Genomic DNA, 57,671 nt, shown 5'->3' on the forward strand with positions numbered 1-57,671 from the left:
CCATAATTATAACTTCTAACCAATTAAAAAACGACATAAGAAGTATATAATTTAGTTTAAGATGAAAACCATTGAATCTGTTTTTTCAAACCATGTTGTAAAATCAACAAACAAAGCGTTGGGTGACGTATTTTATTTTAGCCATTTTGCAATTATAGAGTTTAATGAAGGGGTACATATTGATATTCATAATTCTACTGGGATCCTGGATGACCTGATTGACTATTTTGGTGTTTCCAGGCCTTTTGGCATTATATCCAATCGTATAAACTCCTATTCAGTGGATATTCTGGATGCCAAATCTATTGTTAATAAAATTGAAAATTTACATACTTATGCTGTAGTAGCACATGATCTAGCCAGTCAAATGAGTGCTGAAATTGAACGCTCATTTTGTCTTTCTGAAAACATTATATACAGTTGTTTAGATGAAGCTATTTACAAGGTGTACGATAAAGTAAAAGGTGAAATGATAACCTACTCAGACTAAATAAATACCATCCGGTTTAATCTCAATTTGACGTTTTTTATATAAAGTCCCAACAGCTTTTTTAAAGTTCTTCTTACTCATTTGAAGGCGATCTTTTATGGCATCCGGACTTGATTTGTCCGTAAGGTTTAAATAACCACTATTATCCTGGAGCTCTTGTACTATACGCATTGCATTAGGCTCTATATTGCGATATCCTACCTGTCCCAGAGTGATATCTAATTTATTACCGGGACGAATTTTATTAACGATCCCTTTTAGTTTATCTCCAACACTGATATCCTTGAAAATATTGTCCTTATAAATTAAACCTGAATGTGTTTTATTCACTATAACATTCATACCGATATCAGATGGATGCGATACTATTAAATCTACTTCATCAAACAGTTTAACTGTTAGCGTTTTATTATCTAAAAACCTGTTGGTTTTACTTGATGCTACTAACCTGTTTGTTTTTTCATCTAAATAACAGTGTACCAAATACCAACCTCCCGGTTTCATTTTAAAAGCTTGTTCTTTAAATGGGCAAAATAGTTCTTTAACCAGGCCCCAATCTAAAAACGCGCCATAATCTGTTATTTGATTACAACGTAATAAGGCAAAATCATCACGCCTTATATAGGGGATGTCTGTTGTGGCTACCGGACGTTCCTCATTATCCAAATACACAAAAACATCCAGCTTATCCCATATCTTAAATGATTCCGGTACATACCTGTTGGGAAGTAAAACCTCATTATCTTCATCATCTATTAAATATACACCATGATTCGATTCGCGAAGTATTTCAAGTGTATTGACCTGTCCTAATTTTATCATGATGCAAAGGTAATGATATTAAAGAAAGTTGACTTTATAGATGGTCATAAAAACCATATTGAAATTGTAGCTCAATACCTGTAAATTCAGAGCAAAAAAAAACGCTACTTGATGTAGCGTTATTATATTATAAACCTATATAGGTTTTAGTATGCTGATTCCTTACCAAAATGCTTAGTCAGTAAATAATAAACAACAGCTCTGTATTTATTTCTGTTTGATTGACCATACTGCTCCATAACTGCTGCAATACCTTTGTCTAAATCAGCACTATCACTTAATCCTAATTTTTTAATCAAGAAATTACTTTTTACAGTTGCTAATTCTGATTCGTCAGAACCAGAAACAGTTGAAGAGTCTGCATTATATATTGATGGGCCACAACCAATTGTAACTTTAGTTAGTAAATCCATATCTGCCTCAACTCCACATTTGTCTTTTAAATCTGCAGCGTATTTTGCAATAAGTTCATCTCTTTTACTCATAATGATTGTCCTTTTAATGTGTTTGTAAAATATTTAATAATAACTGTTTTTAAAGATAACTAAATTTAAGACACACCACTTACGGAAAAGTCACATTATTATTTAATAAATTCAAAATATTTTAGAAGCACACTGTCGTTCATTTCTTTGGGTGTAAATATCTCCAATAACCCGGGAGATCTATCTTCTGAATAAAACGATTGTAACGCAAAGTCCAAATCCTCTTCATTGGAAACAGCATGGTATACAAACCCATACATCTCACACAAATGCTTAGCCGAAAACTTATGATTGGTTTCAAAATAGGTATTGAAATTCTCAGTATTTTTATGTCCCGGTAAAATCCTAAAAATCCCACCTCCCTGATTGTTAATCACTATAATCCTGAAGTTATTTGGAATATGGTTATTCCACAATGCATTACTGTCATACAAAAAGCTCAAATCCCCGGTAATAAAAACGGTGGGCTTCTTTCTTGATACAGCGCAACCAATGGCCGTAGAAGTGCTTCCGTCTATACCACTGGTACCTCTATTGCAATACACTTCCAGCGTATTGTTAATTTCAAATAATTGTGTGTATCTAATTGCTGAGCTATTACCAACCTGTAAAATGTGATGATCCGGAACAGATTTCAACACTTTATTAAATACCATAAAATCTGAAAAGGGAATTTGCTCTGCATAACGCTTATGCTTTTGTAATCGCCTTTGTTTTACTTTAATCCACTCAGCTTTATACACGCTTTTTGAAGCGTTTAAAACATTAGGTAAAAAGGCTTCAAAAAATTGATTCGGATCGGCTTTAATATGCTTAGTTAAACTAAAGAATGTATCATTAGCCTTTTTAGGATCAATATGCCAATGGCTTTTTGGTCGGTATTTGCGCAAAAGCTGTTTTATCTTTTTTGAAACAATTAAACCCCCAAAAGTCACCAATACTTCTGGCTGCAAATCTTCTTGCCCGGCCTCAGTTAACGGTGCTATGAGTTGGTCTATATTTGGGAAAAAACCAGAGTGGTACAAATTTGAAGTGGTTTCTGTTAATACTATAACACTAGCATCTTCTGCCAATTTATCAAGCCACTTTCTTTCTATTTGATCCGGGTAATTAACACCTACTAAAATCATTTTTTTTGAAGCAGCATGCCACTCCTCTAAACAGGATTCTAAAATATAATCTTCAATATCTGAGGTTTCTGCCTCAGTATCAACAGTCTTTGGGGACACACTTAATGTGTTAACCCTATCGTACAGGGGCTCATCAAAAGGGATATTTATATGTACAGGGCCTTTATCTATAATTGCTGCATTAATAGCCTTATTAATATATTCTTCGTTATACGTTTGAATATCCTTTTGCAAACCCAGTAAACGTTCAACCTTATTTTCCAGGTTCTTTAAAATGGGCAAGTCCTCCCCTTCTAAAGTGTTTTTGGCTTCTTTTATATCCAACTTCAGGTTAGCCGAAAATAGAATATGATTTTCAAAAACATGTTTTTGATTTATGGTTTGTCCATCTCCAACGCCTATTAAATGTTTAGGCCGGTCTGCCGATAAAACAACTAACGGAATATTACTATAAAACGCCTCAGCCACAGCCGGGTAATAATTTAGTAATGCACTACCTGAGGTACATACAACTGCCGTAGGTTCTTGTGTCTGCTGAGCAATACCTAAAGCGAAAAATGCAGCACATCGCTCATCAATTATACTGTAACATTTAAAATAGTCATCATGTGTGAAACCTATAGTCAAAGGTGCATTTCTACTTCCGGGAGAAATTATTATATGCTTTATCCCCTTTAGTTTACACAACTGAATTACAGTTTGCGCAAGAGGAATTTTAGGGTAAGTCATTAAAAATGAATTGCTTAGAATAAAATACTACATAGTTAATTCTACAACCTGTTCAAGGGTAATTGAGACTTTCAATATTTAGTAACTCTTTTAGTATCTAAATACATCTCAGCTAAACCCTTCAATAAACAACTATTACGTGTTTTTTCAAGTTTAAAATTACTATTTCAATATTCAAAAATAAGAAATAGGGCGTTAATTAAATGCGTTATAAAACATTTTTAATCACTAAAGATTTTGAAACCGTTTCCTGCCATTCTTTTTCCGGAACAGAACTTTGTGTAATGCCTCCTCCTATATAAATTATAGCCTGTTGGTCTTTAAGTTGCATACAGCGTAAATTAACGTAAAGCTGTGTGCTTTTTCTGGTCATTGCATAGGCTCTGTTTTCAATATTTCGCCTACCTGACCTGGACTCTGAAACAGTCTCAAAATTCAATTCTCCTAAAAAACCGGTATAAAATTCACGGTCATAGTTTTCATGGTTTAAGATAAATGTTTTGGCCTCAGTTTTTGGTAACCCACACACCGCCGGCGTAGGATGCAGAGCTTCTATCACCTGCTTTAATGGGGTATCAAACTTTAAACGGGCAGAGATTATAGTCTTTAAGTGTATGAGATTACCTGCCTTTACTGTTTTTACACCCGAAACTTCATAGTCCTCAACCAAAGGCTTTAGGTTATCAACTATAAAATCTGTTACAAACTGTTGTTCCTGTTTTTCTTTATCTTCCCAATTGGCATTTAAACTCCCCTTATAGTCTTGTGTTCCTGCCAGAGACATTATAGAAAAACGCCGCCCTTCTACCTTAATTAATGTTTCTGGTGTAGCCCCTAACCATAGCCCTACTTTTGGATGATACCAGCAATATACGAATGCAGATTTATAGGTATTTAAAAGCCTTTTAAAAATAGCAACAGGGTCAGTTTCTGAAAGATTTACGGCTTCTTTTCTGGACAAAACAACCTTTTTTAAGTTTGAATTTTTAATGGCTTCAACGCCTTGTTTCACCAGGTTAATATGATAGGCTTTGGAATCTGATAAACTTAAATCTGAGAGTTCCGGTGTCTTAATTGTACCTGATGGGGAAAATACTGTTGAAAGAACTTTAGAGTTTTTTTCCGGTATTAAGACTGTTTTTTCAGCATGACTAAACGGTGAAAACACAAAACCTCTTTCAGTAAAATCTTTTATAAAAAATAATTCATCTGTATCCTGAAACATACCATTAACCTTTGATTCAGTGGGTTTTCTATACGTTACAAATGGTAAGTGCTTGTTGTAATGTATTGTAACAAACTCAAAAAAATCTTCTGATGTCATGTATTCTATTTCGATTTTGGCAGTGCAATAGTAGTTAATTTACACAACGAAATCAAATTATCATGATCATCTGTAACTCTTATCTCTAATAGTTGAGTTGTTCTACCTTTATGCAAATAGGTGGCTTTGGCATATACAAATCCAGCTCTAACACTTTTTAGATGATTTGCAGAAATCTCTATTCCTCTAATGAATACTTTGCCCAAATCTGATAAAATTTCTGCAGCAAAACTTCCCATTGTTTCAGCTAAAGCAACAGTTGCGCCGCCATGAAGCACGCCATCTGGTTGATGTACTTTTGAGGTTACAGGCATTTTACCTAACACAAAATCATCTCCAAAATCAATGATCTCAATATCTAAAGTCTCCATTAAAGTATTTTTGCAAATTGCATTGGCTTTGGCCAAAACATCTTCTCTTGATAATGCCATTAAAAAACTCATTTTTAAAATTCGTCCTGTAAAAATACAAAACGATTGGAACATAAACTTTAAGAACCCCCAAACTCAGCAAGATTGGAAAAGTGATTATCTTAGTTTCAGGATATATTTGTGGCACTAATACATAACAATGACAACTAAACAAAGTAACAGAGCGCTTTACGAACAAAAACTAAATGTTATTATTGAATATATCAATACTAATTTAGATCGTAAAATAGATCTAAAAACGCTTGCTGAGATCTCACATGTTTCACCGTTTCATTTTCACCGTATTAGTAGGGCCTTATTAGGAGAGCCCATTGGCAGATATATTTCCAGAACGCGACTGGAAGCTGCTGCTAAGATGATAAGATATTCCGCTTTAGATATTGAAGCTATTGCATTTAGTATAGGGTATGAAACCCCTTCATCCTTATCAAAAGCTTTCAAAATACATTTTGGGGTATCACCTTCGTCCTATCGAAAAAATAAATCATTCACAATCAAAACATCGAACATTATGAAAACCATGCCTAGTACAGATCAAAAGTTAAATATAAAAAAGCCAAAAATTCAAACCGTTGAAGATAAGCAATGCTTGTATTACCGCATGCAAGGTGCATACCAATCCCTTGATTATTCAGGGGCCTGGGAAAAACTTTGGAATCAGGTCAAGGAGCAAAAGTTATTTACAAAGGGCATTCAACATTTTGGCTTACCCTATGATGACCCAAAAGTTACCGACGAGACTAAAATTAGATATGATGCTTGCTTAATCATTCATAAAAATGCAAAACCGGTAGGTGATGTCGGTGTTAAAACCTTAAAAGGGGGTAAATTTGCTGTGTTTTTATATCAAGGGTCTTACAAACATTTTGAAGCGGTATATAATTATATTTTTAACGATTGGCTTTTAAATAATGACTATGAACTGCGTGATGAACCTGTTAGAGAGCGGTATATTAGTCATCCAGAACGTATTGCAGAAGAGAAGCTTAAAACCGAATTTTACATTCCTGTAAAATAAGTTGCTCATAAAAGAATACATATCATAAAGGGTTTTTAACGCCTATATGCTATATATAATATAAAAACTACCGTTTTAAAACCAAAAACATTTTAAAACGGTAGCTATATCTTTAAAGTTTTATGTTTGTACCACTAACTATTTAAATTGACCTAAGACTTTTTTAGCATAGGGTCCGGCAACGGCCGAAGCTGAAGCTGGATCTGTTATTTTTGAGGATACTACAGCAACAAGCTGTTTGTTATCATCTCTATCTAAGTCATAGATTACCGTTTCCAGTTTATAAATATCAGATTCATAAGTTCTTTGTGAACGCGGCATGTATGTCCCTCCTATACCATATGGCGAGTAAAACGTTCCGTAATAACGGCCAAAACCACCATAATGCCCATAGTGTAGCGGATAATATCCTCCAGCAACATATCCTCCGGTTTCACTGGTTATAACTTCTGTTTTTACATCCTTTACAACCGTTAAAACAATGGCTTCAAACCCATCTTTTTTCAATTTACTGACCTGGTTGCCAATTTCGTCATCAGATACTTTCTTATTTAACTTTATAGAAGGATATTGTACATAACTGGCAATGGCATTCATACCATTTTTTTGAAGTTTATTAGCTATTTCCTGCTCAAAAAGCTGCCTGGACGCCAGGTCGTCCATTCTGGCCATAACTAAAATCTTATCACTCTTTACTGAACTGATATCCGGAGCTTTCCAGGTATCAATTACTCTAATGGAAGGTCCACAGTTATAAAAAATGACAGTCAATAAAATGATTGCTGCAAATTGCAATTTCTTTTTCATGTTTGTTTGTTTTAAATTTAATATAAACTTAATAAAATATATGCTCAAAAAAATGGTTTTAACATAATAATAATAACTAATTATTTACTCGATATGCCATAACTCTATTATGAAAAAAAGTAGGCACTAAAAGTGTTTTGGTTTCCGGAATATAATCAATATCAGCAGCATAAACAGATTGATCTTTAGTATCTAAAAGCTTAGTTTTAGTCCAGTTTTCAGCAAATATATAGTACACCTCCCCTTTCCAATTTGAAACTATAAAATCGTCATTTTCAAGCCTGACAATACCATCGCCATGCCCTATATCTTCCGTTAATATTTTGATTCTATTATCTTTAAAATCATAGTGTCCAAAATTATGATTTCCCGAATCAATAAAATACAGGCCTTCTTTTTGAGCTAAAAGTCCATTAAGTCTTCCCTCTCCCACTTTGACAACCTCACTAATGTTACCGTTTTCTAATTTATATATTATGCTAGTTCCGGAGCCGGAACTAAACACCATGCCATTATCGGCAACCGTAATATCATTTAATTGTGGATTTCCTCCTACCTTATACCGGTTTAAAATGTGCTGTTCCTTAATATCAATCTCAACTATTTCGTCAATATCATTGACATACAGCTTACCTTTTGAAATTCCCATTCCCTTAGGTGCATTCAATCCTTCTATCCATTTTAACCGTATGATCTCACCATTGGTGTTCATAGTTGATATAAAACCATTACCATCCTTTTGCCAGGGGTTATTATTAATATTGGACACATAAATTACATGAGCCTCTTTATCATAAAGCACACTTTCGCAGGTTGTTAAAACAGAATCTGTCTCCCAGACAAGTTCTAATCCCGGTGTTTTAATATTTTCTATGGTTTTTAATTTGGCCTTAGATGCTTTTTTTCCACACGACATCAAAATACAAATAGACAGACAACAGATAGCAATAGATTTGTAACTCATTTTAATCAGTTTATGGTTATAATAGGTCGTTAAAAATACTAACCCAATTATACAATTTATTTAGTTTCTCTAAATATTTAGAAATTTCACCCAACTAATTTAGTTCAAAATCAAACACTTAAACGTATAAAAACTAAATAAAGTCGAAAATTTAGTTCATATAAATTCATAAGGTATACATTTAAGAATCATAACCAGCCATTTTAAAATATGAAAGCGTTTTACTTTTTTGTAGCCCTATACCTGACATGTACCAGTTTAAGTCAAGCTCAATTTATTTCAAATGACGGCGAATATCATTTTGCCGCAGGAGCACTAATATCCGGAGCAACTTATGCTATCGTTTATACTTCTACTAAAAATAAAAAGAAAGCGTTTTGGTATAGTTTGGGAGCATCAACCCTTGCCGGTGTGGCAAAAGAAGTCCTGGACAGTCAAAAAGAATATAATAAGTTTGATGCTGCCGATGTAGCCGCTACAACTTTGGGAGGGTTAACCGTTAGTTTAACGTTAGAATTACTTGTTGGAAAAAGAAAAAAAAGAAAGGAAGCCAATATAGCTTTGGTTAATTAATCAGTTTTTTAATAATGTCCTTTGTGGGTAATATGGCTTTAGTATATTCAATGCTTGGACCTGCAACCCATACCGTTTTATATGTCGCTTTAGTTGCTGCATGCTTTGTAGCGTGCATTCCAATAGCAAACCTGATCATCTTAACCCATTTTTTTAACCTTCTGTTCTTATTTAACAGGTGCTCAACCCAGGTTGCCTTTGTTCCTATTTTTTGAACATAGGGTGTATTGATTACAGTACAAGGTGTTCCCGAAATGCGTTCGGTCATTACAATATCACCTGCCCCATAGTCAACACAGGCCTGTTTATATGCTTCTGTTACTGAAGCTTCTTCTGAGGCAATAAACGGACTTCCTACCGAAACGCCTTCGGCACCATATTCTATCATTTTATCTATATCAGCTTTACACCCTACGCCACCGGCAGAAATAATTGGAATATTACAATTTAAACTTAATGTTCTTATTAAATCTTCGGGCGATTTATCTCCTCTATGCCCTCCTGCTTTATTATTTACTGCTATAACAGCATCAGCTCCCAATGCTTCAACTTTTTTGGCAAATTTTAAATCAACCACATCACAAAAAACTTTTATTCCGGATTTATGAGCCTGATTAATGGTCTCTTCAGGACTCCCCAAAGATGTAATTATAAAGTCACAGCCTTCTTCACAAATCACCTCCAATTGCCCTTTATATTTAGTGTTAGATTTATTAACTATAAGATTAAATCCAAAAGAACCACCAGTAACTTTAGCTGCTTTTAATTCTTTGATTGCTGATCTTAAACCATCTAAGGTTCTGTAATTTAGTGCCGGAACACAGCCCGCAATACCGCTTTTCATAGCTTCAGTTACCATAGCTGTGTTAGATACCAAAAACATGGGGGCCTGAATAATAGGGTATTTTATTTGAAGAAGGTCTGTAAGTTTAGTTTGCATGAAAAATAACTTAGTACACAAATATAATAAATATTATGCATGCATAAGAAAATACTTTTTAACCAGAGAAACGATAATATCCACATTTTAAGTAAGCCCCTTCTGGAAAACTAACAGGATGATCAACATCATGCCCGGTTTTCAAAACCAAATTGCAGCTTCTTTTTACTGAGGTCAAAATCTTATCATTAATATCAAAAAAGTCTTGTGCTAATACCCTTGAGGAGCAGGAAGCCAATACCAACAAACCATTTTTTGCGGTTAACTGCTCCCCCAGTTTAGCTAACTGAGCATATTTTTTTTTAGCCAATACTATTTCAGAGGCTTGTTTGGCAAAACTGGGAGGGTCAATTACAACCACATCAAAAGTGATCTTATTTTTAATTAGTTCTTCCAATTCTTTAAAAGCATCGCCTGCAATGGTTTTATGGATTCCGCTATAGGTATTTAATTTACCATTTTGAACAGCTATATCCAAAGCTTGCTTGCTTATATCCAAGCTCGTCACTTCTTTGGCTCCATTATATAAGGCATGGACCGAAAAGCCACCGGCATATGAAAATACATCCAGCACCGTTTTTCCCTTACTCCATACTCCAACTTGTTTTCTGTTGGCCCTATGGTCTAAAAAATATCCTGTTTTATGGCCCTTTATAACATTAGCAGAAAAATTAACACCATGTTCTACAAACCTAACCACCTCATTGTTTAAGCTACCATAAACCACATCTCCATTTTTTAATTGATGTAATTTTGATTGTTCTAAACCTCTGCTTAACCTCATAACAATGGTTTCAACTCCTGTCACATCCTGTAATATGGGCATAATGATTTCCAAATAATGCAACCAGATTTCAGAATATAATTTCACCACCAAAACCGAAGCGTATACATCGGCAATTAATCCCGGAAAGCCATCGTTTTCTCCAAATAACAAGCGGTAACTATTTGTATTGGTTTCTAATAACCCGGTACGTTTTATAAATGCTTCTTCTATTTGCTTTTGAAAAAAACCAGCGTTGATCTCAACTTTTTGAGTTCCGCTGTGCAACATTTTTATGCGGATTGGAGAATTTGCATCATATAACCCCAAACCGGTTACCCGATTTTTGTTTTTACTAAAAACAATGGCTAAATCACCGGATTTGGCATCTTCATTTATCTTGGTGATATTATTTGAGAATACCCAGGGATGTCCTTTTAACACAAATTGCTCACCTTTAGCGTTCAGCTTAACAGCCAAGCGCTTTGGAGCATAGTTAGATTTAATTTTAGATGAAAATCCCATAAGTTCAATAACTATCGCTCAAAAGTATAGGTTTTAATACAATTAAAGAATTTTTTAAAAAACTATACTTCAAATAAGGATTAAAAAGGGCTGATTTAAAAAATGATTGAGTTCCTAAATTTAAAATTTTAGAAATCTTTACATTTTCTCAAAGTAAACTATAGCGTCTATATCAGAGATTATGGTAGCACCGGCTTGTGATAAATCTTCTTGACGTTTTATAGATAAGACTAATGAATTTTCTGTTAATTCATCTATTTTCATTTTCCCAACTTCTCCATTCGATTCTGTTATGAGTTCATTATTAACCATTTCCCATGTTCCATCACTCACAGATTTCAAATCGGAAATATTTTGAACTGTGGTTTGCCCTAAAACAACGGATGTAACTTTTAGGCTAAACGAACCTTCAGATATCATGACATTAGGATTTTCTTTAAAAGTAATTGTATTATTCATATCATACGCCTCACCTGTAAAATCAGTAGATAAGGTTTGGCTCTGCACTTCAGTAACGGTTACTCCTGAATATAAATAATCCACCATCTTCCAAGTACCTACAATATCACTAGATTCATTAGAAACTTTTTCATTAGAACAAGACGTAAGGGCAATTAAAAATGCAACGAATAATAGCTTAGATTTTTTCATAAATCACAACGGGTTTATCGTACAATAGTAATAAGAAAAAACACAATAAGAAAGTGAAATCAAATAAATATTTACCCCCTTTTGTTAATACTAATTTCATGGGATATGCACCTAATAAAAAGTCTAACAAATAAAAAAGCGCAACCCTATAAATGATTGCGCTTATATAAAAAATTAAGCTCTGTTTATTTAACTTCTTCGAAATCTACATCTACATCTTCAATATCACTTCCTTCATTTGCCTGTCCGTTAGAACCTGCCCGGTCCAAGTTGTGCTCCACCGACTTGCTGTACTTCAGCCTGTGCCTTATACATTTCTTCACTCTCCACTTTCCAGGCTTCATTGATCTTATCAAGCACCATCAATACCAACTTTTTAGCTATTAGAGAACTTGAAGTATTTTTGAAGTACCTCCATTTTTATGAATATGGACTAATTTAGCTCCATCCAAATATATCTTGACATTTATGATGACATTTTTTTTATTAGGCCATAAACGATCATTAAAAAAAACCTTCCCTTTTTTGTTCATAGTTATCAACCTTTTTCAAGGGGTTTATGCACAGACTGATGATGAAATCATTGAAGAGCTGTTCTATAATTCATATCTGGTTTATAAAAAATTACGACATGCCAATGGTTTATATTATAATTCACTGGATTTAAACGGGGTTCTGGATAACAGAGGAGCTAATGCGGTTACAGGCTTTGGTTTGACCGGTTTATGTGTAGCTCACGCCATGGGATGGGAACCAAATGCTGAAACTTTAGCACTTGAAACACTTCAAAGCGTCAACGGAAATAACAGTGCCTATCCTTCTGTAAAATTAGCGACAAACGCCAAAGGTGTAACGGAGCATTTCTATGTTATCACTACCGGTGAGGACATATGGTTAAATACAGAAAGCTATAGTCCTATAGATCATGATTTACTAGTAGCAGGGGTCATATTTGCAAAAAATTATTTTAACACTAATGCGGCTTTGGTACAAGAGGCCGATATTTTAATCAATGCCCTAAATCAGGAAGATTTTTTTGGAGACATTAGTTCCGGACAAGTAGCATTAGGAATGAAAACAGACGGTACTCCTAACGGAAATTATACAAAACCCTATAGTGAATACATGCTCATTAATTATATAGCTAAAGAATTAAATGTTAGTGCCGCCTCTACGCAATTTTGGAATTTGCACTATGCCACGACCTCAAATTTGCAAAAACGAAGTTATGGGGGCTATAATCTGTTGACCACCAATACCGGAGGTTTTCTATCAAGCTTTATTCACTCATTTAACTTTATTACCATTCACGATTTTTCCAACAGTTCAGAATATTTGTCCTTTATGGAAAACGCTGCCTATGCAGATATCTCCTGGTGGAGTGATCAAACCTCAATTTCACCGGAATCCTACGAATGGGGTACCGGAGCTGGTACAACCTTTAATGATACAGACTATGGTTCATATCATGCTGATAAAATAAGGCCCAATGGGTCTGACCTTCAAAACAAACAGCTTATTGTTTCTCCCCATATTATTGCTGGTTTTGCCCCTGTAATACCAGACAGAGCTAAAGCAGATTTAATAGCTATTTGGAAACATGTACCAAAGGCCAGGTTTAATATTGGAGACGGAAAAGAAGTATTATGGAGATACAGTTTTAAATACCCCAATTGGGATGCTACCAGGATCTCGGGTGTTGATTTTGCAAGCATGTATTTGGGATTGGCATCATTGCCCCAGTTTTTAGGATTAGAGTTTTTTAATACCTATAATGATTTTAATCACTATAATTCGTTAAGTATCAATACCATTGAAAATTCTTACAAACATTTCAGTTTTAAAATGTTTCCTAATCCATTAAAAGGAAACCAATTTAATTTATCGATTAGAAACCATGTTGGCCCTACCCAAGTTGATATTTATGACACTCTGGGCAAAAAGATATATAGTCAGGCCATTGACTCCAATACTTTAACTATTAACACCTACAGTCTATCACCTAATGTCTACTATATCAAATTGATGAATCAGGGTCATATACTAACAAAAAAATTAGTTATACAATAAAAAAACGCAACCATAAATGGTTGCGTTTTTTTATTTCACTTTTTCGAGACCTATACTCGACTTCGCTCTGTATATTACTTGACTTCTTCGAAGTCTACGTCCTCAACATCACTGCCTTCATTTGCCTGTCCGTTAGAACCTGCATCCGGTCCAGGTTGTGCTCCACCGTCTTGTTGTGCTTCAGCCTGTGCCTTATACATTTCTTCGCTTGCCACTTTCCAGGCTTCATTGATCTTATCAAGAGCCGGTGCAATTACTGCCAAGTCTTTAGACTCATAAGCTTTCTTCAACTCTTCTAAGGCTTCCTCTATTGGTTTTTTCTTATCATCTGATAATTTATCACCAAACTCCTCCAATTGCTTTTCAGTTTGGAAAATCATAGAATCTGCCTCGTTTAATTTTTGAGCTTGCTCGGCAGCTGCTTTATCTGCTTCAGCATTAGCTTCGGCATCAGCTTTCATTTTCTCAATTTCTTCTTCTGTTAATCCTGAAGAGGCTTCAATTCTAATATCTTGCTTCTTACCGGTAGCCTTATCTTCTGCAGATACTTTTATAATACCGTTGGCATCAATATCAAAAATTACTTCAATTTGAGGTGTACCACGCCTTGCTGGTGGAATACCATCCAAATGGAATCGGCCAATAGTTTTATTATCTGCCGCCATAGCTCTTTCTCCCTGTAATACATGAATCTCTACTGAAGGCTGGTTATCTGCTGCTGTTGAGAATACCTGTGATTTCTTAGTAGGAATAGTAGTATTGGCTTCTATAAGCTTAGTAAATACATTACCCATAGTTTCAATACCAAGAGATAAAGGGGTTACATCTAAAAGTAATACATCCTTAACATCTCCTGTTAAAACACCTCCTTGAATACCGGCACCTAGAGAGACTACCTCATCAGGATTTACTCCTTTACTTGGTGTTTTTCCAAAGAATTTTTCAACCGCAGCCTGTACTGCAGGAATACGTGTAGAACCTCCTACCAATATCACTTCGTCTATATCACTTTTACTTAAGCCTGCTGCTTTTAAAGCCGACTCACATGGAGCAATAGTACGTTTTACTAAATCGTCAATTAATTGTTCAAATTTAGATTTTGTTAAAGTACGTACTAAGTGTTTTGGTCCACTAGCCGTTGCTGTAATATAAGGTAAGTTAATTTCTGTTTGTGCTGAAGATGATAATTCAATTTTAGCTTTTTCAGCAGCTTCTTTTAAACGTTGAAGCGACATTGGGTCTTTTCTTAGATCCATGTTTTCTTCAGCATTAAACTCATCTGCCAACCAGTTAATGATTTTCTCATCAACATCATCACCACCTAAGTGTGTATCACCATCAGTAGATAATACTTCAAATACACCATCTCCTAATTCTAAGATAGATACATCATGAGTACCACCACCAAAGTCAAATACTACAATCTTTTGGTCTGTACCTTTTTTATCTAAACCATAAGCTAATGCCGCAGCAGTAGGCTCATTGATAATTCTTTCTACTTTTAATCCTGCAATTTCTCCAGCTTCTTTAGTAGCCTGACGTTGGGAATCATTAAAATAAGCTGGCACTGTAATTACTGCACGACTTACATCTGTTCCTAAATAATCCTCAGCAGTTTTCTTCATTTTTTGAAGAATCATAGCCGATAATTCTTGTGGCGTATATAAACGTCCTTCAATATCTACTCTAGGGGTATCGTTATCTCCTTTTACAACTTTATATGGTACACGTTCTGCTTCTTTTTGAGATTCAGAATATTTATTCCCCATAAAACGCTTAATAGAATAAACCGTTTTTGTAGGGTTTGTCACTGCCTGACGTTTTGCTGGATCACCAACTTTGATTTCTCCGCCTTCAACAAAGGCAATTACAGAAGGGGTTGTTCTTTTTCCTTCTGCATTAGGAATTACAACAGGTTCATTACCTTCCATTACAGAAACGCAAGAGTTGGTTGTTCCTAAATCTATTCCAATAATTTTACTCATAATTGTTTATTTATCTTGTTGAATGTTCATTTTTAAATTCGATTTGTATAAGTCAATCATTATGCCAAGGCAAAAAGTATGACACAGTGTCATATTATATTCAATTTACGGTCATAGTCGCAGTTTATAGACATTTATCAGACTCATTATTTATTATTTTTTTGGGTGCATCCCTGTTGGGCCGGGCTTTCGGCAGTCGCTCCCTCCTTCTGTCGGGGAGCTTCAACAAATGCCTCAATCCCTTGCACAATTAACCGCAACATTAATAACACTAAGCAATCTTTATTTATAAATCACAACTTTGCCCCTGGGGTCTTTGCGAGCATAAAAAAACAATATATATTTGCTCAACTATAACGATTGCGTAATCTATTATGGAGTGTATTTCTGTTTTTGATATGTTAAAGATTGGTATTGGACCTTCCAGTTCACATACTCTGGGCCCGTGGCGGGCAGCTGAACGCTGGATTTTAGAGCTAAAAGCTTCTAATCAATTTGAATATGTTGAAAACATATCTGTAGACCTTTACGGCTCATTATCCCTTACAGGAAAAGGACATGCCACAGATTATGCGGTAATGTTGGGGCTAAGCGGTTGCGATCCGGAAACCATGCCAACCAATGATATAGATAAAATCATCAGCTCAATTAAAGCTCAAAATAAAATAGCTTTTAATAATGAGAAGCCCTTAACATTTGATCCAAAAACAGCCATTGTTTTCAACAGGCAGTTTTTACCATTCCACTCAAATGCAATGACTTTTACTGCTACTATAGCCGGTAAAGCATATAAATCAACCTTCTATTCTATTGGTGGAGGGTTTGTAATTAAAGAAGAGTCAAATAATTCAAAAAAGAATTTTGAAATAAAATGTTCTTTTCCTTATCCTATTGAAAAAGGTACGGACCTACTTCAATTTTGCAATACACTAAACAAGCCCATATCTGATGTTGTTCTGGAAAATGAAAAGTCCATTCGTACAGAAGCTAATATAAACAGCGAACTAAAACGCATTTGGGATACCATGCTGGAATGTATGTTTGTTGGCTGTCATACTGAAGGTAAACTCCCGGGAGGCTTGAATGTTAGACGCCGGGCTTTTGACATTCATCAAAACTTAAAAGGCTCATCTCCATATAAAACTCCGGTAGAATGGGTCTACTCCATAAGGAACACCGAGGTTAAATTCAGACAAATCCTAAAATGGGTAAGCTGCTTTGCTTTGGCCGTTAACGAAGTCAATGCTTCATTAGGACGTGTAGTTACAGCACCAACAAACGGAAGTGCCGGTGTTATTCCTGCTGTTCTTATGTATTATTTGGTCATAGAAAATCACGATGGTAACTTTGAGGATATTAAACGGTTTTTACTGGTCGCCGGAGAAATAGGAAGTATCTTTAAAAAGGGAGCCACCATTAGTGCTGCTATGGGTGGTTGTCAGGCAGAAATAGGCGTATCTTCAGCTATGGCTGCCGGGGCCTTATGTGAGCTTTTAGGCGGAACACCCGAACAGGTTTTGGTTGCTTCTGAAATTGCTATGGAGCATCATCTAGGTTTAACCTGCGATCCTATTGGAGGCCTTGTACAAATACCATGTATAGAGCGTAATGCCATGGGGGCTATAAAAGCCATTAACGCAGCAGAACTGGCATTAGACACTGCTCCGGAACATGTTAAAGTTCCCTTAGATAAAGTGGTAGCAACCATGTGGGAAACTGCCAAAGATATGCATACTAAATATAAAGAAACCAGCGAAGGTGGTCTGGCTATAGGTGTTAACCTTACAGATTGTTAGAATACAGCTATATTTCAGACATCATTCGTTTTTATTTATCATTCTAATTTTCGGTATCACACAATCTAGTAAAGTTATTATTTAGGAGTTTTCACTTTCAATGCTCCTCAATAAAAAAATGATATATGTTTAATAATAATTAAAAACATAGTATATTAACGGTTAAAACAATTCAACTTACAAATGAGAGCAAATATAATAGCCACGTTATTCTTAACATTCTGTTTTACTATTGGTTATACTCAGGAATCTAAAAACACTACTCAAACGGACTCTGTAGAAGACAAAAAAATAGACTTTAAGGTCATGCCATTTATAAACTACAACAGAAATCTGGATTTTATGTTTGGAGCTGTTCCTATGGTAATGTACAAACTAGATAAAAATGATCAGGTTTCCCCAAAATCCTTATCAGGAATAGCAGCTGCATATACTACAAATGATTCTCATCTTATAGCTTTTTTTAACAGATGGTTTTTTAAAGAAGATTCCTGGCGAGCCGTCTTTTATGCTGTAACCGGTAATTTTAATTCACAAATGTTTTTAGATGGCGGTGGAGGACAGGATTTTTATAACTTTGGAACAGATGCCACCATTATTAGTGCAACCCTAAGAAGAAAACTAGTTAATAAACTGTATGGTGGAGTAGCCTATACTTTTGGTAATTATAAAACCGAATTTGAAAATGACGTTCAGCCGGCCACAACAACGCGTACTCATAGTCTTGAACTTAACATGTTATACGATTCCAGAAATGCCATCTACTACCCTACCGGCGGAGTAAATTCACAATTACGATTCCTTTCTTTTCCGGAATGGTTTGGTAATGAGGTAAGTGCTACTAAATTTTTCACAGAATACAACACCTATTTTTCAACAAGGAATGAAAATGATGTTATTGCTGCCAGGGTTTCAGGGAAATTTGGCCTGGGGGATATTGCCTTTGAACAGCAAGAAACTATTGGAGGAAAGGATATAAGAGGATATTCGCAAGAGAAATACAGAGGTGATGGTATACTGGCGTTACAAGGCGAGTACCGGTATAATTTTAGCGAAAAAATGGGACTGGTTGGTTTTGCCGGTATAGCAACTATTTATGGTTCTCCGGTTGAAGATTTTGACTGGAAGGCTTATCCAGGTGTTGGGGTTGGTTACCGCTACGCTGCATTTAAGAATGTTAAATTTAATATTGGAATTGACGCCGCTGTAGGTAAGGATGATTGGGGTATCTATTTTAGATTAGGGGAAGCCTTTTAATTACAGTCTTTTCTGCGCCTGGTGTCTATTAAATAAATAATACGCCATTGTTCACCTTCTTTAAACAGTTGAAACGAGTTAACACCGCAATGGCTAAATTCATCATTCAGCCAAAATTCATAAGGCGTCCAGGCATTGGCCATATTTCCATCAACCTGAATATTGTAATCCAATAAACGCTCATCCCATTTTTGTTTATCAGGTCTTTGAGCTATTGCATGTATCAATGTATTTGGCATATCAGTAACCAAAATATCCTTTCCTTCTTTGTTTCTATAAGCCGTTTGTAAAATTATTTTATCAGACATCACAGATTTCATCAAGGCTGTATCCCCTTTATGAAATCCTTCAAAAAAAATATCAACAGTCTTTTTTACTTTCAATTTTTCATCAGTTTGTGCAAATAATGTAGAGGTAATTAGAAATGCCAAATAAATTATGATACGTGCCATAGGGTAGTTTTTTTTTAAAAATAACTGATATCTAAATACGTAGAAGCACTTTAAAGAAAAGTTTAACAGTATCTGCTTTATTTAGTATTTTTACGTGCTAATCAAACTCATTAAAAATGTCAGTAGCCAAAAAAGAATACAAACGTGTTACCGTTAAAACCTTAGTAGATATGAAAGCTAATGGTGAGAAGATCTCTATGCTTACCGCTTATGATTATACCATGGCTAAAATTGTTGACGGAGCCGGTGTAGATGTTATTCTTGTAGGGGATTCTGCAAGTAACGTTATGGCAGGACATGAAACCACCTTACCTATCACCTTAGATCAAATGATATATCATGCGTCTTCTGTGGTACGTGCTATATACCGTGCACTAATTGTTGTTGACTTACCCTTTGGAAGCTATCAAAGTGACCCCAAAGAAGCTTTGAGGTCGGCCATTAGAATTATGAAAGAAAGTGGTGCACATTCCGTAAAATTAGAAGGCGGCAAGGAAGTCAAAGAATCTATAAAGCGTATTTTAAATGCTGGAATTCCTGTTATGGGGCACTTGGGCTTAACCCCACAATCTATCTATAAATTTGGAACCTATACAGTTCGTGCCAAAGAAGAGGAAGAAGCTAATCGCCTTATTCAAGATGCAAAAATGTTAGAACGCATAGGGTGTTTTGCTGTAGTTTTAGAAAAAATCCCGGCAAAATTAGCCAAACAAGTGGCAGATAGTGTTAGGATTCCAATTATAGGTATTGGTGCCGGCCCGGATGTAGACGGACAGGTTTTAGTTTTACACGATATGCTTGGTATGACCCATGAATTCAATCCCAGATTCTTACGTAGATACTTGCATTTGTATGATGATATGACCAATGCCATTTCTCAATATGTTGATGACGTAAAAACCAAGGATTTCCCTAATAATAGTGAGCAGTATTAATAGTTATTAGTAAAAGAATTTGTAATTGATGATAAAAAATCAATTTGCATTAATGACTATTTCCAAATTCAGGTCTATATAAAAAACCTCGAAATTTAAGCATGTCCAAAACTTTATCTAACAAATCTAATCTTCAGGTTCTTTATGAAGACAACCATATAATAGTTGTTAACAAACGTGCTGGAGATATTGTACAGGGAGACAAAACTGGTGACAAACCTTTAAGTGATGTTGTAAAAGATTATATTAAAGCTAAATATAACAAACCCGGGAATGTGTATTTAGGTACGGTACACCGGTTAGACAGGCCTACAACAGGATTGGTTATTTTTGCTAAGACCAGTAAAGTACTTCCCAGGCTCAACAAATTATTTTTATCAAAAGCTATTCATAAAACATATTGGGCTATTGTAAAAAAACAACCTCCTAAACCAGAAGACACATTAGTACATTGGTTAAAAAAAGACTCTAAAAGCAACAAGTCTAAAGCCTATTTTAATGAAGTTTCAAATAGCAAAAAGGCTATTCTTCACTATAAAATAATTACAAAACTTGATAATTATTACTTATTAGAAGTTAATTTAGAAACAGGAAGACACCATCAAATACGTGCACAATTGTCTACCATAGGATGCCCTATCAAAGGGGATTTAAAATATGGGTTTAACCGTAGTAACAAAGATGCCAGTATTCATTTGCATGCAAAACAAATTGAGTTTATACATCCGGTTAAAAAAGAACCTGTCTCAGTTAACGCTCCATTACCAAATGATACCATATGGAATGCTTGTTTGATATAATTTAAATATATTTATAAAAACACATTTTATTGGATACTATAGCACACATCATTAAAAACCAACGTGAGTTTTTTAAGACTCAACAGACCAAAACAATTTCGTATAGGTTAACGTTTTTAAAATCGCTTAAACAGGAAATAGAAAACAATGAACAACTCATTTTTGATGCCCTGAAAAAAGATTTTAAAAAATCAGCGTTTGAATCTTACTTGAGTGAGGTGGGAATGGTACTTTCTGAGCTTAATCTGGTTATTAAAAAACTTAAAGTCTGGGCAAAACCTAAACGTGTAAGAGCCTCGTTATTAACGTTTCCGTCAAAAGATTATATTTATAAAGAGCCTTATGGCACTGTTTTGGTTATTGCACCGTGGAACTACCCCTTTTTGTTAGCTATAGAGCCTGTTATTATGGCCATAGCAGCAGGGAATACTGTGGTTTTAAAACCCAGTGAATTAACTCCTAATACATCAAAAATACTAACCCAAATTATACAAAATGCATATCCTGAAACACTGGTAGCGGTTATTGAAGGTGGTGTTGAAATGGCTACCGATTTACTGGCTCAAAAATGGGATTTTATTTTCTTTACCGGTAGTACTAAAGTTGGTAAAATAGTTGCTGCTGCTGCTGCTAAACATTTAACTCCGGTTGTTCTTGAACTAGGGGGAAAATCACCATGCATTATAGACGACACCGTTAACCTAAAATTGGTAGCAAGAAGATTGGTTTGGGGGAAATTTTTTAACGGCGGGCAAACCTGTATTGCTGCTGATTATGTTATTGCAAAATCTAACGTTAAAGATCAACTCATTAAAGCCTTAGAAGTTGAAATAATTAAACGTTATGGGAATACCCCTAAAACATCACAAGATTTTCCCAGGATCATTAACAGCAAAAACACAAAAAGACTAATAGCACTACTTAAAAATACAAATATCGTTTTTGGAGGTGTAACCGATAAAGATCAGTGTTACATTGCCCCCACAATAGTGGATCAACCAGATCTGGAAAGCCCATTAATGCAAGAAGAAATCTTTGGTCCCGTTTTGCCTATTTTAAGCTATAGCAAAACAGAAGATATAGAACACCTCATTTGGAGCTTGGAAAAACCACTCGCCTTGTATGTGTTTTCAAACAACTCATCATTTGTAAAACAAACCATTAACAAATTCAGTTTTGGTGGCGGTATTGTTAACGATTTACTTATTCATTTTGGAAACCACAGATTACCCTTTGGTGGTGTTGGAGCCAGTGGTATGGGGAATTATCATGGTAAACATGGATATGATGCCTTTTCACATAGCAAATCCATTATGAAACGAGGCAATTGGATTGATCCGTCACTTAGATATCCCCCGTATACAGGCAAACTTAGTTTGCTCAAAAAGGCTTTTAAGTATTTTGGATAAATTAACTCAAAGGGTAACTTAATACAAGTTGAACACCTGCATCAGGTTTAGACGTTATATGCAATGAGGCCTTGATTAAAGCAGCTCTACTTTTCATATTGATCAAACCGGAACCTTTTTCAACCGTATCCATTTCAAAACCTTTACCGTCATCTTTTGCTGTGATGACCAGTTGCTCTGGTTGATAATCTAAAGCTATACTAATATTTTTGGCTTCTGAATATTTCACTGAATTAGATAAAAACTCCTGGATGATCCTAAAAATTATAATTTCATGCTTTCGGTCAGAAAACAAGACTTTATCTCCTAAAACCATTAACTCTGCCGAATCAAATTTCATCTTTTTAAGACGGTTCAACTCATTGGTTAAAGATTTTTCAAAACCATTATTTAAAACCACTTCATTATTCAGGGTTTTGGAAAGTGCCCTGACTTCGGCCAGACTTTCCTTTAAAGCCTCAGAAGTATCCTTAAATTTTTCCTTGACCTCATCTGCCATCTGCATTTTTAAAATACTCAATTGCATGCTGGCAAAAGACAATAACTGTCCCACATTATCATGAAGCTCCCAGCCAATATTCTTTAAGGTTTGTTCCTGAGTTTCTGTTTGTGCCTGTGCTATTTCAGCTTCAAAAGCCTGTTGTTGTCTAATTTGGTCCTGAAGAAGTTTATTTTTTCGTTTTAAGAATACTACAAAAAAAACAATAACTAAAGTAGTTACAATAACCAAAACAGCTATCATATATATTAATAAATAGCGTTCTGAAGCGGTACTGGTTAATCGTTCTCCGGTTTGCACCATATTAAAGCAAAGGTAAAGGTTGAATACATAAATATATTGGCAAATAAATAGATTTGCCATCTTAAAAAAACAAAGTTCCAATCTCTATCTGGGTTTCCTATTTCATAAGTGAAATATACATCATAAAAGTCAAGTGGCGCTATAATAAGCCACCAAATGAATATAGCAGCACTAATATAAAAATTGAGTGATTTATAAAATGTTAAAATTCTATCACTCAATAATGTTTCTAAAAAATAGAATATTGAACAAAGAAATATTATTAGAGCTCCTAAAATACTTATTACAGGAAAGAATTTATTAAAAAAATCTTTAATATTAAAACCAATATAAACTATAGAAAAACCTAAGAAAGCATAACTTGCAAATTTTATGATCTTTTTAAAGATTTTAGTCTCTAGTATTTTTCGATAATAAAAGGCAAAAAACATAATGGCTCCTATAAACCAATAGCTTGTTGTCCACCAATGGTTCTTTTCAATTACCGAGCCGATCAAAAAACTAAAAAATCGATCTGGATATACATATTTAGCATAGCTTCCTAGAAAATCACATATAGTGAGATAAACTAAAAAAAATATAAAATATTTAGCAGGAGTGCCTTTATACTTTTTGTATAGAATTACACCTGTTGTAGCTGCTAAAAGCTCAACACTATATGTTAAAAAAAAGTAATTGTTAAGTAAAAAGTCTTTCACATAAAATTTATTGAGGGTATCCTCCATTCCCCCCTGATCCTGCATTTAATGGTGAGCATTCCGGGCAATCTCCCCCATTCTGAAGCCCCATATTCATAGGATTCATACTTGCCTGAGCTAATTGTTTGCTAATAGTAGGCACAATAAACATGGTTGTTAAATTTTTTTTAAGCTGTCCGGCATTTTCACCATATACACCTAAATAAATACGTATACCCGACATGTCATAACCTAAACTATCCGTTTGATTTTTTGCATATACAAGATAGTTTTCAATGTCTTCTATGGACCAGAATACAGAACGGTCATCTTTTTTTCTTCCTTGTTTTTGTGCAGCAGAATCTACGGCTGCCTGTCTGTAATCTGTCCAGTTATTATTCAATTCTTTGGCCTTATCAATAGAAATGACCCCATTTGGTTTTACAATTTTTGTTTCTGATGTTTGCATTTCAACAGGTCTCGGGCAAAAGTAATACGTCAATACTGCTCCAATAATAAACCCTAAAATAATGTAAGTTAGTTTTTTCATATTCTTAATTTAATTAATAATAGCTGATTTAAAAGTAGTAAAAAGTTTCAATAATGTAAAGGTTTATATAAAAAATCATGCCGGAAACCCTAACATTACTCCCATACCTACGGTGAACAACCAACAACCATACACAGCATGCTCAATAGACACTAAAATTGTTGACTGTGTTTTATTATAAGTTAACGCAAATAATAAGCCTCCCAAAAAAGTTAACACAATAACCAGAGCATTTCTAAAAAACAGATGGGCCAATGAAAACAAAATAGCATTGATAAAGAGAAATACATTATTGTTTTTAAATAAATTACGGTATCTGCTAAAGAAAAACGTTCTATAAATTAATTCTTGTGGGTATACTGAAAATACACTATAAATGAAAAGAATAAGCAACCATAATTTGGGTTTGTTGTACACCACCTGAAAAAGTGCTTCTTTATTACTAACCCAAACAAATATGAAAGTGATAACCGCAATTAAAGACAGCTTAATAAAGGTTTCTTTCCAAAATAATGTCCAATTAAGATGCTTTACAATTTTAAACTTTAAATGTTCCACTTTTAAAAGCACATAAATCACATAAAGAAAACCAACAACACCAATACCTAATTTTATCCAGGGCGAATACTTAAACACAAAGCTTACCGGAATAAGTACAAATAGTAATAAAAGTTCTAAACCTCTGTATAGTGTTGAATTCATCTTATAAATTTATAGCAGTAGTATGTTTTACCTCATTAATAACAAACATACTGTGCGTACTACCAATATGATTTATGGTTGTTAATTTTTTAACCATAAATTCTCTAAAAGTAGCCATATCTTTAACAATGACCTTTAAAAGATAGTCATAATCTCCACTTATGTGGTAACACTCCAATACTTCGCCTAATTTTTTAACCTCTTTTTCAAAACTTACAACAAATTCCTGGCTGTGCTGAAGTAACTTTATATGACAAAATACCACAAAGTTTCTGTCAATATGCTTTTTATTAACTAAAGCCATATAACCGTCAATAACCCCCTCTCGTTCCAGCTTTTTAATACGTTCATAAACAGCAGTTACGGATAGTCCTAACTTATTAGAAAGTTCTTTGTTGGTTTGTTTACTATCCAGTTGAAGTAGTTCCAGTATTTTTCTGTCAGTAGTATCTAATATCATAATTGAATATATTTCATTCAGGTATTAATCACATTCAAAATTATAATATTTTTTTCTATAAATATTCAAAATAATAGTTTTATTTTCTACAATTACAACTAATAATTGACATTTAGACTAGTTTTCATGAAATTTGCATAAACTCACAAACTTACTACTATGGCTTTTAAACCTGCAAACAGCATTCAGGACTTACAATATTTTGGTGAATTTGGAGGTGTAAATCCTTCCATTTCTGATTCGTCAACCTATACTTTTTTATCTGCAAAAACCATGTTTGACACTTTTGAAGGTAATGCAGATGGTTGTTATTTATACTCGCGCCATTCTTCACCTTCAAATCTTTACTTAGGAGAAGCTTTAGCAGCGATGGAAGGTACAGAAACGGCTAACGTTTCGGCGTCAGGGATGGGAGCAATCACACCAGTTATCATGCAACTTTGTGGAACGGGAGACCATATTGTTTCCAGTCGTACAATATATGGAGGAACCTATGCTTTTTTGAAAAATTTTGCACCAAAGTTCAATATAGAGACCAGTTTTGTTGACATTACCAAATTGGATGTGGTTGAAGCCGCTATCACTAAAAATACCAAGATTATATACTGTGAGTCTGTAAGTAACCCTCTTCTAGAAGTCGCAGATATAAAAGGGTTAGCAAGCATTGCCAGAAAGCATCAATTAAAATTAGTAGTAGATAATACATTTTCGCCTTTATCAATCTCTCCTGCTACTTTGGGTGCTGATATTGTGATTCATAGTTTAACTAAATTCATTAACGGATCCAGTGATACCGTTGGAGGTGTAGTATGTGGTACTCAAGAGTTTATTAATGACTTAAGAAATGTGAATGATGGCGCTTCCATGCTCTTAGGTTCTACTATGGATAGTTTACGGGCAGCTTCCATATTAAAGAATTTAAGAACTCTGCATATACGCATGCAGCAACACAGCAAAAATGCACTGTTCTTAGCTGAAAAATTTGAAGCTGATGGTTTAAAGACCGTTTACCCGGGACTAGAGTCACACCCCTCTCATCAATTATTTAAAACCATGATGAATGAAACATACGGTTACGGTGGTATGCTCACCATTGATGTAGGTTCCTTAGATAAAGCTAATGAGCTTATGGAACTTATGCAGAATGAAAACCTAGGGTATTTAGCAGTTAGCTTAGGCTTCTATAAAACTTTATTCAGTGCTCCGGGAACTTCAACTTCATCAGAAATACCTGAAAGCGAACAATTAGAAATGGGATTAAGTGATGGGTTAATTCGTTTTTCAATTGGATTAGATGCGGACATTGAACGCACTTACAAAATGATGAGAGCATGTATGGAAACATTAAATATTCTGGGGGCTAAACACAAATTATCTACAGCCCTTTAATACGTTTCCATAAGGAAGCTATGACATCTTCCAGGCTATCAAATTTAGGTTCAAAGGGCTTCATATTTAGTCTGCCCTTATCTTTATAAAGCAGTAAGCTAAATACTGAGGTATTTGGATTATCCAGGTCTAAAAGCGGGTAACGTAAATCATTGTATTGGTATTCATTATCACTAATCTTATAAATGCTATAATAGTGATTACTAAACCAAGCTAATCCTTTAATATCATGAAAATCAGAAGGCTCTAAGTCACGCTGTTTAGGCACCTTTCTAAAATTTAAAAATCGGTTTTCTGTATCTAATAAAGAATAATCAGCAACAAAATATGCTGTATTTGTTTGAGCTATACCATACCACAACACGTTATTAAAAATTGCAGGTTGTATGCTAAAGCGCTCATAATCTATATCACTATCCTTTAATGATTTTCTAAAAATTGTATCTATATAAAGTTTATTCCCTAAAGTAAACAACATATAAGCCGAACTAATTCCAATTCCCAGTTTTAACCAAAGTTGACGTTTCCTTGAGGTCCTCTTAAAAAACATCAAAGCAATGATACATATTAAGAACGGAAGCGTATATATAGGATCTGCAACAGCTATATTATTTAAAGCCACTCTATAATTACTAAAAGGAGCAAACAACTGAGTTCCATATGGTGTAAAACAATCTAAAATAGGGTGTGTAAAAAGCGACCAAAAAAATAAATTGATCCAATTCTTTCGTGTAGTCGAATTAAAACGCTTGCCCGTATTATAAAGTTTATGAACCAGCCACCCTAGTAAAAAAGCCGCTAGAACAGAAAATAGGATAGAATGCATAAACCCTCTGTGAAATAGCATGGCATCAATTTCATTGCCGTACAACCAACTGCCTACAAAAACATCCAGATCCGGGATAGTACCACCAATAGCACCAAACAAAAGCGCTTTATTTCCAATCTTTTTTCCTAATACGGCTTCCCCGCAGGCAGCTCCCAGTACAATTTGAGTTAGTGAATCCATATAAGCATGCAAATTTAACCAACTATTTTATTCATTTGCCATTATACCTTTGTTTTATAGGAGTTTTTTTCTTTAAACTTTGCGAAAGGTCAATGGTGCGTCCTCTTAAAGTTTTCTTTACATGTTTATACCTTTCAAAATCTGCTTCAGAGATTTTATCATTAACGTACATGGATTCCATTTCAGTTATATAATTCAAAGCCTTTAAGTTTTGTGTTAATTGCCATTGATTCAATGCTGTGTTTTCATCTTGATCAATATTCAATACTTCTTGTCCTTTTTGGTTTTGAAATTCTTGTGAGGCCTTGGATAAGGATGTATGGTCTTTTTTCTTTTCTATAAAAGTGCTTTCTTTTTCTACAAAATCATGCATCGTGTTGGGATATGAAATATGGTATATAAGTACATATAAAAGCCCCAAGACAAGTATTAACACCAATGAAAATATCATAATAAAAAGCTTGATTTGATATTAATTGTGACACTAATTATCAAATAAGTCACATTGTTTTGAAAGAAACTCAGAAAATCGTAACATTACGAGATTAAAATTTTAATACATGCAAGACGAAAAGAATATTTCCGAGTTTAAAGCCGATGAACAAAACATTATTGAAAACAAAGCACTTAATTTTTTAGAAGCTCTTATTCCGGTAATCATCTTAATGGGTCTCTTAGCTTACAACATCTTTTTTGCACAAGGAGAGATGTTTGGAGCGTATTCAAATCAAATTATTTTATTAATCGGAGGTGGTGTTGCTGCTATTGTTGGTTTCTTTAATAAAGTGTCTTTTAATAGAATGCTAAAAGAAATATGGGAGAATTTAAAAAGTGTATTTATTCCAATTATGATACTCTTTTTGGTTGGTGCTCTTGCCGGCACATGGCTTATCAGTGGTGTGATCCCGGCTATGGTATACTATGGGTTACAGGTTTTAAGTCCTGAAATATTTTTACCGGCATCTGTAGTTATAGCCGCTCTAATTTCAATTGCAACAGGTAGTTCATGGACCACTTCTGCTACTGTTGGTATTGCTTTAGTAGGAATTGGGGGTGCTTTAGGAATTAATCCGGGAATGATTGCCGGAGCCGTTATTTCCGGGGCTTATTTTGGTGATAAGATGTCACCGCTTAGTGATACTACAAACCTTGCACCAGCTATGGCAGGAACTGATCTGTTTACTCATATTAGGTATATGTCAATTACCACAGTTCCAACTATAATTGTAACGCTGATTATATTCGGAATTTTAAGTATCTCCGTCACAACATCAGGGAGTGCTGATGTAGGCAATTTATTAGAAACCATTACCACATCATTTAATATTACACCGTGGCTGTTCTTAGTTCCACTTGCCGTTATAGGCTTAATATTATTAAAAACAAAACCATTAGCAGCACTTGGAATCGGGGTTTTATTAGCCGCTATTTTTGCATTTATTTTTCAGCCGGAAATATTAAACAATCTAGGAGATGGCTCTAAGTTTTCATCTATTATCAAATCTATTTTTACTGACATTCAAATCACTACCGATAATGAAAAGCTAAACGATTTGTTTTCTGCCGGTGGTATGAAAGGCATGCTTTGGACCATATTTTTAATTATCTGTGCTATGGTTTTTGGTGGTGTTATGGATGGTATTGGAGCACTTGCCAAAATAACCGAGGCCTTACTTTCCATGGCTGCTTCAGTTTTTGGGCTATTTGCCAGTACTGTGGTGAGCTGTTTAGGCTTAAACATCATAGCTTCAGATCAATACTTAGCGATAGTTATCCCAGGAAAAATGTTCAAGAAAGCCTTTGAAGACAAAAACCTCGCTCCCGAAAATTTAAGCAGAACTCTTGAAGACTCAGGAACGGTAACTTCTGTACTCATTCCATGGAATACTTGTGGAGCCTATCAATCCGGTGTTTTAGGTGTTGGTGTTGGAGAATATTTTTTATACGCCTTTTTTAATTGGCTAAGTCCGTTTACCACCTTATTATTTGCTGCTTTAAGGATCAAAATAAAGCAGTTGGCTTCAAAATAGAATATCACTATTCTGTTTTCATTATCATATAGGTAAAATCTATGTATTTATAAAGAATTAAAATTTTAATTCTTACCAAAATTTATAATCTATTTTATATTTGCACTTCGAAAATTAATAACATTATAAATATAAAAACATGGCATTAGTAGGAAAAAAATTTCCAGATTTAAACGTTGACGCAATGAATAGCACGGGAGCTACTTATAAAGTAAACGTTCTTGAAGAAGCTGTAAACAATAAAAAGAAAGTGGTTTTATTTTGGTATCCAAAAGACTTCACTTTTGTTTGTCCAACAGAATTACATGCATTTCAAGCAGCACTTCCTGAATTTGAAAAAAGAAACACTATTGTAATTGGTGCATCTTGCGACACTCCTGAAGTTCATTTTGCATGGTTAAGCACTGCTAAAAACAATGGTGGTATAGAAGGCGTAACCTATCCTATTCTTGCCGATAGTAACAGAAACTTATCAAGCATCTTAGGTATTTTAGATATCTCTAATGAAACTTTTGATGAAGAAACCGGTACGGTTCAGGTTGAAGGGGATAATGTAACCTATAGAGCTACTTATATTATAGATGAAGACGGTGTGGTACAACATGAAAGCATCAATAATATGCCATTAGGAAGAAACGTCAACGAATATATCCGTTTAGTAGATGCGTTAACACATAACCAAAAGCACGGCGAAGTTTGCCCGGCAAACTGGCAGGAAGGTAAAGAAGCTATGAATGCAAACGCTAAAGCTACTGCAGAATATTTAGCATTACATGCTAACTAAATCTATGAGTTTGAAATGCAAACTCAATTAATACATTATTGAAAAAGAAGAATTGAAAAATCACTTTGTATATACAGAGTGATTTTTTTTTGAGCCTAAACCTTACTACTTCTCAACATTTTACCATATGGTAAAAATATTAAATTAGAATAATTCTAGATTTGCCGACGATTTACCTTATTTAGAAACATGCCTTATTTATAGCTAAACCGGCAAAATCTAAATGTATACTCTAATCCAAATTGAAAATGAAACTATTCTATTTTTCGTTAATTACCTATTTATTATTTAATTGCGCTAATGCCCAAAGTACGGGTGAGTTTGTAGCAGATGCTCCTTCAGATATTCTTATCAATGGCAATGATTTATACTTCTGTGAGTATAATAATGGTAAAATTTCTAAAATAGATATTACAGATTCCACCCCAGTAAAAACAGAAATATTAACAGGATTATCCAGGCCTTCTGGGATGGCTATCAATGGTAATGACTTATATTTTAGTGAAATTGGCGATGATAATGGCGACCCTGATGATGGTAAGATCTCTAAAATAGATATTACAGATAGCAGCCCTATAATAACAGAAGTGTTAACGGGACTTTCTACGCCTTTTAGTATTGCTATTCAAGATCAAGATTTATATTTTTCTGAGTCAGGTGATCGATCAATATCCAAAATAGATATTACAACTATTAGTCCACCACCTGTACTAGTTTCAGGTCTAACATCTATACCTGGAGGTATTATACTCCATAATAATGATTTATACTTCTGTGAATACAGTAGCGGTAAGATTAATAAAATAGATATTACGGACAGTTCTCCTGTAGCAACGGAGGTAATAACCGGGTTAACTACACCCAGAAATCTTGCTTTTGATGGTAATGATTTATATTTCTGTGAATATTCCAGCGATAAAATTTCTAAAATAGACATCACTGAAGTGTCTCCAACAATTATAGAGATAAATACAATAGCAGGGGCCGGACCTAGTAGTCTTGCTATCAAAAACAGCACTATTTATGTCAGTGAGCTCGATAATAATAAAATTTCTTTTAGTAATTTATCTACACTAAATGTTCACAATTCTTCAATGCAACAAAAGGTAAAGGTATTTCCAAATCCTGCAAATACCTACATAGAAGTTTCCGGTTTAAATAAAAGAAAGGATTACATCATTTACAATACTCTGGGTGTGGAAAAAAATAACGGAATCATATCCAATAATGGTAAGATCAATATACAAAATCTAGCTAATGGAATGTATCTATTGAAATTTGACAACAAAAAACCGATTAAATTTATAAAAGAATAGAATCCCAACGCTACCCTTTATAATATTTCACAAACAACAATTTACTTTAAAAGCTCTATAATATCCTTAAGTTCTTTTTCTTTGGCATAATCCAATGCTGTTTTCCCATTTTTGTCTTTAACCTTTTGCTTAGCCTTATGGTCCAATAATAATTTAACCATTTTGGTTTGATTATACATTGATGCAAAAATCAACGGGGTAATACCTTCAGCATTTGCTATATTGATATTAGCTCCATACTGTATCAACCTTAAAGCTATGGTCAAATTTCCTTTAAAGGATACGCCAATCAAAGCGGTATTTCCAAACGTATCTACCGAATCTACAGGAACCTTATTTTCTAACAACAGATTTACAATAGCTTCTTTATCAAAATAAGAAGCAAATATTAAAGGGGTAAACCCTCTTGGATCTTTAGCATCGATCAGAGCTGGGTTTTCTCTCAGTAGTTCTTTTACTCGCTCTGTGTTATTGGATTGAATGTTGCAAAAAAGATCATCAATAATATTCATAACTGTTCCGTTTTTAAAATAAAATTGGGATAAGTAGTAAGTAGAACAAACATATTTATCCCAATATAATTTTCACAATCTAAAGTTATGTCAGATCAAAACGGTCTAAATTCATAACCTTAGTCCATGCTGTAATAAAATCTTTCACAAATTTCTCTTCAGCATCAGCAGCTCCATACACTTCAGCTACTGCTCTCAATTCTGTATTTGACCCAAAGATCAAATCTGCACGGGTCCCTGTAAATTTTACTTCTCCTGTTTTTCGGTCACTGCCCTCAAATATGGAGTCATCATTTGAAACAGCCTTCCAGGTATAGGTGAAGTCTAAAATATTAGCAAAGAACGCATTGTTCAAACTGCCAACGATATCTGTAAACACGCCGTGTTTTGAGCCATCATAATTTGTATCCAGTACTCGTAAACCTCCAATTAACACTGTCATTTCTGGAATTGAAAGGGTTAATAGATTTGCCTTATCTATTAATAAATCTTCTGCAGCTACATGTAAACCGGACTTGACATAATTTCTAAAACCATCAGCTATTGGCTCCAAATAACCAAAGGATTCTATATCGGTTTGCTCCTGTGAAGCATCCCCTCTACCTCCGGTAAAAGGTACCGTTACAATATATCCTGCATTTTTTGCAGCTTGTTCAACACCAACAGAACCTCCCAAAACAATCAAATCTGCTATTGAAATAGTACCTTCAAATGCGTTTTGAATACCTTCATAAACTTCAAGAACTGTTGCTAATTCAGTTGGGTTGTTTACTTTCCAATCCTTTTGAGGAGCCAAACGAATACGTCCTCCATTAGCACCACCGCGCATATCTGAACCTCTAAACGTTGAAGCCGAAGCCCAGGCTGTAGAAACCAATTGAGAAACGGTTAATCCTGAAACCTCAATCATGGTTTTTAATGACGCTATATCTGAATCACTCAAAGTATAATCAACAGAGGGAATAGGATCTTGCCATAATAATTCTTCTTTTGGCACTTCCGGGCCTAAATAACGTGATATGGGCCCCATATCTCTATGGGTTAATTTATACCATGCTCTGGCAAATGCATCTTCTAATTCCTTTGGGTTTTCCTGAAAACGTTTTGAAATTTTTAAATACCCCGGATCTAACTTTAGAGCCATATCGGCATCTGTCATCATTAGAGCTTGTTGTTTTGAAGCATCACCCGCAGTTGGAGCCATTCTGGCCTGAGATTCTTTTGTTGGGGTCCATTGACTTGCTCCCGCCGGGCTTGTTGTTAACTCCCAATCATAGTTTAACAATACATCAAAATAATCATGATCCCATTTGGTAGGGTTTGGGGTCCACGCGCCTTCCAGTCCACTTGTAATAGCATCATCAAGCTTTCCAGTACCATAGCTGTTTTTCCAGCCTGTACTCATTTCTTCAATAGCAGCACCATGAGGTTCTGCCCCTACAAAATCATCAGGATTAGCTGCACCATGAGCCTTACCAAAAGTATGCCCCCCTGCAGTAAGAGCTACAGTTTCTTCATCATTCATTGCCATACGTCCAAAAGTCTCTCTCATTAACTTAGCTGAGCCTAACGGATTAGATTTTCCATTTGGTCCTTCCGGGTTAACATAGATCAATCCCATATGTGCCGCACCTAAATGCCCTTCCAAATTATCGTCATCAAAACGTTCCTTATTACCTAACCATTCGGTTTCAGATCCCCAATAAATATCTTGTTCGGGTTCCCAGGCATCTACCCTTCCGCCAGCAAATCCAAAGGTCTTAAAGCCCATAGATTCCAAAGCACAATTCCCTGCAAGAATCATTAAATCTGCCCAGGAAATCTTTTTACCATATTTCTTTTTAATTGGCCAAAGTAACAAACGTGCCTTATCCAAATTGCCATTATCCGGCCAACTATTTAACGGTGCAAAGCGTTGATTACCTGTGTTTGCTCCCCCTCTACCGTCTCCTACCCGATACGTACCGGCACTATGCCATGCCATTCGTATCATAAGTGGACCATAATGCCCGTAATCTGCCGGCCACCAATCCTGAGAGTCCGTCATTATATTCATCACATCTGCTTTAAGAGCTGAAAAGTCAACACTATTGAATGCGTCTGCGTAGTTAAAATCCGCTCCCATTGGATTAGATTTTACGCTGTGTTGCTTAAGAATATTAAGCTTCAATTCATTAGGCCACCAATCTCGGTTTTTTGTACCACTACCAGCCGATTCTTTTTGAGCACCTCCATAAAACGGGCACTTACTTGCGTCTCCATTACTATTGTGTTCCATTATTAAAGTTTTTATATTTCATTCTGATTACCTAAAGATACAGATTGTATCAATATAAATTTTAGAATTATATTTTTATAAATTATATTAAAATTGATAAAAACTATTGCTTTCTCTTATCTTATAAGTTTTATATATGCTAAGATGTTTATGAGCAGACATTTAGAGCCATTTAAAACTAATCTTAATTTAGCATCAATTAAACAGTAAATATTCCTAATTTTAGGTTTTCAAATAAAAAAACAGAATATGGCAAATATAACTTTGGGCGGAACCCCGGTAAAAACTTCAGGTAGCTTACCAGAATCAGGAACTCAATTACAGGATTTTGAGTTAGTGGCAACTGACCTTTCAACCAAAACTTTACAAGATTTTAAAGGCAGTAAATTAGTATTGAATATTTTCCCGAGTGTAAATACTGGTGTCTGTGCGGCTTCAGTAAGACAGTTTAACACAGAGGCAAGTGAATTAGACAACACTAAAGTATTATGCATTTCAAGGGATTTACCTTTTATGCAAGACCAGTTTTGTGCCGCAGAAGGCTTGGAAAATGTCATTATGCTTTCAGATTTTAAAACAGGGGCATTCGGCAAAACCAATGGTTTAATATTTGTAGATGGTGGTTTTGAAGGCCTTTTATCCAGAAGCATTATTGTTACAGATGCACATGGTAAAGTTATTTATACAGAGCAGGTGCCCGAAACAGGAGAAGAACCAAATTACAAGGCCGCTTTAGAAGCGCTTTACAATGAGTAAAAAAGAATCTTTTTTAACAAATAGGTTGAAAAGTGTCAGATACGCCTTTAAAGGTGCACTTTTACTCATAAAGACAGAGGCCAGTATTCAGGTACAGTTTATAATTGCAGTGATTATGACCATTGCCGGGTTTTATTTTAATATTTCTTCAAATGAATGGACGGTTCAAGTTCTAGCCATAGGCTTGGTCATGAGTATTGAAGGAGTTAATACTGCTATTGAAGAAATTGCTAATTTTATTCACCCTGAGCGCCATGATAAAATTGGCTTAATAAAAGATATAGCTGCTGGTGCTGTGTTTATAGCTTCCGTTTTTGCTTCTATTGCAGGCTTGGTAATATATATTCCAAAGATTTTTTAAAAATACTAAGTTAAAGAAAGCGTACCACCCTAGGAAACAGTTAACATAACCCAACATTTGTTTTTATTGCTTTTGCAATTTTTCAAAATAAAGTTTCGTTAATGTTAGTAATTTGTATTTTTGTTGCATTGTGAAAACAATTCAATTAAGAATACATTTTTAGTATCTCAATTTGAATCAACAAATCATTAATGGCAAAACGTACACCCAAAGCTAAAAAAACACCTAAGAAAAAGTTTAAAATGCCTCATTTTAAATTATCCAGTCAACAAAAACTGGTACTTGGGAGCTTTCTTGTTATTAGTGGGTTGTTACTTTTTATTGCCTTTGTTTCATTTTTATTTACGGGAGAAGCTGATCAAAGTACTTTATCTGAATTTGCATCAAGACATGTAAAAACTCAAAACTGGTTAAGTAAATCCGGGGCCTGGCTAAGCGATTTTTTCATACAACGTGGTTTTGGTATAGCTTCTTTTATATTTTCCGGATTAATTTTCTTATCCGGAGTTTATGTTTTAATGAATCTCAACAAAACTAAACTTAGAAAGCATTGGTTTTGGGGTGTACTCATTATCATATGGGTATCTGTTCTTTTAGGCTTTTTTGCAAACCACAACGATATTCTTGGAGGTGTAGTAGGTTTTGAAATTAATAGTTTTTTACAAGACTATATTGGTAAAATAGGAACATCTCTATTATTACTTTTTGGATTGATATCCTATTTAGCTATACGATTTAAGGTTTCATTTGAAAGTATTACCAAACTTTTTAAATCCGCAAAAAAAGACCTTAAAAATGAACTTTCAGATTTAAAGGAAGGTACTATTATACCTGTAGATAATAATTTATCTGATGAAGCGGAAGCCATCAAATCTGCTTTTGAAATTCCATTGGAACAAAAAAAGGAGCCTGAACCAGAAAAGGATATAACAGCTACTGTAAAAAATGCGCCGTTAGAGGTAAAAGTTCCGGAACCGGAAATTCAGGAAGAGCCAGAAATAGAAATTAAGGTTGAAGACATTAAAGAAGAGGTCTCTGAAACTGACAATCTTGCAGATAAATTAGTTGAAGACTTTGGACAGTTTGATCCCACCTTAGAGTTAGCCAAGTATCAATTTCCGACGCTTGACCTATTAAAAAAATACGATACTGAAGGCATAAAAATTAATCAGGAAGAGCTTGAAGAAAACAAAAATAAAATTGTTGAGACCTTAAACAACTACAAGATTGGTATTGCCAGTATTAAAGCTACTATTGGTCCAACCGTAACCCTATATGAAATTGTTCCCGAAGCAGGTGTAAGGATCTCAAAAATTAAGAATTTAGAAGATGATATTGCCTTATCCTTATCGGCATTAGGTATTCGTATTATTGCACCTATTCCCGGAAAGGGTACCATTGGTATTGAGGTACCAAATAAAAACTCGACCATAGTATCCATGCGTTCTGTGATTGCTTCAAAAAAGTTTCAAAGCTCAGACATGCAGCTTCCTATTGCTTTAGGCAAAACCATTAGTAATGAAACATTTGTAGTAGACCTGGCCAAAATGCCTCACTTACTTATGGCAGGAGCTACAGGTCAAGGTAAATCTGTAGGTTTAAATGCCGTTTTAACGTCTCTGTTATACAAAAAACATCCTGCGGAGGTTAAGTTTATCTTAGTCGATCCTAAAAAAGTAGAGCTCACCCTTTTTAATAAAATTGAGCGCCATTATTTAGCCAAGTTACCGGACAGTGAAGATGCCATAATTACTGATAACACTAAAGTGATCAATACATTAAATTCGCTTTGTATTGAAATGGATAACCGCTATGAGCTTCTAAAAAATGCCATGTGTAGAAACATTGCAGAATATAATGCGAAGTTTAAAGCCAGAAAATTAAACCCGAATGACGGTCATCAATTTTTACCATATATTGTTTTAGTTGTTGATGAATTTGCTGATTTGATTATGACTGCCGGTAAAGAGGTGGAAACACCAATTGCCCGTTTAGCTCAATTAGCACGTGCCATAGGTATTCATTTGATTATTGCTACGCAGCGCCCTTCGGTAAATGTTATTACCGGTATTATAAAAGCCAATTTCCCTGCTCGTATTGCGTTTAGAGTAACTTCTAAGATTGATTCCCGTACCATTTTAGATGGATCCGGAGCAGACCAGCTCATTGGTCGTGGTGATATGTTATATACCCAGGGTAATGATTTAATCCGTATTCAATGTGCATTTGTTGATACTCCGGAAGTTGAAAAAATAACTGATTATATAGGTTCTCAAAAAGCCTATCCGGATGCTTATATGCTTCCTGAATATATTGGTGAAGAAAGTGGCACAAGTCTTGATATAGACATTTCTGATAGGGATAAACTCTTTAAAGATGCTGCTATTGTAATTGTAACAGCACAACAAGGGTCTGCATCATTATTACAACGAAAATTAAAATTAGGTTATAATAGAGCCGGTAGGTTAATTGATCAATTGGAAGCTGCCGGGATAGTAGGCCCGTTTGAAGGCAGTAAGGCCAGACAAGTTTTAATCCCGGATTTATTGGCATTAGATCAACATTTGGAAAATGAAATATAATTATATTACAATGAAAAAATTAATTGCTATAATATTAATTACACTCTCAGCCCATGCTTTTGCACAAGACAAAGCTAAAGCACTATTAAATGAAGTCTCTCAAAAAGTAAAAAGCTATGAGAATATTTCTCTGGAGTTTAAATACACCTTAGAGAATATTTCTGAGAACATAAAGCAAGAAACTAAGGGGGATGTTGTTATGCAGGGCGAAAAATACAGATTAAATATTCTTGGAGTAACCCGTCTTTTTGATGGTAAAACCATGTATAGCATCAGTGCAGAAGATGAAGAAGTAACCGTTTCTAATACCATTGATGATGAAAGTGATGCGATCACACCAAGTAAAATGTTATCGTTTTACGAAGATGGGTACACTTATAATTTAGACATTAAACAAAATATTAATGGTCGGAAAATTCAATATGTAAAACTAATACCAATAGATTCAGAATCAGAAATAAAGGAACTTCTTTTAGGTATTGACGCTCAGACAAAACACATTTATAATTTAATTCAGGTGGGTAAAAACAGTACAAAAACCACCCTAACGGTAAATTCTTTTGAAACAAATCAACCTTTATCAAAAACCTTATTTACCTTTGATGCCAATAAATATAAAGATTATTACATCAACAAATTAGACTAAGTATCAACGTGTGAAAATACTGGACCGTTACATACTCACCACCTACCTTAAAACTTTTCTCAGCGTGTTTGTTATACTCATGATGATTTTTGTTTTGCAGACCATATGGCTCTATATTAAAGAATTGGCTGGTAAAGATTTAGATTTAATAGTTATTGTTAAGTTTTTAGTGTATTTCATGCCTAAACTCATTCCTTTGGTATTACCTCTTACTATACTGTTATCTTCTATAATGGTATTTGGAAGTTTTGCCGAGAACTATGAGTTTGCTGCTATGAAATCAACAGGTATTTCATTACAACGCGCTATGTCCGGTTTAAGCGTTTTTATAGTTGGTTTAGCCATAATTACTTTTTTCTTTTCAAACAATATCATTCCATGGGCAGAACTTAATTCTTATAACCTAAGAACAAATATTGCTAAACTAAAACCTTCCATGGGAATTGCGGTAGGACAATTTAATGAAATAGAATTATCCCCATACAATATAAAAGTAGAAAGGAAAAGCGGAGACAGAAATCAGTTCTTAGAAGATGTTACCATACATATAAAAGGAAAGAACGGACGAACCAATACTACCGTTATCAAATCCAAAACCGGTGAGCTTGCCAGTGAAGAAGATTCCAATGTCTTAAAACTCATTTTATTTGACGGGTATCATTATAGTGATCTTGAAGAAAATACAAAATCAAGAAACAAGAAACCATTTGCCAAAAGTTTCTTTGAAAAAAAGATAATCAATATAGATCTATCAAAACTTAATAGTGTAGATTTTGAGGAAAAATCCCAGACTGACAAATACAATATGTTGGATGTCGTTGATTTGAATAAAACCATTGACTCTCTTGTACTACATAGTAAAGTTGAGCACCAATCTTTCTCTACCATCCTGGAACGAAGATCGGGAATCAATACAATTTATAAAAGCCTTTCGTCTATAAAGAATAAAAAAGAAAAGGCGTATACCGGAGCCATTTTGGATGTTTTTGATACTAAAGAAAAACTTCAGATGGTTGATGCTGCCTTGAAAGGGTTAAAAAGCTCAAAACAAGTTCTGTCCACTAAAGAAACTACAGTAAAAAATGCAAAAGCCTGGCTTAACAGGCATATTATTTCATTACATGAGAAGTTTGCTTTGGGTTTTGCCTGTATTATTCTATTTTTTGTTGGAGCTCCATTAGGCGCTCTAATAAGAAAAGGAGGAGTTGGCCTGCCTATGGTTATTGCCATTGTGTTATTTTTAACTTATCATTTTATAGGAATTTTTGCTACCAATAGTGCTAAAAGTGATGGTTTTAATCCTATTCTGGCCAGTTGGTTTTCCACCTTGGTTATGTTACCCTTGGGAATATTTTTAACAAAACGTGCTACTGAAGACAGAGGATTATTTGAAACTGATGGCCTATTAGAACCATTAAAAAAGTTATTTGGTTTAAAGAAAAAAGAGCTTTTAGAAGACGAGTCTTCATTTCCCAACCCATCTGATGAATATAGCAGTCTCAACCAAAATGACAATAAAACGCTCATAGACATCATTAAAAACTACAGGCAATATAATTATACTGTTAAATATAAAAACACCGCTTTGGCTGTTCTTGGTTACAGGGGAATTACTAAACAACAACTAAAATTTGGTGGGCATTTCAAGGATCAAAAATTTGAAGATACTATTCGTCTTAAAAATAAATTTGAAGAGGACTCAAATTTGGCGTTCATTTTATATATTTCTATGACCGTTTTTATACTTGCCGGTAGAATTTTAGAAAATAATACCTTTCCCCTAATTGGCAACATTCTCTTTGTAATAGGGATAATCATTGGTATCATTTTTCTATTTGCTATTTCCAAATCTTTTTTAAGCAACTCTAACTTAAACAAACACTTAGGTAAAGAATCCAAGTATGGTGCTATACTTTTTCTTTTAACTGGACTACCGCTTTACTTTATTGTTCATTTTTATCTGAAAAAGAAACATAGTGAAGAATTGGATATAAAATCACCAAAGACTATAAAAGCTGCTAGCGATTCTAACGATTTAAAACCTGTAAGAGCTTTTAACGATACCGAAATTCAAGAGATACAAGGTGCTTTAAAAAATTACAAAGCACATTCTGCTTATGCCATTGTTCTTTACAGTATTGGCTTCACACTATTGATACTTCACTTTGTATTTGCAAATAATAAATTACCTTCATTAGCTTCTTCGTCTTTGGAGTTGAGTATAGTTTCCTTAGTACTATTTCTCATTTATTATATGAAATCACTTTTTAATATGTCCGGTTTTTATAAGCACTTAGAAAAGGGACTCAATATTCTTCTTGTCATTATTGGTTTTCCACTGTATTTGCTCACTTATTTTATTTTTAAATTGAATGTCAAAAAAGACTTGAAACAAAATAGTTTATAATTTTTAAAATAAGCAATACCTTTGCAAAATGATGGCAAATACTATGACAGAAAAAAGCAGTACAAAGATTAAGCTTAATACCATACATGAAGCTATAGACGATATTAGAAACGGAAAAGTAATCATTGTAGTTGATGATGAAAACCGTGAAAATGAAGGAGATTTTTTAGCTGCTGCTGATAAGGTAACTCCACAGATGATAAATTTTATGGCCACCCACGGACGTGGGTTAATCTGTGCGCCTCTTACTGAAACCAGATGTAAAGAGTTAGAACTTAACATGATGGTAAATAACAATACAGATCCTATGGAAACGGCTTTTACTGTATCTGTTGATCTGAGAGGGAGTGGTGTTACCACTGGTATTTCTGCAAATGACAGAGCCAAAACGGTAAAGGCCTTAATAGATCATGGTACTAAACCTTTTGAACTGGCACGCCCCGGGCATATTTTTCCTTTAGTAGCCAAAGAAGGTGGCGTACTACGTAGAACCGGACATACTGAAGCTGCTATAGATTTTGCAAGATTAGCCGGTTTGAACCCTGCCGGGGTTATTGTTGAAATCATGAATGAAGATGGTTCCATGGCGCGTTTACCGGAGCTTTATGAGGTTGCCAAAAAGTTCAACCTGAAAATTGTATCTATTGAAGATCTGGTGGCTTACAGAATGCAACACGATTCTTTAATTGAGAAAAAAGAGGATTTTCAGATAGCAACCCGTTTTGGAAGCTTTAGATTGAGAGCTTACAAACAAACCACCAATAACCAGGTTCATATTGCATTGACCAAAGGACAATGGAAAGACAACGAAGAAGTGCTTACCAGGATAAATTCTACCTTATTTAATAACGATATTTTGGGTACACTTACTCATAATGCAGATAAGCAATTGGATGATATGTTTAAAGTGATTAATGATGCGGGTAAAGGTGCTATAATCTTTATTAATCAGGAATCACAATCTATGAACGTGCTTAGCAGGTTAGCCTTTTTAAAAGAGCATCAGGATTCTAAAACCATTGCCAGAGCTCCAAAAATAAATATGGATAACAGAGATTTTGGTATTGGCGCTCAAATTCTCCATGATCTGAACATTCATAAACTCAGATTAATTTCCAATACCAAACAAACCAAACGTGTTGGTTTAATTGGCTATGGCTTAGAAATTGTGGATTACGTCACGTATTAATAAAGTTATACTATACGTTTTATAATCTCCACCATTTTAGTGGCTCTCTCCTTAACTTCTGTTTCGGTCCAGGACAATTTTATTAAGCAGGATATATTTCTGGCTATATAATGGTCTGATTTTTCAAAAGTTTTTGTTTTCAAATAGTTTAGCCCGTTTTTTACATCTTCTGAAATAGGGAATAGTGATTTTAAATCTTTTAAATGCTCCCATTTTCTTATGTAATGCCAATTGTTGTTATAGTAGTGAAAACAAGCATCTACCCCATTGTTTTTAAAAGCTTTAGATACTTTGGTTGCCGTTTCCAGATCTGGTAAAAAGAAGTTTAAAAAGGCATAGCTTTCTTCACCTCCTTCCGGAACGGTTCTAAAAGTTACTTCTGGAATACTTGACAGGGCTTCTCTTAGAATACTATAATTTCTTTTTTGAATTTCTATAAACTCTGGTAAGCGATTTATTTGTGCTAAACCAACTGCTGCATGCAATTCTGATATTCTGAAATTATATCCTAAATACGGGTGTGTTTCTGCTCCTCTATCATCCCCTATATGGTCATGCCCATGATCACTGTAATGATCTGCATTTAAATAATAGTCTGTATTATTGGTAACTACTGCCCCGCCTTCTCCACAGGTAATTGTTTTTACAAAATCAAATGAAAAGCATCCTAAATCTCCAATACTGCCTAAAGGTTGCCCTTTGTAACTTCCTCCTATAGCCTGGCAGGCATCTTCTATTAGCAATAGGTTGTGCTTATTACAAATAGATTGTAAGCTATTCATATTTGCCATACTACCGCACATTTGCACCACCATAACCGCTTTGGTCTTTGGTGTTATAGCTGCTTCTACAGCTTCAGGATCTAAACCTAAGGTATCATCAATATCTACAAGTACCGGAATAGCCCCCAGCATCATAATGGCCTCAAAACTTGCCACAAAAGTAAATGTAGGCATAATAACCTCATCTCCTGCTCCAACACCTGCTGATGCTAAGGCTACAGATACTGCTGCCGTTCCACTTGAAACCAGTTGTACGTGTTTAGATTGAAAAGTATTTTCAAGTTCGGCTTCCAAAGCTTTTGCTTTCCAATGGCCATTACGCATCCCATCAAATCCGTAGCGCATAAGCACACCGTTATCTAAAACATCCTGTACTTCTTTTTGTTCTAAATCTCCAAATAATTCAAATCCTGGCATAGTTCTTTAATTTTATTTTGATTTGTTATGCGTTAGGGATTGAGGCATTTGTTGAAGCTCTCCCGATTTTTATCGGGAAGCGACTGCCGAAAGCCCGACCTGTAAGGTAACGCCCAAATGGTTTACAATTCTATTATGGCTTCGTTTATTGGTTTTCTTACTTTTTTGAATTCTGAAAACATATCATCATCTGCCCGATAGCCAATGGGTAATAGTAATACTGATTTTAATCCTCTTTTATCTAATTCCAAAATACGATCATAAGATTCCGGTAAAAAGCCTTCCATAGGACATGAATCAATGCCTTCAATAGCACATACGGTCATTAAATTACCTAATGCAATGTAGGCCTGGTTTGCTGACCAGCGTTGACGCTCCTGTACAGACTTCCCGTTCATCATTTTTGTTAAATCTTCTCTATAGGGTTTTAAAATTGTTTCCGGAGTATTACGAATGTCTTTTATATTATTGTAATAGTTGACAATATCTTCTTCTACAATATCTTTTTGAATACAAATCACCAACAGATGCGAAGCTTCAAATACCTGAGTTTGATTATATGAATGCTCAACCAATTGATGTCTTAAATCTTTATCTTCTACAACAACCAATTTGATGGTTTGCAACCCAAAAGATGTTGCCGTTAAATTAAAGGCCTGCTTAAGTACATTCAGTTTTGCCTCTGAAAGTTTTTTTGAAGCATCAAATTTTTTTGTGGCATAACGCCATTGCAATTGCTTTATGATATCCATTGGAGTATGATATATTTGTGCAAAAATAGTATTTGCATTTTTGTTTTTGGCCCATTGGGATATAAAATATACTGATAATAGGGTGCTAAAAATTTATTGCAAAAAACATGCAATTTATTTGAAAGAATTAAAAAAGGGTTCTATATTTGCACCCGCATTCAGGGAATACCTGATGAGGCACTCAAGGAGAAATGGCAGAGTGGTCGAATGCGGCAGTCTTGAAAACTGTTGAGGGTCACACCTCCGGGGGTTCGAATCCCTCTTTCTCCGCTGAGAATTTATCAAATTCTACTAAAAGCCGATAAACACTATGTTTATCGGCTTTTTTAATTTTATAAAGTGCCAAATAATAGCAAAAATCACCAAATAAAAAGGGGCTAATTCGGGGTCACTTCCATCCCTCTTCAACTGACCCCTAATAAGTTCAAAAACGCTATAAATAAAGGCTTTACAATAATTATTTTTTATTTTATTTTTTGTAATTTGAGAGAGAAATACACAAGAAATACTATGAATAATTCATTTTCATTACTTTTTTATATTAAAAAGTGTAAAGCAGATACTAATGGTAAAGCAAATATCTACCTCAGAATAACTCTAAATGGGCAACGAGCAGAATTAAGTATCAGGCGTAAAGTATTGATTGATAAATGGAATTCTAATATGAACATGGCTCGAGGTAACTCAGATGAATCCCAAGAAATAAATAGATATATAAGCACAATCAAGAACAAGATATACTCTATTGAACAACAATATACCTCAGAAAACAAACCTGTTACTGCAATTTTACTTAGAGACTCTTATTTAGGCAAAAATTCAGATAGGAGAATGCTTTTAGAAATTTTTGAAGAACACAATGTAAAGGTAAATAAGCTTATTGGCAAGGACTTTGCTGCGGGCACAGCTGAACGCTATAGAACAGCAAAAAAGCACGTAAGCGAATATATCGTAAAAGAATACAAGGTTAATGATATTCCGGTAAAACAAGTAGATCTTAAATTCATCTCTGGTTTCGAATACTATTTAAAAACTACTAGAAACTGTGGACACAATACAGCCGTTAAATATATTACTAATTTCAAAAAAATTATTCGTATTGCTTTTGCGAACGATTGGATTGACAAAGACCCGTTTTTTCACTGGAAAGCAAAACTCAAAGTAGTCGACAGAGAGTTCTTAACAGAAGAAGAAATTCAAAAAATGGTAGAAAAGAAATTACATACTGAGCGCTTAGATCAAGTAAAAGACATTTTTATATTTTCTTGTTTTACAGGATTAGCATATGCTGATGTAAAAAAACTTTCCAAAGATGATATAGTTATAGGTATCGATGGTGATAGATGGATTAAAATTAAAAGAACTAAAACAGATACTCGTAGTAATATTCCAATACTTCCAACGGCAGACGCTTTAATTGAAAAATATGCTAGCCTGCCTCATTTATTAAACGACAATAAGTTATTGCCAGTACTAAGTAATCAAAAAATGAATGCTTATTTAAAAGAAATAGCTGACTTATGTGGAATCGACAAAAATCTAACCTTCCACTTAGCACGACATACATTTGCTACAACAGTTACTCTTACCAATGGAGTACCTATGGAATCTGTAAGCAAAATGTTGGGTCATAAGTCTTTAAAAACAACCCAGCATTACGCTAAAATATTAGATAGAAAAGTGAGTGATGACATGAAAGCTTTAAGAAATAAATTTCAGCTTGAAAAAGACATTAATAGAGTTATCTAGCCCTTAATTTTGATTTTAACACTATACTCCTACTCCCGTTTAACTCCTGAAACTCTACTTGAAGTTCTTCATTCTTTCCAAGTACAAATTTTGGCAGGACATAGATAAATCGGCTTAAAGATTTTGCCTTAATACATGAAGATATTTTATACCTATAAATAACTTTTTGTTGCAATTTTTGATACGAAGATTTACGCTTTTTGTTACCGTTGACAATGAGAACATTCAAATAGTCCAATTCAAAATTGATTTCAGAATTATTTCTGATTTCAAATTTCATATACACTTCTCCTTTATGGTAAGTAGTTGTTATGAGTTTTAAAGTCACACCTTTCTTTCTCTTAACAGCAATTGACTTAGATTTTGTTTCTAGCAGATAATTGCAAAACTTCTTGTAATAACTCTTTTGAGCTTCAGTCTTACCAGAATTACTAGTTTTTACCTCAGAAATTTTATTCTTTGGCTTTTCATATCCAATACTTTCGGCCTGAGATATGAAATAATTCAATCTTGAAATTGTATCCTTATACTTTAAAATATATGAATATACTAAACCATCATTGGTTATGGTCAACAAATTACTTTCACTTCCAGGAGATCCTTGAAGCAATCCAAAATATTGTTCTTTTTCTAGATAGTTTACAAAATCTCGCACACTACTGCTAAAGTTTTCTCCATGGTGTTGTTTACTGATAGCTATATACATGCTTATCTATTTTTAATACTCTATAAATTTGAGTACTTTCCTAGGTTGGTCCCAAAGTGAGTAAAAAAACATAAACAGTTCGATTTTAAGTCAGTTTCCGTTTTCTTAAATCACTAGCTTCATAAATTTATATATTTATAGCGTAAAATAGAAATATAAGATACTTTCAAATGTGAAGTTTTGATATTAAAATTTATGGTTTTTGGAAATGTTGCTAAAAGGAACATCAGATTTTTAAATATTCCTTTTGGCAATTTAATTAGTACCGTTTTAAATGTCATGGTTCTGAATCAGTAGAGTGGATTACAAACATGTTGTTACCAATTTGATCAAACTAGGAATTCGTTTAATTTGTATCAAAGGTTCTCTTTGAGTAGTCAATCCTATTTTACTCCAAAATTTTTGAAAATGTTTGCTAAATTTATCATGGTGTGCCGATGTAACCATTTTTAAAACTGCCGATGAAATGAAATACTATATACATATTTTATGGATCATTTCTCCAAAAAAGTTTTAAGGTATCGTATTTAAAAAAGTAGCTCTGGTGGGACTATTAGGAGTTTATTACAAAATGCTTATACAACACATAAACCCACCAATACCATGTTTCTTACAGATGGGGTTCAGAAAATGTGAATAATAATGTCTCCTCATCAATAGCGTCTTTTAATAGTACTATTGTCCATAGAATAACGCAGAACGATGTATCATTTTCTAATTCTATGATTGAAGCTTTTAATAAAGTATTAAAATACCAATTTCTTTACCCTAAACATATTGTCACGAAAAAACAATTAGAAATAATAATGACTAAGGTTATACCAATGTAAAATAATAACAGATCAAAATAGTGTTTGGGTGGGAATACGCATTCTGAAACTTTTAGCAATATGCCTATTAATTTAAGCAATCACACTGCCGGGTTTAAAAGTCAACAAATAATTAGATTAGTCCAAAACAAAAACAATTCATGTAAAAAATGCTTATAATACGTTTATGCATTTAACTCAAAAAAAGGAAAGCAATTTTTGTTACTTTACTTTTTTTATAAAACTTTAATATAATCTTTCAATTCCTCTTGCTTTAGCCTTATTTGTTGCATAAGTTTTTTGGTGATTTTTTTATAGCCTTTTTTACCATATAAATTCTCCTTTTCCAGAGAGTCTTTATTTAAATCAAAAAGTTGATATTCATCTGCTTCTGGATAAATGATTAACTTATAATCTTTAGAACGTATCATTCTTTGTAAGCCTTTGTATGCTCCAAAAATATATTCCTCACCTTTGGCCTCTTCTGTCGTATCTGTAAGAAGATTAGCAATACTTTTAAATTCAACCGTTGATGGAATTTTAATTTTTGAAAGCTCACAGGTCGTAGCAAACATACTTTGTAAATATACCATTTCGGCTACTTTTTTACCTTTACGTAATCCAGGGCCGGAAATTAGCAAAGGCATTCTTACACTATGATCATACTGATTTTGTTTTCCCATTAGTCCATGTTGTCCTACCGCTAATCCATGATCTGAAGTTAAAATAACATAGGTGTTTTCTTTTTTTCCTGAAGCTTCCAATGCTTCCAATATACGCCCTAATTCATGGTCAAAATGCGAAATAATAGCATAGTATTCACTGCGATGTAATTGCACTGCCTCTTTACTTCTTGGAAAAGGTGCCAAAAGTTCATCCCTTCCCTTACTATCACCTTGATCAAAAGGGTGTTCAAGCAGATAGTTTTCCGGAATTTTAATACTGTTGGTAGGATACATATCCACATACTTTTGAGGCGACTGCCGCGGGTCATGAGGCGCATTAAAAGCTACATACATGAAAAATGGTTTTTTGATTTCCTTACCTCTAGTGAGTAAATAGTTAATAGCATTATTTGCATACAATTCTGTTGTATGCTCTTTTGCTATATACGGACTACCAATTACCGCTTCCCCTTTTTCATTATAAATAAGATCTTTAACTTGGGGGGTCCAATGTCCAGCAAACTCTTTCTTTGTTGGTCGCCATTCAGAATCATGAATGTTTCCGCGGTTATAACCTGGTTCTTTACTACCATGCGTATCATAAGTTTCGTACATTCCCTGACCAATACTTTCTGCGATATCGAATCCTTTTAGTGCCGCATAATCAGTATTATGCCATTTTCCTGTCAAATATGTTTCATAGCCATTCTTCTGTAAAACTTCACTCCATAATGGCACCTCTGTTTCCTCAACTCCTTCTATTTGAGCCCATTTCTCTAAATAAGACTTATTTTTACCTGCTCGAAATACCGTCTGCCCTGTAATTAGCATAGAACGACTCGCTACGCATACAGCAACAGACCAAGACCCTTGATTAAACGCATGCGTAAACGTAACACCTTCATCTACTAAACGGTCCATATTTGGAGTATAGATTTCAGAATTATTTAGAGCATGGATAGACTCATAAGTTTGGTCATCAGTAAAAATAAAAAGGTAATTGGGTTTCTCTGTTTCCTGAGCCTTAACAAGGTTTAAAAATAGCATCCCTACTAATAATACTAAAGTTCTATTTCTTATTTTCATTATTTTTTTTCTTTCTTTAAATTAAACATATATGGATTTACCCAAGATTGTCCCAATTTATCAAACGAAACTGTTCCGTATTCTTTTCCTTCAAAACTCTTTTTACAAGATTGTAAAAATTTATCCATATCACCTTTTATTACTTTAAACTTGTTATCTTTTTGTAAAGGGAATTCTTCAAACGGATCATTTGCAATATTATAATATTCTAACTTTTCACCTCTAACATACACTTTCATCTCATTAGTAGTATAACTGATTTGATTTAGGTAACTAAAACCAATAGGTTTTTCGCGTTTTTTCTGACTTCCTTCTAATACAGGGATTAAATCAATACCATCTAAAACATAGGGCAATTTCGATGCATCAATATCCAGAACAGTTGCTATTGTAGGAAGATAATCTGATGTAACCGCTGGAAAATCGGTCTTAAAAGGTTTCTTTATTTTGTTTGGCCAAACTAAAAGTCCGGGAACACGTACACCTCCTTCATGAAGACTACGTTTACGTTCTTTAAAGCCTCCAGTAACACCTGAATTTCCATTTTCAGGACCATTATCACTACAAAACCAAATCATAGTATTCTCATCAACTCCAAGTGTTTTTAAGTGTTTACGTAACCTTCCTATTTGATCATCCATGGCAGTAATACTTCCTGCATAGTTTTGCATTAATGGGTCTTGACCTGCGTACATTTTCTGGTATTCTGGTCCAGCTACACAAGGCATATGAGGCGTGTGAAACCAAACTACTGCCAAAAAGGGTTGTTTTTGTTCTACGCTTTTATCAATAAAAGGTAGTACTCTATCCATCATTACCTGGCTATCGTCTCCATCTAAATTCTTAGTTATTTTATTACCATCAATATCCCAATAGTAAGTACCATAAGCTTTAAAAGGTTCTCCCGGTTTTAAATAATCCCATCCTTTTTTTGTTAGATTCTTCCTAATTGGTTTTTTCATCGGATCCCAAGTAGGTACTTTAGATTCGGTTACAAAAGCATCATCGTAGCCGTGTAATTTTGGAGGGTTGTACTCTTTGGTATTTCCCTGTTTACCTCTATTGGCATCCTTTTCGGTATGCGTTAATGTACCTAAGTGCCATTTTCCAAAATGACCGGTAGCGTAGCCTTCTTCTTTTAATAATTCTGGCAGGGTTACTTCTTCCGAACGAAGAATACCATCGTTGGCATTAAAAACCCCTGTACGCATAGGGTTTCGTCCTGTTAGTACACTAGCTCTGGTAGGTGAACAAACTGCTGACGCCGAATAAAACCGATTAAACTGAACGCCTTCCCTAGCCATCTCGTCCAAATGAGGGGTTTTTATTATTTTATTACCATTAAATCCGGTATCTCCCCATCCTAAATCATCTGCCATTATCAGAATAACATTTGGTTTTTTAACTGCCTCTGCAACAGTTGCTTTTTTATTCTGACATCCCAAAGTCATTACTCCTCCAAGTAAAATTACGACAAAGCTGTATATTTTCATCTGTTTATTTTTAAAGTATTATTATTTTTACGATAAATTTTTAGTCTATTTTATTTTTTGAAGGGTTTTGCTTAGCGTAATCTCCTCCCCTTTAGTCATTTCAAAGGTTTTATAAATATCTAAATAACGAAGATTACAAATACCACCTCTTTTAGATATGATTGTAGTAGAAACCAATTGACCTTCTTGCCACTCCATGTTTACTTCAAAACCTCCACGAGCTACTAACCCCTTTACTGAACCATTTTTTAGTTTTTTCGGTAATGCCGGTAATAGGTGTATTACTCCAACATGCGATTGCAATAGCATTTCTGCCATACCTGCCGTACCTCCAAAATTACCGTCAATTTGAAATGGTGGATGGTTATCTAATAAATTGGGTAAAGTTGATTTGGAAAGTAAAAGGTTTATATTCTCAAAGACTTTTTCAGCATCAAACAAACGTGCATAAAAGTTAATCATCCATGCACGACTCCATCCCGTATGTCCACCGCCATGTTTTAATCTTTCTTTCAAGACTTTCTTTGATGCTTCTAAAAATTCCGGGGTATCTTTCCAATTAAACTGATTGGATGGGTAAAGTCCATATAAGTGTGAAATATGGCGATGTCCCGGATAGGCTTCCGGAAATTCCTGCGACCATTCCATAATACGTCCGTCTAAACCAATTTTTACTTTCTCCATTTGCTCTAAACGCTTTAGCAATGTATTTCTGAATTTCAAATCCTTGTTCAGTACTTTTGAAGCTTCTATTGTTGTATTGAATAAGTGCCATGCTATCTGTAAATCCATAGAAGGCCCCATATCTACACTTACTGTATTTCCTTGTTCATCAAAATAGCTATTTTCAGGTGACATTGAAGGTCCTGTTACATACTTTCCCGTTTTTGGGTGTTTTACCATAAAATCTAACACAAATAAACTCGCCTCTTTCATCACATCGTAGCCTAATTCTTCCAGCATGGTTTTATTGCCTGTAAACAAATAATCTTCCCAATAATGTGTAGATGCCCAGGCAGCACCAAACGGCCACATACCATACTGGGGTTTACCAAACAAGGTCGTCATATGCCAGGCATCTGTGGTATGATGGGCACAAAAGCCTCGGGCATTGTAATTTTCTTTAGCACTTATTCGTCCGCGTTCTCTTAAACGTGAGACAAATTGCAAAAACGGTTCGTGACATTCAGATAAATTAGTCACTCCTGTAGGCCAGTTATTCATCTGAATATTGATGTTGATATGGTAATCGGAATTCCAAATAGGTGACAAACCTTCACACCAAATACCTTGTAAATTAGATGGTAAACTTCCTGGACGCGATGTGCTTATTAACAGGTAACGCCCATATTGAAAATAAAGCGATAAGAGTGCCGGATCAAAAGCACCTCTTTTATGAGCGTTTAATCTTTGATTTGTTGGTAAATACACCAATTCATTGCTTCCTAAATCTAAATCTACCCTATTAAATAATGCTTGATAGTCTTTTACATGGGCATTTAGTAATTGATTATAGGTTTTATTTTTAGTCATTCTTTGGTTCTTTAAACTCAATTCAGTAGGATTATCTCCTCTGTAATCTGTTCCACATACCAGACGTAATTCAAGTTCATCACATCCAATCGCTCTTAACTTATTCCCTATAACTTTTACGGCACCTCCTTTATGAAGAATTTGTAAGCGAGCTTCAAATTTCACACCACTTTCATTTTCAATATGCTCATACATTATAATCTCATCATCTTCTAATACAATGGCTCCTCTTCCCGAAGGCATAAATGTTGCATCTTCTCCTGAAGTTTCTTTATCAGCACTTATAACATTGTTTAATTCTTCACGGGTTAACACAAATTCACAAGAAATGGCTTTCTTCTTATTCGCCGTAAAACGTGCTACTAAGGTCTTATCAGCTGCCGATGAAAAATAGGTTCTTTTATAATTTACCTTATTTGACCTGAAAGTCACATTCACCAAGGCACTGTCTAAAGACAATTCTCTTTTATAATTGGCTACTTTATCAATTCCAAAAAACGTTAGGTTTAAATCTCCTAATTCCTGATAGGTATTAGTTCCTGAAGGCATTCGTTTGTTCAAAATCATATCGGCTACCAGATCATTAGCTTCTTTATATTTACCTTGAAACAATAGTGATCGTGCTTGCTTTACATATTTATAAGTTCCCTGTTTTTCCTCAACATCTCCTTGTTTTGCCCAAATAGTCTCCTCATTAAGTTGTAAACGTTCATTAACAGGATTTCCAAAAATCATAGCACCTAACCTTCCATTACCTATCGGAAGCGCTCCGTTCCAGTTTTCAGCAGGTTCATCAAACCATAATTTTTGTTCTTTCTGTGCAAATGACACAGATGATATACCAATACCAAGTAAAATTATTGCTATTAGTTTCTTAATATTTATCATATTGTATGGATAATTATCCGTTAAATTTATTTGCATCTTCTATTGTTATTCAATGGTTAGTTTATTTCACAATATCTGATTTCAGGTCCAATTTTAGAAAGGACTCCTTTTAACCATTCTGGACCAACATCATCATAATCCAGAGGTCGATTATCGTTTGAATATTCTCCAAAACCAGAAAGGTTTATATTTAAAACTCCTGGTAGCAACCGTCCCTGGTGTTTTACCGGCACCAGTTTCCCCTCGCACAAGTCTGAAATACTATATGGAAAGGTTGGAATATCCTTTATCTTTAGCTTTTCTCGTTTTACATTTGGGTTTACATATAAACCTGCTTTATTCTTTTTAAGCTCGGATAATTTCATATGCTCAACACCAGGCAGGTCAACCGGCTCATTTGTTAATTCACTCTCCTCAATAGTTTTAAGTTGCACTGGAGTCATCAAATGCCATTGTGGATTGGTTTTGTAGTGTTTAGCCAAAGTAGCATCTCCTACTGCATAATTTCCAATCCAATCATTCTCATCAATCATTTCTCCATATAAATATTGAATGTGATAAGCATCTACCGCCTTACTACTCGTATTTATAAATGTATTTCCTTTAAAAAGGTTACCATAAATGGTTGCATATGCATATTCAACTCCTTTAGAACTTGTTTTTAATTGAAATCTTCGGTCTTTACTACTTCTTAAATTGATTGCACTAGCATAAGGGCTCCAGGCCTCAAAGGTATTGTAAGCAATTACTCCGTGGACAAATGAATCATGCCCGGTACCAATACCTTCACGCCCGGAAGTCATTGCCAAACCTGCATTTTTATTAACTCTAAAATAATTACCAACAACGGTATGCAATTGTCCCCAACCTACAATTTGTCCTGCCCCTCCTTCTTTAAAAGGTGCTTCAGACATAAAGTAGTTGTCAATAATTACTTCTTGCGATCCAGCACGCAAACTAAGTTGACCTCTATCGTTGTAAAAAGTATTATTGTAATATATGTTCTGGCCTACTTTACTGCATACTCGTTCTGTATCTCCTTTACGATTTCCTTCAACCAGATTCCCATCAAAAACCACACTTCCGTATGCATAGTATTTTTTACGATATTTTTGGGGAATTAGTGCAATTACCTCTTGCCATGATTCGAAATTCTTTTTATATTTTTCTTCTATAATGTTTAATTCTTTTTTTGCATTACTGTATTTTTTGAAATTAGCAAAAAAGTTAATTTCTCTTAAATCGAATTTTTCGCCATAGTGCCCCCACCTTGAGATGGAACCTCCGTAAATTCCAAAGTAATTGTTATCTACACGAGCATACATGGGTTGCCCCGCATCTGCAATGGCATCCGGGTAATTTTTTAATATATCGACATAGTCGTTGTCTTTTTCAAAAAACCGCGCACGTTTCTCGTTATGTTTAAACAATACGTGACTGGGAAATGTATTATTGATACCTAGAAACTGTCCATCAATAATTCTTTTATCTGAAACAAAACTGCAATGATCAATTCGAGTATATTGAGGAAAGCCATTAGGCCCAAACTCAGCAGAGATATAACGCCCTTTCCCAACGTCTTCCGGATAGAAATTATGAAAGGCACATTCAGTGATACGAACATAATCTCCATATATCACAATCACATTATATTGAGCAGGATGTGTGATGGTATATAGCTCGTCGGTATGCTGACCATCTTTAAAAAATAAGCCTTTTATAATCCAATGTCTTCCATACACATAGAATCCTGATTTACCGGTAAAAACTGCCTTGCCCGGATGCTTTGCTTCAATGATTATTGGTTGTTCTTTGGTTCCGTTGTTTCTTAAGTAATATACCATATCGGCATAATCACCATCCGCTAAGATTATCCTATCTCCAGCTTTTACCTTTGAAATGGTTTCTTTTAATTCTTTTGCTGTACTTACAGGTATATCTGTTGCCATAAGCTGTACTGTAAACAGAACACCTAATAGAATTGATAAACTTTGTTTCATTTATTAACTTTTTAATTAATTTAACCTTTTTTTATTCCTGATATCAGAACCAATTTTAGTTAGTGTTCCCTTTAACCATTTCGGACCAACATCATTATAATCCAATGGGCGGTTTTTATTAAGGCATTCTCCAAAATCTGAGAGATCTAAATCTTCAATACCAGGTAGTAGCTGCCCTTTATATTTAACAGGAACTAGTTTACCTTCACACAAATCTGAAATACTATATGGAAAAGTCGCTAAATCCCTCACCTTTAATTTTTCACGTTTTACATTTGGGTTTATATATAAACTTGCTTCATTCTTAGAAAGCTCTTTGAAATTCATTTTTTCAACACCTGAAAACCCCTCTAATATTTGGTTGGTCATTTCTAGTTCTTCTATTTTTTTCAATTGTTCACGTGGCATCGTATGCCATTTAGGATTAATTCTATAGCGTTTAGCTAAAGGGGCACCCACAGTGTAGTTGTCGACCCAATCATTTTCACCAATCATCTCGTCATACAAGTAATTCCATTGGTAGACATTTTCCTCAATATTGTTATGGATAAAGGTATTTCCTTTAAAAAGATTATCATAAATCGTGGTATAAGCAAATTCCCTATTACTGGATTTTAGATTTTGTCTACGATCATATTTACTTCGCATATCAATGGCGTACGCATCAGGATTGAGAGACTCAAAAGTATTGTAAGCTACTATCCCATGTGCGAATGTATCGTGTCCGGTGTCGCGCCCATCGCGCCCTGAAGTAAGAGCCATACCTGCCCGCTTATTAACCCTAAAATAGTTACCAACCACGGTATGTAATTGCCCCCATGCTACAATTTGTCCGGTAACTGCATCTTGATAAGAATCATCTGATAAAAAATAATTATTAATAACAACTTCTTGAGACCCTCCACGTAAACTTAACTGACCTCGATCATTGTAGAAAGTATTATTGTAATATATGTTTTGCCCAACTTTACTACATACACGCTCTGCATCGCCGTCACGATTTCCTTCAACCAGGTTTCCATCAAAAACAACACCTCCCCATGCACGGTATTTTTTCCTATGCTCTCTTGGAATCAATTCAAGTACTTCGTTCCAAACATAAGCACCCTTACGATATTTTCCTTCTATCAGATTAAGCGATTCTTTGGATTTCTGATATTTCTTAAAATTGCTTATAAAACCACCTTCTCTTAAATCGAAATCGTCACCAAAGTGGCCCCATCTTGAGATAGAGCCTCCATAAATACCAAAGTAATTATGATCAACTCTACAAAACAACGGCTGTCCGGCATCTGCAATAGCATTTGGATAATTTCTTAAAATGTCGGTATAATCATTATCTTTCTCAAAAAACGGCGCACGTTTCTTGTTATGTTTAAACAATAAGTGACTGGGAAATGTATTATTGATTCCTAGAAATTGCCCATTAATAATTCTTTCATCAGAGATAAAACTGCAATGATCAATTCGGGTATATTGAGGAAAGCCGTTAGGCCCAAACTCAGCAGAGATATAGCGCCCTTTCCCAACGTCTCCCGGATAGAAATTATGAAATGCACACTCAGTAATACGAACATAATCACCATATATTACCATCACATTATATTGTGCTGGATGCGTGATGGTGTATAATTCATCGGTATGCATACCATCTTTAAATAATAATCCTTTAATTACCCAATGACTCCCGTAAACATAAAATCCTGATTTTCCAGAAAAAACAGCTTTCCCTAGATTTTTAGCTTCAATAGTTATAGGCTGGGTTTTGGTTCCATTATTTCGTAAGTAATATACCATATCGGAATAATTACCATCTGCTAATAATATTCGATCTCCTGCTTTTACATCTACAATAGTTTCTTTTAATTCTTTTACAGAACCTACTGTTATATCTTTAGCCATTAATGGTATTGAGAACAGAATTCCCAACATTATAATTACATTTTGTTTTTTCATATTTCTACATTCAATTTATCACTTTATGT

Annotated in this window: 49 protein-coding genes and 1 tRNA gene; 21 read left to right on the top strand and 29 right to left on the bottom strand. The window is 34.5% G+C overall.

The window, feature by feature from the left end:
* The first annotated feature begins 61 nt into the window (after positions 1-61).
* Positions 62-490: a hypothetical protein gene (locus VOI54_RS17110; protein ID WP_326284438.1), complete on the top strand. Its 429-nt coding sequence runs from the start codon at positions 62-64 to the stop codon at positions 488-490.
* Here VOI54_RS17110 and VOI54_RS17115 read toward each other — a convergent pair.
* The 5 genes from VOI54_RS17115 to VOI54_RS17135 all read right to left on the bottom strand — a co-directional run bounded on the left by VOI54_RS17115 (position 482) and on the right by VOI54_RS17135 (position 5,411).
* Positions 482-1,312 carry a CvfB family protein gene (locus VOI54_RS17115; RefSeq protein WP_326284440.1) on the bottom strand — a complete coding sequence of 277 codons (831 nt, stop codon included), beginning with the start codon at positions 1,310-1,312 and terminating at the stop codon, positions 482-484. The two genes, VOI54_RS17110 and VOI54_RS17115, sit on opposite strands and share 9 nt — an antisense overlap.
* 146 nt (positions 1,313-1,458) lie before the next feature.
* Complete coding sequence (locus VOI54_RS17120) at positions 1,459-1,797, bottom strand: DUF2853 family protein (protein ID WP_326284442.1); 339 nt, start codon at positions 1,795-1,797, stop codon at positions 1,459-1,461.
* Positions 1,798-1,895: 98 nt separating this feature from the next.
* Positions 1,896-3,656, bottom strand: coding sequence for a 2-succinyl-5-enolpyruvyl-6-hydroxy-3-cyclohexene-1-carboxylate synthase (gene menD / locus VOI54_RS17125; RefSeq protein WP_326284444.1), 1,761 nt, complete (start codon positions 3,654-3,656; stop codon positions 1,896-1,898).
* 208 nt (positions 3,657-3,864) lie between these two features.
* Positions 3,865-4,980 (bottom strand): chorismate-binding protein, encoded by a 1,116-nt coding sequence (locus tag VOI54_RS17130; protein WP_326284445.1) that lies wholly within the window; start codon positions 4,978-4,980, stop codon positions 3,865-3,867.
* Positions 4,981-4,985: 5 nt separating this feature from the next.
* Complete coding sequence (locus VOI54_RS17135) at positions 4,986-5,411, bottom strand: PaaI family thioesterase (RefSeq protein WP_326284447.1); 426 nt, start codon at positions 5,409-5,411, stop codon at positions 4,986-4,988.
* Between the two features lie 139 nt (positions 5,412-5,550).
* Here VOI54_RS17135 and VOI54_RS17140 point away from each other — a divergent pair, with 139 nt between their 5' ends.
* Positions 5,551-6,429 (top strand): AraC family transcriptional regulator, encoded by an 879-nt coding sequence (locus VOI54_RS17140; protein ID WP_326284449.1) that lies wholly within the window; start codon positions 5,551-5,553, stop codon positions 6,427-6,429.
* A 138-nt stretch (positions 6,430-6,567) separates the two neighbouring features.
* On the opposite strand, the gene VOI54_RS17145 is transcribed toward VOI54_RS17140, so the two are convergent.
* Positions 6,568-7,236, bottom strand: a complete 669-nt coding sequence (locus VOI54_RS17145) for a hypothetical protein (RefSeq protein WP_326284451.1) — start codon at positions 7,234-7,236, stop codon at positions 6,568-6,570.
* Positions 7,237-7,312: 76 nt separating this feature from the next.
* Positions 7,313-8,200, bottom strand: a complete 888-nt coding sequence (locus VOI54_RS17150; protein ID WP_326284453.1) for an NHL repeat-containing protein — start codon at positions 8,198-8,200, stop codon at positions 7,313-7,315.
* A gap of 210 nt (positions 8,201-8,410) precedes the next feature.
* On the opposite strand from VOI54_RS17150, the gene VOI54_RS17155 reads away from it, so the two are divergent.
* Positions 8,411-8,773: a YfiM family lipoprotein gene (locus tag VOI54_RS17155; RefSeq protein ID WP_326284455.1), complete on the top strand. Its 363-nt coding sequence runs from the start codon at positions 8,411-8,413 to the stop codon at positions 8,771-8,773.
* Here VOI54_RS17155 and VOI54_RS17160 read toward each other — a convergent pair.
* The 3 genes from VOI54_RS17160 to VOI54_RS17170 form a co-directional block, all read right to left on the bottom strand.
* Positions 8,766-9,713: an NAD(P)H-dependent flavin oxidoreductase gene (locus VOI54_RS17160; protein WP_326284456.1), complete on the bottom strand. Its 948-nt coding sequence runs from the start codon at positions 9,711-9,713 to the stop codon at positions 8,766-8,768. The genes VOI54_RS17155 and VOI54_RS17160 overlap by 8 nt on opposite strands.
* A 58-nt stretch (positions 9,714-9,771) precedes the next feature.
* A complete protein-coding gene (locus VOI54_RS17165) occupies positions 9,772-11,001 on the bottom strand; it encodes a class I SAM-dependent rRNA methyltransferase (protein WP_326284458.1) in 1,230 nt (409 codons plus the stop codon).
* Between the two features lie 138 nt (positions 11,002-11,139).
* Positions 11,140-11,652 carry a lipocalin family protein gene (locus VOI54_RS17170; protein ID WP_326284460.1) on the bottom strand — a complete coding sequence of 171 codons (513 nt, stop codon included), beginning with the start codon at positions 11,650-11,652 and terminating at the stop codon, positions 11,140-11,142.
* A 468-nt stretch (positions 11,653-12,120) separates the two neighbouring features.
* Between VOI54_RS17170 and VOI54_RS17175 the strand changes: the two genes are divergently transcribed.
* A complete protein-coding gene (locus VOI54_RS17175; protein WP_326284462.1) occupies positions 12,121-13,722 on the top strand; it encodes a T9SS type A sorting domain-containing protein in 1,602 nt (533 codons plus the stop codon).
* Positions 13,723-13,796: 74 nt separating this feature from the next.
* On the opposite strand, the gene dnaK is transcribed toward VOI54_RS17175, so the two are convergent.
* Complete coding sequence (gene dnaK, locus VOI54_RS17180; RefSeq protein ID WP_326284464.1) at positions 13,797-15,707, bottom strand: molecular chaperone DnaK; 1,911 nt, start codon at positions 15,705-15,707, stop codon at positions 13,797-13,799.
* 374 nt (positions 15,708-16,081) lie between these two features.
* Between dnaK and VOI54_RS17185 the strand changes: the two genes are divergently transcribed.
* Positions 16,082-17,503, top strand: coding sequence for an L-serine ammonia-lyase (locus VOI54_RS17185; RefSeq protein WP_326284466.1), 1,422 nt, complete (start codon positions 16,082-16,084; stop codon positions 17,501-17,503).
* 183 nt (positions 17,504-17,686) lie between these two features.
* Positions 17,687-18,760, top strand: a complete 1,074-nt coding sequence (locus VOI54_RS17190; protein ID WP_326284467.1) for a BamA/TamA family outer membrane protein — start codon at positions 17,687-17,689, stop codon at positions 18,758-18,760.
* On the opposite strand, the gene VOI54_RS17195 is transcribed toward VOI54_RS17190, so the two are convergent.
* A complete protein-coding gene (locus VOI54_RS17195; RefSeq protein WP_326284468.1) occupies positions 18,757-19,212 on the bottom strand; it encodes a nuclear transport factor 2 family protein in 456 nt (151 codons plus the stop codon). The two genes, VOI54_RS17190 and VOI54_RS17195, sit on opposite strands and share 4 nt — an antisense overlap.
* Positions 19,213-19,328: 116 nt before the next feature.
* On the opposite strand from VOI54_RS17195, the gene panB reads away from it, so the two are divergent.
* The 3 genes from panB to VOI54_RS17210 all read left to right on the top strand — a co-directional run bounded on the left by panB (position 19,329) and on the right by VOI54_RS17210 (position 22,356).
* A complete protein-coding gene (gene panB, locus VOI54_RS17200; RefSeq protein ID WP_326284470.1) occupies positions 19,329-20,147 on the top strand; it encodes a 3-methyl-2-oxobutanoate hydroxymethyltransferase in 819 nt (272 codons plus the stop codon).
* Positions 20,148-20,248: 101 nt separating this feature from the next.
* Positions 20,249-20,947, top strand: a complete 699-nt coding sequence (locus VOI54_RS17205; RefSeq protein WP_326284472.1) for an RluA family pseudouridine synthase — start codon at positions 20,249-20,251, stop codon at positions 20,945-20,947.
* A gap of 29 nt (positions 20,948-20,976) precedes the next feature.
* Positions 20,977-22,356, top strand: a complete 1,380-nt coding sequence (locus VOI54_RS17210) for an aldehyde dehydrogenase (protein ID WP_326284473.1) — start codon at positions 20,977-20,979, stop codon at positions 22,354-22,356.
* A gap of 1 nt (position 22,357) precedes the next feature.
* On the opposite strand, the gene VOI54_RS17215 is transcribed toward VOI54_RS17210, so the two are convergent.
* The 5 genes from VOI54_RS17215 to VOI54_RS17235 all read right to left on the bottom strand — a co-directional run bounded on the left by VOI54_RS17215 (position 22,358) and on the right by VOI54_RS17235 (position 25,547).
* Positions 22,358-23,158, bottom strand: coding sequence for a sensor histidine kinase (locus VOI54_RS17215; protein WP_326284475.1), 801 nt, complete (start codon positions 23,156-23,158; stop codon positions 22,358-22,360).
* Positions 23,134-23,856, bottom strand: coding sequence for a hypothetical protein (locus VOI54_RS17220; protein ID WP_326284477.1), 723 nt, complete (start codon positions 23,854-23,856; stop codon positions 23,134-23,136). Before VOI54_RS17220 ends, VOI54_RS17215 begins: the two co-directional genes overlap by 25 nt.
* 7 nt (positions 23,857-23,863) lie before the next feature.
* Positions 23,864-24,385: a hypothetical protein gene (locus VOI54_RS17225; RefSeq protein ID WP_326284479.1), complete on the bottom strand. Its 522-nt coding sequence runs from the start codon at positions 24,383-24,385 to the stop codon at positions 23,864-23,866.
* Between the two features lie 75 nt (positions 24,386-24,460).
* Complete coding sequence (locus tag VOI54_RS17230; protein ID WP_326284481.1) at positions 24,461-25,087, bottom strand: CPBP family intramembrane glutamic endopeptidase; 627 nt, start codon at positions 25,085-25,087, stop codon at positions 24,461-24,463.
* Between the two features lies 1 nt (position 25,088).
* Positions 25,089-25,547: an Lrp/AsnC family transcriptional regulator gene (locus VOI54_RS17235; protein WP_326284483.1), complete on the bottom strand. Its 459-nt coding sequence runs from the start codon at positions 25,545-25,547 to the stop codon at positions 25,089-25,091.
* 159 nt (positions 25,548-25,706) lie between these two features.
* Between VOI54_RS17235 and VOI54_RS17240 the strand changes: the two genes are divergently transcribed.
* Positions 25,707-26,936 (top strand): aminotransferase class I/II-fold pyridoxal phosphate-dependent enzyme, encoded by a 1,230-nt coding sequence (locus VOI54_RS17240; RefSeq protein WP_326284484.1) that lies wholly within the window; start codon positions 25,707-25,709, stop codon positions 26,934-26,936.
* Here the strand turns inward: VOI54_RS17240 and VOI54_RS17245 are convergent.
* Positions 26,923-27,945 (bottom strand): metal-dependent hydrolase, encoded by a 1,023-nt coding sequence (locus VOI54_RS17245; protein WP_326284486.1) that lies wholly within the window; start codon positions 27,943-27,945, stop codon positions 26,923-26,925. The genes VOI54_RS17240 and VOI54_RS17245 overlap by 14 nt on opposite strands.
* Positions 27,946-27,976: 31 nt before the next feature.
* Positions 27,977-28,396, bottom strand: coding sequence for a hypothetical protein (locus VOI54_RS17250; RefSeq protein ID WP_326284488.1), 420 nt, complete (start codon positions 28,394-28,396; stop codon positions 27,977-27,979).
* Positions 28,397-28,505: 109 nt separating this feature from the next.
* On the opposite strand from VOI54_RS17250, the gene nhaC reads away from it, so the two are divergent.
* From nhaC to VOI54_RS17265, 3 genes are all read left to right on the top strand, one after another.
* Positions 28,506-29,975, top strand: a complete 1,470-nt coding sequence (nhaC, locus tag VOI54_RS17255) for a Na+/H+ antiporter NhaC (RefSeq protein ID WP_326284489.1) — start codon at positions 28,506-28,508, stop codon at positions 29,973-29,975.
* A 139-nt stretch (positions 29,976-30,114) separates the two neighbouring features.
* A complete protein-coding gene (locus VOI54_RS17260) occupies positions 30,115-30,759 on the top strand; it encodes a peroxiredoxin (RefSeq protein WP_326284491.1) in 645 nt (214 codons plus the stop codon).
* A 248-nt stretch (positions 30,760-31,007) separates the two neighbouring features.
* Positions 31,008-32,075 (top strand): T9SS type A sorting domain-containing protein, encoded by a 1,068-nt coding sequence (locus VOI54_RS17265; protein WP_326284492.1) that lies wholly within the window; start codon positions 31,008-31,010, stop codon positions 32,073-32,075.
* Between the two features lie 41 nt (positions 32,076-32,116).
* Here VOI54_RS17265 and VOI54_RS17270 read toward each other — a convergent pair whose 3' ends face one another.
* Together VOI54_RS17270 and katG are read right to left on the bottom strand one after the other, a co-directional pair.
* The gene (locus tag VOI54_RS17270) at positions 32,117-32,587 is read right to left on the bottom strand and encodes an ankyrin repeat domain-containing protein (protein ID WP_326284494.1); all 471 of its coding nucleotides are present in this window, start codon (positions 32,585-32,587) and stop codon (positions 32,117-32,119) included.
* An 85-nt stretch (positions 32,588-32,672) separates the two neighbouring features.
* Positions 32,673-34,865 carry a catalase/peroxidase HPI gene (gene katG / locus VOI54_RS17275; RefSeq protein WP_326284496.1) on the bottom strand — a complete coding sequence of 731 codons (2,193 nt, stop codon included), beginning with the start codon at positions 34,863-34,865 and terminating at the stop codon, positions 32,673-32,675.
* A gap of 249 nt (positions 34,866-35,114) precedes the next feature.
* On the opposite strand from katG, the gene tpx reads away from it, so the two are divergent.
* From tpx to ribB, 6 genes are all read left to right on the top strand, one after another.
* The gene (gene tpx / locus VOI54_RS17280) at positions 35,115-35,621 is read left to right on the top strand and encodes a thiol peroxidase (RefSeq protein WP_326284498.1); all 507 of its coding nucleotides are present in this window, start codon (positions 35,115-35,117) and stop codon (positions 35,619-35,621) included.
* Positions 35,614-35,982, top strand: coding sequence for a diacylglycerol kinase (locus VOI54_RS17285; protein ID WP_326284500.1), 369 nt, complete (start codon positions 35,614-35,616; stop codon positions 35,980-35,982). Before tpx ends, VOI54_RS17285 begins: the two co-directional genes overlap by 8 nt.
* A 191-nt stretch (positions 35,983-36,173) precedes the next feature.
* Positions 36,174-38,564: a DNA translocase FtsK gene (locus VOI54_RS17290; protein WP_326284501.1), complete on the top strand. Its 2,391-nt coding sequence runs from the start codon at positions 36,174-36,176 to the stop codon at positions 38,562-38,564.
* 10 nt (positions 38,565-38,574) lie between these two features.
* Entirely contained in the window at positions 38,575-39,210 is a 636-nt protein-coding gene (gene lolA1, locus VOI54_RS17295) for an outer membrane lipoprotein periplasmic chaperone LolA1 (protein WP_326284502.1), read from the top strand.
* Positions 39,211-39,220: 10 nt separating this feature from the next.
* Positions 39,221-41,617, top strand: a complete 2,397-nt coding sequence (locus tag VOI54_RS17300) for an LptF/LptG family permease (protein WP_326284504.1) — start codon at positions 39,221-39,223, stop codon at positions 41,615-41,617.
* 28 nt (positions 41,618-41,645) lie between these two features.
* A complete protein-coding gene (gene ribB, locus VOI54_RS17305) occupies positions 41,646-42,806 on the top strand; it encodes a 3,4-dihydroxy-2-butanone-4-phosphate synthase (RefSeq protein ID WP_442809407.1) in 1,161 nt (386 codons plus the stop codon).
* A 5-nt stretch (positions 42,807-42,811) separates the two neighbouring features.
* Here ribB and VOI54_RS17310 read toward each other — a convergent pair whose 3' ends face one another.
* The gene (locus VOI54_RS17310) at positions 42,812-44,005 is read right to left on the bottom strand and encodes a DegT/DnrJ/EryC1/StrS family aminotransferase (protein ID WP_326284506.1); all 1,194 of its coding nucleotides are present in this window, start codon (positions 44,003-44,005) and stop codon (positions 42,812-42,814) included.
* Between the two features lie 122 nt (positions 44,006-44,127).
* A complete protein-coding gene (locus VOI54_RS17315; RefSeq protein ID WP_326284508.1) occupies positions 44,128-44,757 on the bottom strand; it encodes an NAD(P)H-dependent oxidoreductase in 630 nt (209 codons plus the stop codon).
* A gap of 185 nt (positions 44,758-44,942) precedes the next feature.
* On the opposite strand from VOI54_RS17315, the gene VOI54_RS17320 reads away from it, so the two are divergent.
* Positions 44,943-45,027, top strand: a tRNA-Ser gene (locus VOI54_RS17320).
* Positions 45,028-45,267: 240 nt separating this feature from the next.
* Complete coding sequence (locus tag VOI54_RS17325) at positions 45,268-46,506, top strand: site-specific integrase (protein WP_326284510.1); 1,239 nt, start codon at positions 45,268-45,270, stop codon at positions 46,504-46,506.
* Here VOI54_RS17325 and VOI54_RS17330 read toward each other — a convergent pair.
* The 6 genes from VOI54_RS17330 to VOI54_RS17355 form a co-directional block, all read right to left on the bottom strand.
* A complete protein-coding gene (locus tag VOI54_RS17330; RefSeq protein WP_326284511.1) occupies positions 46,499-47,212 on the bottom strand; it encodes a DUF4138 domain-containing protein in 714 nt (237 codons plus the stop codon). The genes VOI54_RS17325 and VOI54_RS17330 overlap by 8 nt on opposite strands.
* 1,045 nt (positions 47,213-48,257) lie before the next feature.
* Positions 48,258-49,772 (bottom strand): sulfatase family protein, encoded by a 1,515-nt coding sequence (locus VOI54_RS17335; RefSeq protein WP_326284513.1) that lies wholly within the window; start codon positions 49,770-49,772, stop codon positions 48,258-48,260.
* Positions 49,772-51,265, bottom strand: a complete 1,494-nt coding sequence (locus VOI54_RS17340) for a sulfatase family protein (protein WP_326284514.1) — start codon at positions 51,263-51,265, stop codon at positions 49,772-49,774. Before VOI54_RS17340 ends, VOI54_RS17335 begins: the two co-directional genes overlap by 1 nt.
* Positions 51,266-51,310: 45 nt before the next feature.
* The gene (locus VOI54_RS17345) at positions 51,311-53,722 is read right to left on the bottom strand and encodes a glycoside hydrolase family 95 protein (protein WP_326284516.1); all 2,412 of its coding nucleotides are present in this window, start codon (positions 53,720-53,722) and stop codon (positions 51,311-51,313) included.
* A 20-nt stretch (positions 53,723-53,742) separates the two neighbouring features.
* Positions 53,743-55,686 carry a chondroitinase-B domain-containing protein gene (locus tag VOI54_RS17350; RefSeq protein WP_326284517.1) on the bottom strand — a complete coding sequence of 648 codons (1,944 nt, stop codon included), beginning with the start codon at positions 55,684-55,686 and terminating at the stop codon, positions 53,743-53,745.
* A 15-nt stretch (positions 55,687-55,701) separates the two neighbouring features.
* Positions 55,702-57,642: a chondroitinase-B domain-containing protein gene (locus VOI54_RS17355; RefSeq protein WP_326284519.1), complete on the bottom strand. Its 1,941-nt coding sequence runs from the start codon at positions 57,640-57,642 to the stop codon at positions 55,702-55,704.
* Between the last annotated feature and the right edge of the window lie 29 nt (positions 57,643-57,671).

Origin of the sequence: Alterotamlana spongicola, assembly GCF_035818475.1 — a bacterium.
Classification (GTDB): domain Bacteria; phylum Bacteroidota; class Bacteroidia; order Flavobacteriales; family Flavobacteriaceae; genus Cognatitamlana.

Bases quoted from the DNA above. Each gene is read 5' to 3' on its own strand.
- VOI54_RS17110 (WP_326284438.1), top strand. From the start codon at position 62: ATGAAAACCATTGAATCTGTTTTTTCAAACCATGTTGTAAAATCAACA.
- VOI54_RS17115 (WP_326284440.1), bottom strand. From the start codon at position 1,312: ATGATAAAATTAGGACAGGTCAATACACTTGAAATACTTCGCGAATCG.
- VOI54_RS17120 (WP_326284442.1), bottom strand. From the start codon at position 1,797: ATGAGTAAAAGAGATGAACTTATTGCAAAATACGCTGCAGATTTAAAA.
- menD (WP_326284444.1), bottom strand. From the start codon at position 3,656: ATGACTTACCCTAAAATTCCTCTTGCGCAAACTGTAATTCAGTTGTGT.
- VOI54_RS17130 (WP_326284445.1), bottom strand. From the start codon at position 4,980: ATGACATCAGAAGATTTTTTTGAGTTTGTTACAATACATTACAACAAG.
- VOI54_RS17135 (WP_326284447.1), bottom strand. From the start codon at position 5,411: ATGGCATTATCAAGAGAAGATGTTTTGGCCAAAGCCAATGCAATTTGC.
- VOI54_RS17140 (WP_326284449.1), top strand. From the start codon at position 5,551: ATGACAACTAAACAAAGTAACAGAGCGCTTTACGAACAAAAACTAAAT.
- VOI54_RS17145 (WP_326284451.1), bottom strand. From the start codon at position 7,236: ATGAAAAAGAAATTGCAATTTGCAGCAATCATTTTATTGACTGTCATT.
- VOI54_RS17150 (WP_326284453.1), bottom strand. From the start codon at position 8,200: ATGAGTTACAAATCTATTGCTATCTGTTGTCTGTCTATTTGTATTTTG.
- VOI54_RS17155 (WP_326284455.1), top strand. From the start codon at position 8,411: ATGAAAGCGTTTTACTTTTTTGTAGCCCTATACCTGACATGTACCAGT.
- VOI54_RS17160 (WP_326284456.1), bottom strand. From the start codon at position 9,713: ATGCAAACTAAACTTACAGACCTTCTTCAAATAAAATACCCTATTATT.
- VOI54_RS17165 (WP_326284458.1), bottom strand. From the start codon at position 11,001: ATGGGATTTTCATCTAAAATTAAATCTAACTATGCTCCAAAGCGCTTG.
- VOI54_RS17170 (WP_326284460.1), bottom strand. From the start codon at position 11,652: ATGAAAAAATCTAAGCTATTATTCGTTGCATTTTTAATTGCCCTTACG.
- VOI54_RS17175 (WP_326284462.1), top strand. From the start codon at position 12,121: ATGATGACATTTTTTTTATTAGGCCATAAACGATCATTAAAAAAAACC.
- dnaK (WP_326284464.1), bottom strand. From the start codon at position 15,707: ATGAGTAAAATTATTGGAATAGATTTAGGAACAACCAACTCTTGCGTT.
- VOI54_RS17185 (WP_326284466.1), top strand. From the start codon at position 16,082: ATGGAGTGTATTTCTGTTTTTGATATGTTAAAGATTGGTATTGGACCT.
- VOI54_RS17190 (WP_326284467.1), top strand. From the start codon at position 17,687: ATGAGAGCAAATATAATAGCCACGTTATTCTTAACATTCTGTTTTACT.
- VOI54_RS17195 (WP_326284468.1), bottom strand. From the start codon at position 19,212: ATGGCACGTATCATAATTTATTTGGCATTTCTAATTACCTCTACATTA.
- panB (WP_326284470.1), top strand. From the start codon at position 19,329: ATGTCAGTAGCCAAAAAAGAATACAAACGTGTTACCGTTAAAACCTTA.
- VOI54_RS17205 (WP_326284472.1), top strand. From the start codon at position 20,249: ATGTCCAAAACTTTATCTAACAAATCTAATCTTCAGGTTCTTTATGAA.
- VOI54_RS17215 (WP_326284475.1), bottom strand. From the start codon at position 23,158: ATGGTGCAAACCGGAGAACGATTAACCAGTACCGCTTCAGAACGCTAT.
- VOI54_RS17225 (WP_326284479.1), bottom strand. From the start codon at position 24,385: ATGAAAAAACTAACTTACATTATTTTAGGGTTTATTATTGGAGCAGTA.
- VOI54_RS17230 (WP_326284481.1), bottom strand. From the start codon at position 25,087: ATGAATTCAACACTATACAGAGGTTTAGAACTTTTATTACTATTTGTA.
- VOI54_RS17235 (WP_326284483.1), bottom strand. From the start codon at position 25,547: ATGATATTAGATACTACTGACAGAAAAATACTGGAACTACTTCAACTG.
- VOI54_RS17240 (WP_326284484.1), top strand. From the start codon at position 25,707: ATGGCTTTTAAACCTGCAAACAGCATTCAGGACTTACAATATTTTGGT.
- VOI54_RS17245 (WP_326284486.1), bottom strand. From the start codon at position 27,945: ATGGATTCACTAACTCAAATTGTACTGGGAGCTGCCTGCGGGGAAGCC.
- VOI54_RS17250 (WP_326284488.1), bottom strand. From the start codon at position 28,396: ATGATATTTTCATTGGTGTTAATACTTGTCTTGGGGCTTTTATATGTA.
- nhaC (WP_326284489.1), top strand. From the start codon at position 28,506: ATGCAAGACGAAAAGAATATTTCCGAGTTTAAAGCCGATGAACAAAAC.
- VOI54_RS17260 (WP_326284491.1), top strand. From the start codon at position 30,115: ATGGCATTAGTAGGAAAAAAATTTCCAGATTTAAACGTTGACGCAATG.
- VOI54_RS17265 (WP_326284492.1), top strand. From the start codon at position 31,008: ATGAAACTATTCTATTTTTCGTTAATTACCTATTTATTATTTAATTGC.
- VOI54_RS17270 (WP_326284494.1), bottom strand. From the start codon at position 32,587: ATGAATATTATTGATGATCTTTTTTGCAACATTCAATCCAATAACACA.
- katG (WP_326284496.1), bottom strand. From the start codon at position 34,865: ATGGAACACAATAGTAATGGAGACGCAAGTAAGTGCCCGTTTTATGGA.
- tpx (WP_326284498.1), top strand. From the start codon at position 35,115: ATGGCAAATATAACTTTGGGCGGAACCCCGGTAAAAACTTCAGGTAGC.
- VOI54_RS17285 (WP_326284500.1), top strand. From the start codon at position 35,614: ATGAGTAAAAAAGAATCTTTTTTAACAAATAGGTTGAAAAGTGTCAGA.
- VOI54_RS17290 (WP_326284501.1), top strand. From the start codon at position 36,174: ATGGCAAAACGTACACCCAAAGCTAAAAAAACACCTAAGAAAAAGTTT.
- lolA1 (WP_326284502.1), top strand. From the start codon at position 38,575: ATGAAAAAATTAATTGCTATAATATTAATTACACTCTCAGCCCATGCT.
- ribB (WP_442809407.1), top strand. From the start codon at position 41,646: ATGATGGCAAATACTATGACAGAAAAAAGCAGTACAAAGATTAAGCTT.
- VOI54_RS17310 (WP_326284506.1), bottom strand. From the start codon at position 44,005: ATGCCAGGATTTGAATTATTTGGAGATTTAGAACAAAAAGAAGTACAG.
- VOI54_RS17315 (WP_326284508.1), bottom strand. From the start codon at position 44,757: ATGGATATCATAAAGCAATTGCAATGGCGTTATGCCACAAAAAAATTT.
- VOI54_RS17325 (WP_326284510.1), top strand. From the start codon at position 45,268: ATGAATAATTCATTTTCATTACTTTTTTATATTAAAAAGTGTAAAGCA.
- VOI54_RS17330 (WP_326284511.1), bottom strand. From the start codon at position 47,212: ATGTATATAGCTATCAGTAAACAACACCATGGAGAAAACTTTAGCAGT.
- VOI54_RS17335 (WP_326284513.1), bottom strand. From the start codon at position 49,772: ATGAAAATAAGAAATAGAACTTTAGTATTATTAGTAGGGATGCTATTT.
- VOI54_RS17340 (WP_326284514.1), bottom strand. From the start codon at position 51,265: ATGAAAATATACAGCTTTGTCGTAATTTTACTTGGAGGAGTAATGACT.
- VOI54_RS17345 (WP_326284516.1), bottom strand. From the start codon at position 53,722: ATGCAAATAAATTTAACGGATAATTATCCATACAATATGATAAATATT.
- VOI54_RS17350 (WP_326284517.1), bottom strand. From the start codon at position 55,686: ATGAAACAAAGTTTATCAATTCTATTAGGTGTTCTGTTTACAGTACAG.
- VOI54_RS17355 (WP_326284519.1), bottom strand. From the start codon at position 57,642: ATGAAAAAACAAAATGTAATTATAATGTTGGGAATTCTGTTCTCAATA.